The organism is Actinoplanes nipponensis (assembly GCF_016862275.1).
Classification (GTDB): Bacteria; Actinomycetota; Actinomycetes; order Mycobacteriales; family Micromonosporaceae; genus Actinoplanes; species Actinoplanes nipponensis.
Genome location: NZ_BOMQ01000098.1, coordinates 1 through 57,671 on the forward strand (window position 1 = coordinate 1; position 57,671 = coordinate 57,671).

Sequence of the window (57,671 nt, forward strand, 5' to 3'; positions counted from 1 at the left end):
AACCACCGGCTCGGGGGGCGCGGTCACCTCGGCGACGACGGGCGCCGGTGGCGTGAGGGCCGGCGGGGGCGGCGTGGCAACGGGCTGAGCGGCGGGCTGAGCGGCGACGGGCTGCGCGACGGTCACCGGCGCGGCCACCGGCGCCGCGGGCTGCGTCACGGGCGGTGCGCCGCGGTCGGCGACGCGCAGCCTGCGCTGCACGACCTCCAACCGGGCGCCGGGACCGCCCGCCGCGGCCAGCCAGCGTTCCCAGGCCGCCGGGTCGATGATCCGGTACGCGTACCCGAGCTCGTCGGGCGCGCGGTGCCGGCCGTCCGGCAGCGGCGTCCAGCGCAGCAGCGACATGGCGATCTGCGAACCGAAGCCGGCCGCCAGCCGCAGCGCGTACCGCACCGGGTAGGCGCCGCCGGTCGAGAGGTTCAGCTGCCCCAGCTCCGGATCGGGCTCCTTGAAGTTCGGCACCGGCGGCACCAGCCCGGTCTCCAGCGCCTTGATCGCGACCACGTCCTCGATCCCGGCGCCCATCGCGTGCCCGGTGAAGCCCTTGGTGTTGGTGATGACCACGGCGTCGGCATCCGCGCCGAAGACCCGGCGCAGCGCGTTGATCTCGGCGGACGCGCTGCCGCCGCGGGCCGGGGTGTACGTCTCGTGCGAGACGAACACCGTCGCCGGCGCGATCGCGTGCCGCCGCACGCCGCGCGCCTCGGCCTGGTGGAGCAGTCCCTCCATCACCTGGCCGATGTGCTCGACGTCCAGCCGGGTGCCGTGGAACGCGCTGTTCGCGGTGACCGCGCCCAGCACCTCGCAGATCGGCTGCAGGCCCCGCTCGCGGGCGGCGTCGGCCGTCTCGACGACGAACGCCGCGGCGCCCATCCCCACGATCATGCCGTGCCGGCGCCGGTCGAACGGCGTCGCGGCGTCCTCGACGATGTCGTCGGTGGCGGCCGCCCCGGAGGCCAGGAACCCCGACGCCAGCCAGGGCAGCAGGGCTTCGGAGGTGGCGTCGTCGGCGGACACCACCACGACCCGCCGGCACCGGCCCGCCCGGATCCAGTCCTCGGCCAGCGCGGTGGCCTGCGTGGTGCTCGCGCAGGCGGCGTTGATCTGGGTGTTCGGCCCGCGCGCGCCGATGATCTCGGCGAACTGGGAGTGCCCCATCGACAGGGCCCGGAACAGGAACCGCCGGTCGAAGACGTACGGGTCGGCGGCGAGCACGTGCCGCAGGTCGCCGATGCGCCGGTCCACCTCGGCGGTGGCGGCCCCGTCGCCGCCCAGCCGGGCCCGGACGGCCTCGAGCGCGAGCAGCTGCTCGCGGCGGCCCCGGTCGGTGAAGTAGCGCTCCAGGTCCCGGGCGAAGTTGTCGTAGCCGGGGAACGCCGAGGCGAAGATCACCCCGGTGTCGTCGCGCATCGCCGCCGGCAGGCCCCAGCGGTCCGGCAGGCGGGTGCCCAGCGTGGTGGTCTTGTACTGCATGACCAGCGGGATGCCGGCGTCGCGGAGCGCGTCGAAGCCGGCGCCGATGGCCAGCCGGGTCGCGTTGTCCAGCGCCGCGTCGCGGGCGGCGTCGACGCCGAACTCGGTGACGACGTCCACCGGCGCGCCCCGGCCGGCCAGCTTGATGACGTCGGCCTCGTTGTCGATCGTCTCGAAGGTGGGGTCGCCGGACTCCCGCTTGACCAGCCGGGTGATGTGCCGGTCGACCATCGCGCGGCGCAGCCGGTGCGGGACGGTGTCGATGAACTGCTGGCCGGACAGGATCCGGCCCACGTTCTCGTCGTCGAAGACCCGCGGCACCCCGGGCAGGCCGAGCGCGGCGCCGGTGATCACGACGGGTTCGGCGCCCGCGGCCGGGAGGTGCGGCTCCCCGGGGGCGGCGCCGGCGTAGACCTGCATGCCGCGTTCGAGGACGTCGGCGAAGAGGTGGCCGAGTTCGGCGTACCGGTCGGTGGTCATGGTGGTCCTTCCCGCCGTGGGCGCGACGACGCCGGCGGCCGGTGCGGTGAAGCCGAGACCGGCGGCGTACAGGCCACAGAGCGCCTGGTTGAACGAGGGCACGTCGCCGGCCTTCGGATGGTTGGTGAACAGGGCCAGCGCGTCGTCGCCGAGGACGTCCTCGACGAAGCCGTGCAGCGCCTTCTTGGGGCCGACCTCCACGAAGACCCGGGCGCCGGCGGCGTACAGCGTGCGCAGGCCCTTGACGAACTGCACCGGCGCGGCGACCTGCCGGCCGAGCAGGTCGAGCATGGTCTCGACGTCGGCGTCGGCCGGGTAGAACTCGCCGGTGACGTTCGAGACGATGGGCAGCGTCGGCGGGCGCACGTCGAGCCGGCGCAGGGCCGCCTTGAGCGGCTCGCTGGCCGGCGCCACGATCGAGGTGTGGAAGGCGTGGCTCACCGGGATCCGGGTGGCGGTCAGGCCGGCCCGCTGGAACGCCGCGATCGCCCGCTCCACCGCGTCGGTGGCGCCGCCGATGACGGCCTGCTTGCCGCTGTTGATGTTGGCCACCACGACGTATCCCTCGGTGGCCGCGACGATCCGCTCGATCTCTGCGAGCGGGCCGAACACCGCCGCCATCGCGCCGTTGTCGGCCATGGTGAGGCTGGCCATCTCCCGGCCGCGGGCGCTGACCGCCTCCAGCGCGGCGTCGAACGACAGCGCGCCGGCGGCGACCAGGGCGCCGTACTCGCCGAGGCTGTGTCCCATCACCATGTCCGGGCGCAGGCCGTAGCACTCCAGCAGCCGGGTCAGCGCCAGGTCGGTGGCGAGCACCGCCGGCTGGGTGATCTCGGTCTGCATGAGCTGCTGCTCCAGGCGCCGGCGGGTGGCCTCGTCGGTGCCCTCGTCGAAGATGTACTCCGTCAGCGGCCGCCCCAGCAGCGGCGCCATCACCCGGTCGGCCTCGGCGAAGGCGCCGGCCACGACGGGTTCCCGGGCGCGCAGCTCGTGCAGCATGTTGACGTACTGCGAGCCCTGGCCGGTGTAGAGGAACGCCACCCGGCCCGGGGCGCCGCGGCCCACGAACACGCCCTGGGCCCTCAGGAGCCGCCAGCGCGCCGGGTCGTTCGCGCGCAGGGCCTCGACCGCCTTGCCCGCCTTGGCCGCGAGCTCGGCGGCGTCGGCGTAGTCGATGGCGACCCGCACGGCGGCGCCGGCGAGCGCGGGATCGGGCGCCGCCGGCGCGGGCGCCCGGCCGGCCGCCGCGTCGGCGGCCAGCCGGGTCAGCTGCCCGGCGACGTCGGCCTCGTCGCGTCCGCCCACGACGGCCGCGCCGCGCAGCGGGGGCCGTGGTCCGGCCGTCCCGCCGGCGGAGGCCGGGACGACGGGCGCGGCGATGGCGGACGCGGCCGGTGCGGAGATGCGCCGGTCGAGGTCCACCCCGGCGTACGAGCGGGCCGTCGCGTCGGACGGCCGGTGCCGTCCGGGGACGTACTCCTCGACGACCGCGTGGAAGTTGGTGCCGCCGAAGCCGAACGCGCTGACCCCCGCGCACCGCACGCCCTCGCGGGGCGCCGGCCACTCGCGCAGCTCGGTGTTGACCCGGAACGGGATGGCGTCCCAGTCCACGTTCGGGTTCGGCTGCTCGAAGTGCAGGCTCGGGGCCAGCACCTTCTCGTGCAGACCGAGGACCGTCTTGAACAGCCCGGCGGCGCCCGCGGCGGCCTTGAGGTGGCCGATGTTGGACTTGACCGAGCCGAGCGCGATCGTCCCGGGGGCCGCGCCGGCCTTGGCGAACACCTCGCTCAGGCTGCCGAGCTCGGTGGCGTCGCCGACCCGGGTCGAGGTGCCGTGCGCCTCCACGCAGGTGGCCAGCGCCGGGTCCAGCCCGGCCGTCTGCCAGGCGCGCTCCACCGCGAGCCGCTGCCCGACCGGGTTCGGCGCGGTGATGCCCTTGCCGCGCCCGTCGCTGGAGCCGCCCAGGCCGAGCAGCACCGCGTAGACGCGGTCGCCGTCGCGCTCGGCGTCGGCGAGGCGCTTGAGCACGAACAGCGCCGCGCCCTCGCCCATCACGAACCCGTCGGCGCCGGCGTCGAACGGCCGCGTGCCGGTGGCCGACAGCGCACCGATCTTGCAGAACTTGACGAACGCCGCGGCGTTCATGTTGCGGTCGACCCCGCCGGTCACCGCCGCGTCGAAGTCACCGGCCTGCAGCCCGCGGACCGCCGCCGACATCGCGGCCAGCCCGGACGCGCACGCCGCGTCGGTGGTGAAGTTGGGGCCGCGGAAGTTGAACAGGTTCGCCACCCGGCCGGCGATCACGTTGGCCAGCTCGCCGGGCATGGTGTCCTCGGTGATCTCCGGCAGGCCGGCCAGGAACGACTCGCTGGTCTCGGCCAGCACCGCGGAGCGCACGTCCGGCGGCAGGGCGGCGAACGCGGGGGCGGTGCGCAGCCGGTGCACCATCTCGGCGTACTGGACCCGCAGCACGGTGCGGTAGTGCTTGTCGCCGCCGATGGCGTTGCCGATGATGACCGCGACCCGTTCCGGGTCCACCGTCCAGTCCGGCCAGCCGGCGTCGAGCAGGGCCGAGCGGGCGGCGGTGACCGACCACTTCTGGCCCTCCTCCATCTGCGCGGAGATGGCCGGCGGCACGGGCAGCCGCCAGGCCAGCGGGTCCCAGGTGAAGTCGCGGACCCAGCCGCCGATCCGGGAGTAGGTCTTGTCGGGGGCGTGCGGGTCCGGGTCGTAGTACAGCTCGGGGTCCCAGCGCTCGGGCGGCACGTCGCTGATGGAGTAGCGGCCGGCCTTGATGTTGGTCCAGAACGCGGCGGCGTCCGGCGCGTCGGGCATGACGGCGCCGACGCCGACCACGGCGATGGGGGTGATGGGGCTCGGGGCGGTCATGATGACGCTGCCTCCAGGGAGTCTTCTCGGTCGTAGAGGGCGGCGGCGATGGCGTCCAGGTCGGCGAGCAGGCCGGCCTGCGCGGCGCGGACCCGGTCGAGCGGGAGCGCGGCGGACGGGTCGGCGTGCGGGTCCGGCGCGGGCTGCGCGCCGACGACCAGCCGCAGCCCCTCCTCGGCGGCCTTCAGGGCCGCCTCGCGGGCGAAGACGCGGCTGATCGCGGCCAGCGTGGCCGGCGCGAACCGCCGGTCGGCCTTCTCCGGCAGCGTGCCGGCGGCGGCCGCGACGGCCCGGCGGGCGAGGGCGGCGGCGGTCTCGGCGTACGCGATCAGCTCGCCCAGCCGCAGCAGGACGTGCTGGTTGCGGGTGAGCCGGCCGGTCCGGCAGGCGTCCAGCACCGCGCCCAGGCACTCCAGGGCCAGGGCGGCGGCCGGGGCGCCGGAGTCGCCGGGCAGGCCGGCGAGCTCACGGGCGGCGTCGCGGTGGTAGCGGCCGGCCGTCTTCAGGTGCTGCTGCCAGCGGTCCCGGGCGATCGTCATCTCCAGGATCTCCGACGTGCCCTCGTAGATGGTGGTGATCCGGACGTCCCGCTTGATCTTCTCGACCTGGTAGGGCCGGGTGTAGCCGTACCCGCCGTGGGCCTGGATCGCCGCCTCGGCCGCGGCGTTGCCGGCCTCGGTGGCCAGGTACTTCGCGATGGCGCCCTCGGTGTTGAGCGCCCCGTCGGCGCCCTCGCCGGCGTCCAGGCGCCCGGAGGTCTCCTCCAGGAAGGCGCGGGCGGCCTCGAGACGGACCACGTGCGGCACGATCAGCTTGTGGGTGTACCCCTGCTTGCGCGCCAGCGGCGTGCCGCCCTGGATCCGGTTCGCGGAGTACGCGATGGCCCGGTCGACCGCCTCCCAGCCGCCGCCCAGCCCGAACGCCGCGACCATCACCCGGGTGTAGCCGAAGACCTGCTGCGCCTGGACGAGCCCGCGGCCCTCGACCCGGCCGATGAGGTTCTCCACCGGCACCACCACGTCGTCGAGGAACAGCGCCGCGGTGTTCGACAGCCGGATCCCGTGCTTGTCCTCGGGCGGGGCGGTCGAGAAGCCGGGCGTGCCCCGCTCGACGACGAACCACGACGGCCCGCCCGGCGCCAGCGCGAGGATCGTGCTGACGTCCGCGATGGACCCGTTGCTGATCCACTGCTTGCGCCCGGTCAGCCGGTAGCCGGTGATCCGGCCGTCGGTCTCGACCGGCGTGGCCGTGGTGGTCAGCGCGCCCAGGTCGCTGCCCGCCTCGGGCTCGGTGGCGCCGTAGGCGAACAGGATGCCCTGCTCGGCGATCCGGCCGAGCCACTCCTTGCGCTGCTCGCGGGTCGCGCCGACCAGGATCGGGTCGCTGCCCAGGAACGTCGCGAACACCGACGTGGCGACGCCGATGTCGATCCGGGCCATCCGCTCGCAGAGCCGGTACGAGTCGAACGCGCCTCCGCCCAGCCCGCCGTACTCCTCGGGGATGAAGACCAGGTGCACGCCGAGGTCGTCGCCGCACATCGCGCGCACGGTGTCCTCGGGGCAGGTGTCTTCGTGGTCGAGCTCGAGCCGGCGGCTCTCCGGCAGGTGCTGGGCGAGGAAGTCGTCCAGTGAGGACAGCATCATGTCGAGGGTGTCCCGGTCGAGGCCGGTGGTCGTGGTCATGGCTGGGCCTTTCGGGGTTCGTTCGCGGTGAGGGGCGCCGCCGGACCGGCGGGTTCGCGGACGGAACGCAGCAGAACCTCCGCCACGTCGGTCACCACGACGTGCTCGTCCACCCGGTCCTGCTGGCGGCGCAGGGCCACCCCGTCGCCGAGCATGTCGACGCAGTAGGGACAGGCCGCCGCGACGATGTCCGGCCGGCCGGCGAGCAGCTCGTCGGTGCGGGTCTCGTTGATCCGGGTGCCGATCGTCTCGTCCATCCACATCCGGGCCCCGCCCGCGCCGCAGCAGAAGGACGTCTCCCGGGTGCGCGCCGGCTCGGTCAGGCGGGCCCCGGGCACGCTGCCGAGCAGCTCGCGCGGCGGTGTGAAGACCCGGTTGTGCCGGCCGAGGTAGCACGGGTCGTGGTAGGTGATGGTGGCGTCGACCGGCGTCACCGGGACGAGCCGGCCGTCGGCCACGAGCCGGGACAGCAGCTGGGTGTGGTGCAGCACCTCGTAGGCGCCGCCGAGCTGCGGGTACTCGTTGGCCAGGGTGTTGAAGCAGTGCGCGCAGGTCGCCACGATGCGGCGGACGCCCGCGTTGTTGAGGGTCTCGACGTTCTGGGCGGCGAGCTGCTGGAACAGCACCTCGTGGCCGATCCGCCGGGCCGGGTCGCCGGTGCACGTCTCGTCGCCGCCGAGCACGGCGAACGACACCCCGGCGGTGTGCAGCAGCTCGGCGACCGCCCGGGTGGTGCGCTGGGCGCGGTCGTCGAAGGCGCCGGCGCAGCCCACCCAGAACAGGTATTCCACGTCGTCGGGCAGGCGCTCGCCGTCCAGCGTGCGCACCGGGAAGTCCAGCCCGTCCGTCCACTCGGTCCGGGCGCCGGCCCCTCGGCCCCACGGATCGCCAGCGTGCTCCAGGTTGCGCAGCAGCACCCCGGCCTCGGGCGGGAAGCTGGACTCCATCAGCACCTGGTAGCGGCGCATGTCGACGATGTGGTCGACGTGCTCGATGTCGACCGGGCACTGCTCGACGCAGGCGCCGCAGGTGGTGCACGACCAGAGCACGTCCGGGTGGACCACGCCGTCGACGCCGACCAGCGGGGTCTGCGCGGCCGCCGTGGCCAGCGCGTCCACCCGGGACTTGTCCCCGGCCAGCAGGTACGGCGCCGCGGCCAGGGCGTGGTCCCGCAAGCCCATGATCAGCGTCTTGGGTGACAGCGGCTTGCCGGTGTTCCAGGCCGGGCACTGCGACTGGCACCGCCCGCACTCGGTGCAGGTGGCGAAGTCGAGCATGCCCTTCCAGGTGAAGTCCTCGATCGAGGCGCGGCCGATGGTGTCGTCCTCGCCCGGGTCCTCGAAGTCGACCGGCCGGCCGGCGGAGTACACCGGCAGCAGGGCGCCCAGCGCCCGCGGCCGGCGGCCGAACGCCACGTTGCCGACGGCGGTGAAGATGTGCAGGTGCTTGGAGTGCACCACCAGCACCAGGAACAGCAGGACGATGCCGAGCGCGAGGAGCAGGCCGGCGGTCTCGATGACGTCGTTGGCGCCGGCGCCGAGCGGCCGGATCAGCCGGGCCACCGCCTCGGAGGCGAAGGCCCCGCCGGGGAACGGGAAGTTGCCGGTGTTGATCTGCGCGCCGCGGTAGAGCAGCAGGCTCCACACCACGTTGAAGATCATGAACAGGACCAGCCACGCCGCGTCCAGGTGCGAGCCGAAGAAGCGCGAGCGGCGGCCCTCCCGGGCCGGCGAGTGCCGGACCCGGATGCCCGCGAAGATCAGCACCGACACCAGGGTGGCGAGGACGAACAGGTCCTCCAGGAACCCCAGCCAGGGTTCGGTGCCGATCAGCGGGAGGTGGAAGTCGCGCTGGAACAGCGCCCCGTACCCCTCGACGATGGTCAGCGCGAGCACCAGGAATCCCCAGAAGGCCAGCGCGTGCGCCACCCCGGGCACGGTCCAGGCCAGCAGCTTGCGCTGGCCCAGGACCTCGGTGAGCTCGGCGCGCAACCGGGCCGCCCCGCCCCGGGTGCGGCCCGGATCGGCCGGTTGCGCGGCCCGGCCGAGCCGGTAGAGCATGAACAGGCGACGGCCGGCGACGGTGAACGCCACCGCCGTCATCAGCAGGCCGAGGATCAGTCGAAGGGCCACGGCACTCAGCCTCTGCGCTTCGCGATCTCGTCGATCAGGGCCGGCAGCACCGTGTGCACGTCGCCCACCACGCCGAAGTCGGCGATCTGGAAGATCGGCGCCTTCGGGTCCTTGTTGATCGCCACGATGGTCCGTGACCCCTGCATGCCGGCGCGGTGCTGGATCGCCCCGGAGATGCCGCCGGCCAGGTAGAGCTGGGGGGCGACGGTCTTGCCGGTCTGGCCGATCTGCAACTCGTGCGGGCACCAGGTGAGGTCGGTGGCGGCCCGCGAGGCGCCGACGGCCGCGCCGAGCTCGTCGGCCAGGCGCTCGATCAGCGCGAACCCCTCCGCGGAGCCCACGCCCCGGCCGCCCGCGACGACCACGGTCGCCTCGGTGAGCTCCGGCCGGCCGGTGGCGGCCTTGGCCCGGCGTGCGACCACGCGGGGCACCGCGGCGGGCACCGGTTCGGCCAGCTCGACCCGTTCGACCTGCGGGGTGACCGGCTCGGCGGCCGGCTCCGGGGTGACGGCGTTCGGCCGTACGGTGATGACCGGCGTGCCGCGGCGGACCCGGCCCTCCACCAGCCAGGCGCCGGCGAACACCGACTGGGTGGCCACCGGGCCGCCGGCCTCGGCGCGCACCTGCACCGCGTCGGTGATGATGCCGCCGTCGAGCCGGACCGCCAGGCGGGCCGCGACTTCCGTGCCGCTCGGCCCGGACGTGATCAGCACGGCGACCGGCGCGGTACGGGCCGCCAGTTGCGCCAGCGCCAGCGCCTCGACCGCCGGCCGGTACGACTCCGGATCGGGCGGCGCGATCGCGTACACCGTGGTCACGCCGTGCCGGCCGAGCGCCTCGGCCAGGGCGTCGCCCGCGTCGCCGTGGACGACGGCCGCGGGATCGCCGAGCCGGCGCGCCAGCGTCAGCAGTTCCAGGCTCGACTTTCGGATGACCCCGTCGTCGTGGTGGACGAGGACCAGGACTGTGCTCACCGCAGCCTCCAGGGGGCTCGTGGTCTACAGAAGCTTGTTGGCGGCGAGGAAGTCGGCCAGCCGCGCGGCGGCGTCGCCCTCGTCGGTGATGACCGTGCCCGCCTCGCGCGGCGGGCTGGGCCGGACCGCCAGCACCTCGGTGGCGGCGCCACCGGCGCCGACCCGGTCGGCCGGGATCTCGAGGTCGGCCAGCGACCAGGTGGTGACCGGCTTGCGCTTGGCGGCCACGATCCCCTTGAACGAGGGGTACCGGGCCTCGCCGGACCGGTCGGTGACCGACACCAGCGCGGGCAGCGGCGCGACGACCTCCTCGGTCGCGTCCTCGGTGTCGCGCTCGACGGTCAGGGAGCCGTCCGCCACCTTCAGCACCGCGGCGTTCACCACGGCCGGCAGCTGGAGCCGCTCGGCCACCATCACCGGCAGCACCGACATCTCGGCGTCGGTGGACGCCATGCCACAGATGATCAGATCGGCCTCGATCCGCCGGAGCGCGGCGGCGAGGACCGCGGCGGTGCCGGCGGCGTCCGTGCCGTGCAGCGCGTCGTCCACGACGTGCACCGCCCGGTCGCCGCCCATGGCGAGCGCCTTGCGGAGCGCGTCGACGGCCCGGGGCGGGCCCATCGTCAGGTAACTGATCTCGGTGGCGGCGCCCGCCTCGGCGAGCCGGATGGCCTGCTCGACGGCGTACTCGTCCAACTCGGACAGCCGCCCTTCGACGCCGTCGCGGTCGAGCGCGCGGTCGTCGGCGAAGCGCCAGCTCGCGGTCGCCTCCGGAACATACTTGATCAGCACTGCGATCTTCATGACGAACCGTCCAGGGTGTCGTGGGGTCCTGATTACGCAGCGTAGAGACGATCGTCGATCAACTTCAGGCACCGACGTCCCCGATGACAGGGGCGTTGGACCTCTTGACTTACCGCCCCCGGCCTCCGTCGGCAGTGGGGGGCCGAACGGCACTGGCGGCGGCCCGCGCGCCGGCGGGAGGCTCGGTCGGACTCGGCACGCCAACGGCGGCATCCGGCCCGGCGATGGGGAGAATGACGATGACCAAGTCGGCTCTCGGCCCGCGGATCATCCAGGGCGGCATGGGTGTCGCGATCTCCGGCTGGCCCCTGGCCCGGGCCGTGTCGCGCACCGGCCAGCTGGGCGTGGTGTCCGGCACCGCGCTGGAGGTGGTCTGCGCCCGCCGGCTGCAACAGGGCGACCTGGGCGGTGACGTACGCCGGGCCCTGGCCCACTTCCCGGTGCCGGGCGTCGCCGAACGGATCCTGCGCACCTACTACGTGGCCGGCGGCAAGGCGCCCACGGCGCCGTTCCGGCCGGTGCTGCGGTTCAGCCTGCAGCCGTCCCGGGCGCTGGCCGAGCTCACCATCGCCGCCAACTTCGTCGAGGTGTTCCTGGCCAAGGAGGGCCACGACGGCCCGGTCGGCATCAACTACCTGCGCAAGATCGAGCTGCCCATCCCGTTCGCCTGCTACGGCGCGATGCTGGCCGGCGTCGACCACGTGCTGATGGGCGCCGGCAACCCGGCCGACCTGCCCGCGCTGCTCGACGGGCTGGCCCGCCACCAGCCGGTCGAACTGCCGGTCAAGGTCCAGGGCGCCACCTCGGCCGACGGCGAGCACGCCGTCCGGTTCGACCCACGCGCGTACGCCGTGCCCGGCCGGCAGCCGCCCCGCCGCCCCCGCTTCGACGCGATCGTCGCCTCCGTCGACCTGGCCGAGGCGCTGGCCGCGAACCCCGTCACCCGGCCCGACGGCTTCATCGTGGAGGGCTTCGAGGCCGGCGGCCACAACGCGCCGCCCCGCGGCCCGCGCCGGCTGGACGGTTCCGGCCAGCTCGTCTACGACGACCGCGACGTGGTCGACCCCCGGCTGATGGCCGGCGTCGGCCTGCCGTTCTGGATGGCCGGCTCGTACGGCACCCCGGCCGGGCTGGCCCGGGCAATGGACGCCGGCGCGGCGGGGGTGCAGGTGGGCACCGCGTTCGCGTACTGCGAGGAGTCCGGGATGGCCCCGGCGTGGAAGCGCCGCGTGCTCGGCCTGGCCGCCCGCGGCGAGGTGCCGGTACGCACCGACGACCGCGCCTCGCCGACCGGCTTCCCGTTCAAGGTCGTGCAGCTGCCCGGCACGCTGGCCGACGAGGAGGTGTACGCCGCCCGGGAGCGGCTGTGCGACCTCGGGGTGCTGCGGACCCCGTACCGCAAGGCGGACGGCACGGTCGGGTACCGCTGCCCCGCGGAGCCGGAAGCCATGTACCAGAGCCACGGCGCGGGACGGGTGGCCAACACGGTCGGACGGCGCTGCCTGTGCAACGGGCTGATGGCGGCGGCCGGCCTCGCCCAGCGGCGCGCCCACGACTACACCGAACCGGCGGTGATCACCGCCGGCACCGACTTCACCGGCGTACGGGACCTGCTGCGGCGGCTGCCCGCGGGCCGGGAGACGTACCGCGCCGCCGAGGTGGTGGCCTATCTGCTCGGCCCGGAGGGGGAACAGCCATGACGGTGTTGGTGGCATACGGGACGACCGGCGGATCCACCGCCGAGATCGCCGGCTGGATCGACGAGGAGCTCCGCGCGGCCGGGCTCGACACGCGGCTGCTGTCGGCCGGCGCGGTGGACGACGTGGAGGGCTACGAGGCGCTGGTCCTCGGCGCCGCGATGTACGCCGCCGGCTGGCACAACGACGCGCGCAAGTTCGCCAAGCACTTCGAGGGCCGGTTCGCCGGCCGCCCGGTCTACCTGTTCAGCAGCGGCCCGCTCGACCACACGGCCGACGACACCGACCTGCCGCCCAACCACCAGGCCGAGGTGGCGATGCAGCTGCTGCAGGCGCGCGAGCACGTGACGTTCGGCGGCCGGCTGACCGACGAGGCGCACGGCTGGCTCGGCTTCGTGGCCCGCCGGCTGGAGCACGACGGCCACACCGGCGACTTCCGCAACCCGGAGCGGGTCCGAGCCTGGGCGCGCCACGTGGCCGCCGAGATCACCGCGGCGCGGCCGGGGACGTGACGGGATGCCCTTCCCCCGGCCGCTGGGCCGGCGCCTCCGGGGCCGCGTCAACCGGGCCACCCTCCACCTGGCCGGCCACGCCTGGTTCGCCGACCTGGAACATGTCGGCCGCCGGTCGGGCCGGGTGCGGCACACGCCGCTGCGCGCGTTCCGCGGTCCCGGCACGGTCGTGGTCGGAGTGAACTTCGGGCTCGGGTCGGACTGGCTGAAGAACATCCAGGCGGCCGGGCGGTGCCGGATGCGCCTGGGCCGCGAACGGCTGGAGCTGGGTGCCCCCCGGATCATCCCGGTCGCCGAGGGCGTCCGGGACCTGCCGTGGGTGGTCCGGTTCGTCCTCCGGCACGTGATCCACACCGCGTACTGCGTCGAGCTGCCGGTGCTCGGCCCCGCGGCCAACGGCTGACGCCGGGCCGGTGGGCACTGTGCCGTCGGTCACCCCGACGGGAATTCGGCCTGCTCAGCGGGGGTGTCTCGGAAAAACGGTACGCACGCGACCCGGCCGGCGTGACAGCATGGTCGCCTGCCATCACGCGGCGGGGGACCCGGCACGCGGCAGATGGCCGTAGCCGACGAACATGGAGTTCCCTGTGACCGATCAGGCCGTCGCGCCGCCCACCAAGCTGGACGGCGCCGTATTCAAGATCGCCGGCGTGGTGGTCCTCGGCGCGATCATGTCGATCCTCGACATCACCGTCGTGAGCGTCGCGCTGCCGACGTTCCAGACCGAGTTCGACGCCACGTACGCCCAGGTCGCCTGGACCATGACCGGCTACACCCTGGCGCTGGCGACGGTGATTCCGCTCAGCGGCTGGGCGGCCGACCGGTTCGGCACCAAGCGGCTCTACATGCTGGCCCTGCTGCTGTTCACGATGGGTTCCGCGCTCTGCGCCACCGCCGGCTCGATCGAACAGCTCGTCGCCTTCCGGGTGCTGCAGGGCCTCGGCGGCGGCATGCTCATGCCGATCGGCATGACGATCATGACGCGGGCGGCCGGCCCGCAGCGCATCGGCCGGCTGATGGCGGTGCTCGGCGTGCCCATGCTGCTCGGCCCGATCGCCGGCCCGATCCTCGGCGGCTGGCTGATCGAGGCGGCGAGCTGGCAGTGGGTGTTCCTGATCAACGTGCCGATCGGCGCCATCGGCCTGGTGTACGCCCAGTTCGCGCTGCCCAAGGACGAGCCCCACCCGGCGGAGTCGTTCGACTTCGTCGGCATGCTGATGCTCTCGCCCGGCCTCGCGCTGTTCCTGTTCGGCGTCTCGTCGCTGCCGGAGACCGGCACGATCACCGCCGCCAAGGTGTGGATCCCGATGCTCGCCGGCTCCGCGCTGGTGATCGGCTTCGTGCTGTACTCGTTCCGCCGGACGCACCCGCTGCTGGATCTCCGGCTGTTCCGCAACCGCAACCTGTCGGTGGCGTCGATCTCCCTGTTCGTCTTCATCATCGCGTTCATGGGCGCCGGCCTGCTGTTCCCCAGCTACTTCCTGCAGGTCCGCGGCGAGTCCACATTGCACGCCGGGCTGCTGATGGCGCCGCAGGGCCTCGGCGCGATGCTGACCATGCCGATCGCCGGCACCCTGGCCGACCGGGTGCCGGTGGGCCGGACGGTGCCGTTCGCGATGTCGCTCATCGCCCTCGGGTTCTTCACGTTCACCCAGGTCGGCACGGACACCTCGTACGTGCTGCTGTGCGGCTCGCTGTTCGTGATGGGCCTCGGCATGGGCGGCACGATGATGCCGATCATGACCTCGGCGCTGCGGACGCTGGCCGGCCACGAGGTGGCGCGCGGCTCCACGCTGGTGAACATCCTCCAGCAGATCGGCGGCTCGATCGGTTCCGCGATCATGTCGGTGATCCTCACCAGCCGGCTCAACGGCTCGGCGCCCATCCCGGGCCTGAACAACCCCCGCACCGGCGAGCCGATCACCGAGGCGGGCGCGGCGATCGCGAGCCAGCACGGCCAGCAGCTGCCGGTGGAACCGTCGGTGATCCAGCGCGGCCTGGAGTTCGTGGCGGACTCGTTCGCCTCGACGTTCTGGGTGGGCTTCATCCTGGTGCTCGCGACCTTCATCCCGATCGCCTTCCTGCCCCGCAAGCGCGAGCCCGCGCCGCACGCCACCGGCTCCGGCGGCGACCGGACCGAGGCCACGGTGCTGGTGCACTGAACGACGGAGAGGCCGGCACGCTCGCAACCGGCTCCGGGCTCTCGCGCCAGCGGGAGCCGCACCGGCCGCGGCGCCGGCCCACGAAGGGCTGATCCCGCCGGCACGGTGACACGTCGATCGCGCGTGTCACCGCGCCGGCGTCGTCCGAGGCCGTACCTTGGCGCCATGGCGACGAAGGCGACCCGCGCTGCGCGGCCCTCGCCGCCGGCGCTGCTCGCCCTGCTGCTCGCTGTGATCGCCGGGCTCTCGGTGCCCCCTCCCCCCGCCGCCGAGCCGGCCGGACTCGGCCCGATGGTGCCGGCCGCGGCCGCGTCGCCCGAAGACGCTCGAACCCCGGCCGCCGCCTCGACCACCGCCCTGCCCGCTGCGGCCAACCGCCACAGCGACGCCCCGGCCCGAGCCGCCGCGGCAACGAGCGGGCCCGCCCGAGCACACCGCCACAGCGACGCGGCCCCGGCCGGAACCACCGAGTCCGTCGCGGGCGGCCGGGCCGGCGAGGCCCGCGCCCGGGCCACCTCGGCCATCTCCGTGCCCCCCGCGAGCCGCCGCCACGGATCCCGGATTCAAGCCTCCGCAACAACCACCGACTCCCCCGGAGCGGATCACCACAGCGACACCCGGGCGCAGATCGCAACAACGGTCACGACCGGGCCGCCGGCCGCACCGGCGGAGGCGGGCCACCGCGATCCGCTCGCCGGCTGCCCCGCGCTCGTGCTGCGCACCCGCCCGGCCGGCGCGGCCTGTCCGACCCGCGCCCCGCCCACCGCGTCTGCCTGACGATCTGCCCGGGCGGGCGGCCACCCCCCGATGTCCCACCTTTCCGCCGCCGTCGAGCCGGCTCACCACGCCCGACGTCCCGGCCTCCCGCCCCACGCGCAGACCGCCCCGCACCACATTCACCCCGCAGCGAGACCACGCCGCCCGGAAACCCCGTCATCGACCCGCGTACCTATCGAGGGACCTTCTCTGACCATGAACGTGGTAGCCGAAATGATGCTGACCGATCCGGCGCCGCTGGCGATCTGGATGACGCTGCTGCTGTTGGCCGCCCTGTCGGTGGCCGCCCTGGCCGGCGTCGACGGCGTCCGTGATCCGCATCTGGTGTTGATCGACGCGGTGCCCTTTCTCCGTCGCTGGCGAGCCGAGCGCGCCCGCCGCGGGCAGGACGCCGCACACGCCGTGCGGTACGCCGAGGAGCTCACCGTGGCAGCCGAGCGCGCAGCCCGGGTCGCCGACCGCTGGCGTGAGCACTCCCGGCACAGTGAGCAGAACGCCGCGACGGCCTGGCAGGAGTGGCAGGACGCCGCGCAGCGCCTGACGGTCGTCCGCGCCGCGTCGGCCTTCCCGATGCCGGCCGCCCGCACCCCGGCCGAGTACGCCGACCGCGAGCGCTTCCTGCACCGGACCATCGTCGCCGCCGCCGGCCGCGGGGACCTGCCCGCCACCGCGCCGGCCGAGGCGCTGGCCGGGCACGGCGGCTGGAATCCGTGGCTGCACCCGGTCGAGCAGGAGTTCGCCGTGCAGCGGGCCACGGTCGCGCACCGGCGCCGGCTGCACCAGCGGGCCGTCATGGCCGAGAAGGCCGCCCGCCACGACGCGCAGCTGGCCCGGACCACGCGCGACAGCCTGCGGCGGGAGGCCGCCGTCGCGGTTGCACGGGCCGCCGCCGTGCGTCACCTGACCCCGCGGGTCCGGCCCCGTCGCGTGCGGTTCGTCGCCCCGGTCAGCTTCGCAGCCCTGCGCGGTCTGGGAGTGTGATGGTGGCGGACCGGTCGGTCAGCCGGCGTCCGGTTGCAGCCGGGCCCGCGCGGCCGTCGTGCCGTCCGCGTCGCCGGCCTTCTCGCACGCCTCGGCGGCCGCCTCCCAGTGCCGGCGCGCCTCGTCCGGCCCGTCCAGCAGCCGCGCCACGTCGCCGAGGTGCAGCAGCGCGCGTCCCACCGGCCGGCCGTCGGCCTGGCGGATGCGCAGGCTCTGCTCCAGCAGCTGCCGCGCCTGGGCGGCCCGCCGGTGGTCGCCGGGCCCGGCCGCGTCGGCGGCGGTCGCCCCGGCGGCCACGATGGCCCCGGCGTTGAGCAGCGCCGCCGCGTGCCCCTGCCGGTCGTTGACGGCCGGGTGGCAGTCCAGCGCCGCGCTCCAGGCGTGCGCGGCGTCCAGGCGTTCGCCCAGCCACCACTGGGCCAGCGCGAGGTTGGTCAGGGCGGCGGCGTACCCGCGCCGGTCGCCGATGGCCTCGAACCGGTTCGCCGCGCGGATCAGGTGCCGGCCGGCGAACCGCGGCTCCTCGCGGGCCAGGAACGCCACGCCCAGGCCCAGCTCGGTGAGCGCCTGGCCGGCCCGGTCGCTCGGCGAGCGCTGCTGGCGGGCCCGCTGGAGCTGGTCGAGCGCCCCGTCGACGTCGCCCTGGTCCAGCAGGGCCAGGCCCAGGTTGGTGCGGGACTGGGCGGCGCCCCGGCGGTGGCGCAGCGCCACGGCCGCGGTCAGCTCGACGGCGGCCCGGTGCGGGTCGCCCTGCCACCGGTACACCGCGCCGAGTTCGTTGTGCGCCCAGCCGGCGACCGCGGCCGAGCGGTGGGCCACCGGGCTCCTGAGCACCGCGACGCACACCGCGGCCCAGTCGTCGAGCCGGCCGGCGGACGCGTACCAGGTGCACAGGGCGACCGCGAGCCGCAACCACCAGCGGCGCATCCGGCGTGGCGGGTGGGCCGGCAGGGCGCCCGGCCGGCCCCACTGCTCGCAGACCAGGGTCCGCAGCAGCGCCTCGTGCCGGCCGAACCAGCCGCCGGGTCCGGCGTCGGACTCCTGGTCGGGCAGGACCTCGGCGTGCCGTTCGGCCTGCCGCGCCAGGTGCCGCACCAGCCGGGCCTGGGCGGCCGCGCGCCGCCGCGGCGGCTCGTCGCACAGCAGGTGGATCCGGGCGTACGGGACCAGCAGCGGCCGCAGCCGGTACCGGCCGTCCGGGGTGACCGTGACGAACCCGCCGTCCGCCGCCTGGTCGAGCATCCGGCCGGTGTGCCCGCGGTTGGCGCCGGCCAGCGCGGCGACGGCGTTGCGGCTGAGCGGCTGCGGCACGAGCGCGAGCAGCCGGACCAGGCGCCGGGTGTCGGCGCCGAGCGCGGCGTACGCCCGGTCCCGGCTCGCCAGCAGCGTCAGCGTGGCGTCGACGCGGCCGCCGTCCAGCCCGTGCCGCAACGCCCGGAGCAGGTCCGGCGGCGACCATCCGTGGGCGGCCAGCCACGAGCCGAGCACCCGGACCGCGTGCGGCTGCCGGCCGGCCAGCTCCACGATGTCCCGTACGCTCCGGTCGCCGGACAGGTCGCGGCGCGCCGCCCCGGAGGCGTCGCGCGCGGCCGCCGCGAACAGCTCCACCGCGTCGTCGGTGGACGGCTCGGCCAGGTGGCGCACGCGGACTCCCTTGAGGCCGGACAGCGCCGGGCCGCCGGCGAGCAGCAGCCGGCACCGCCGGGCCGGCGGCAACAGCGGCCGCACCTGCTCCGCCGAGTCGACGTTGTCCAGCACCAGCAGGACCCGGCGGTCGCCGAGCCCGGCGCGCAGCAGCGTCGCGGCCGCGTCCGGGTCGGCCGCCTGGGCCAGGGCGGCCTCGTCGACGCCGGCCTTGCGGCACAGCGCGTCGACCACCTCCCGCGGTCGCAGGGAGCGGGCCCGGCCGTGCCGGTCGGTCTTGCGGAGGTCGAGGTACAGCTGGCCGTCGGGGTAGTGGCCGCGCACGGCGTTGGCCGCCTGCACGACACAGGCGGACGTGCCGACCGCCCGCCGCCCGAGCAGCGCGACGGCGTGCTCGGTCCGTACGGCGCCGGCCAGCCAGTCGACCACCGTCCGGCGGCCCACGAAGCCGGTGGTGTCGGGCAGGTCGGTGGGCACCCCGGCCTCCTGGACCGGCACCGCGGGGACCGGCTCGACCGCCGCGTCGGCCTGCAGGGCGCGCCGGCCGCGCACCTCGAAGGTGGCGAGCACCCCGGCGAGCACCACCCCGCCCCCGGCGATGATCCAGGTGAGGGCGCCCAGGTCCGGGTCGATCAGATCGGCCAGGATGTTGCTCGCGATGCCACCGACCACCGACCCGACGGCGATGGACGCGGTCAGCACCCACTGCCACCGATGGGGCCGGCGGGGCTGCGGCCGCGGGCTCATCGCACCGCCCCGGACACCAGACCGGCGATCACCTGGCGGCGGGCCAGCACGATGACCAGCAGCGGCGGCACCGACGCGAGCAGCGCGAAGGCGGCCAGGGTGCCGCTGTTGGAGACGAACTGCCGGGTCTGGCCGAACACCATCAGCCCGAGCGGCGTGCCGGAGCCGCCGAACAGCAGGCCGACCACGAAGTCGTTCCAGACCTGGACGAACTCCAGCACCGCCACGGCGATGATGGCCGGCGCCGCGGCCGGCGCCGTCCGCCAGAACACGCCCCACTCCCGCCGGCCGGCGATCCGCGCGGCGCGGATCCGGGCGCCGGGCACGTCGGCCAGCGCGTTGCGCAACACCAGGACGGCGAACGGCGCGCCGAGCGCCACGTGCACCAGCCCCAGCCCCACGCTGGTGCCGGCCAGCCCGACCCGGGCGAGCACCTCGTTGATCGGGCCGGCCACCACCTGCACCGGCACCGCCGAGGCGGCCACCAGCAGGGCCCCGGCGGCGGACGTACCGGGCGGGCGCAGCCGGGCCAGGGCGTACCCGGCCGGCAGGGCCACGACGATCACCAGCACGGTCACCGACAGGGCGAGCGCCGCCGTGAACAGGAACGAGCGCAGCACCTCGTCCTGGGCCAGCACCTCGCGGTAGGAGCTGAGCCGCAACGACGCCGCCGTCCAGCCGCGGATGGCGGCCTCCCGGGGCGAGTGCAGCGACGTGGCCACCAGGGTGAGCACCGGCACGGCCCAGAGCAGGGCGACCAGGACCGGCAGGGCGCGGCGCACCGGCCACCGGGTGCGCTCGGCCGCCGCCCGGGCCGGAGCCGGGGCCGGGGCGGGCGGGGGCCACGCCTGCCGGCCGCCGGCCGCCGCGGCCACCACGCCGATGCCCAGCGCCACCAGCCACAGGGTGTTCAGGGCGGCGGCCGGCCCGGTGGTGGCGCTGCCCGAGGTCTGCCAGACCCGGACGGCGAGGTTGGCCGCCTCGTCCAGGCTGGAGCCCGGCGCCATCACCAGGATCAGGTCGAAGGCCCGGGCCGTGCCCAGCGCGACCAGCGCGAACACGATGGCGGCGGTGCGCCGCAGCAGCGGCCGCCAGAGCGCGTCGCGCAGCACGTCGAGCCGTCCACCGCCGCTGGCCCGGACGGCGTCGGCCAGGTCGGCCGGCAGGGCGTCCAGCGCCGCCCGGAACACCACCACGGGCAGGCCGATCCAGGCCCACACGAACGCCGACATCAGCGCGACCGTGATCAGGTCGGGGCCCAGCCAGGCGGGCGCGGCGCCGGCGGGCACGCCGAACAGGCCGGCCAGGGCGGTCAGCACCGCGGTGCCGGTGCCGCGGGCCGGGTCGGGGTCGTAGAAGAGCCGGAACATCACCCCGGTCACCACCAGCGGCAACGCCATCGGCGCGAGCAGCAGCAGGGTGCCGCTCCGGCGCGACGCCGCCAGCAGGTAGCCCAGCGCGATGACCACCACCGGGACCACCGCCGCCCACAACACCGTGCGGCCCAGCACCTCCCAGGTGCCCTCCGCGGCGAGCGCGATGCGGAAGTTGGCCAGGCCCACCCAGCGGCCGTCCGGCCCGGTCAGGCTCGCCTGCACGGTGCGCCCGACCGGCCAGAGCAGGATGCCGCCCAGCAGCAGGGCGATCGGCACCAGCAGCAGGGACGCGAAGCCGCCGCTGGGGTAGGCCCGGCTGCGCCGCCCCGGGCCGACGTCGTCGATGACCACGGTCTCGCCGAGCAGCCGGGCCGGCGCCGGCCGGGTGCGCGCCGGCCGCGTCACGAGCCCGCCTCCCGCCGGGCCTGCGCGGCCGCGCGGACCAGCCGCCGGCAGGCCCGGTCGACGGCGCCGGGCCGGTTCACCTCGGCCAGGAAGTCCTGCAGGATCTTCCAGCTGCCCAGCCCGTCGGGGCCGCCGAGCGAGCCGCGCAGCTGGTCGGACAGGTCGAACCGGGGCGCTCCCCCGGGGTCGCTGAGCTCCGCCGCGCGGGCCGCCGCCGGCCCGTACGCGTCCGGCGTGATCAGCGTGTTCGGCGACAGGTAGCCCCCGGCGGCGATCCACGGCCGGAACGACTCCGGCCGGGTCAGCCACTCCAGCAGCTCGGCGCCGGCGCGCGACCCGGCGAACACCATGGCGGCGTCGCCGGCCACCAGCAGCGGCCGGCCGCGGGGGCCGGCGGGGAAGCGCGCGGCGGTCAGCGCGGTCGCCCCGGCCGGCCGGAACCGCTCCGCCGTGGCGGCGACGAAGTCGCCCTCGACCACCATCGCGGCGCGGCCCTCGGCGACCTGGATGACCGACTCCTCCTGCTGGGTGATCAGCGCGCGGCCGATCCCGTCCGGGAACGCGCCGGGGATCGCCCAGACGGCGGCGAGCTCGGTGAGCGCGGTCCGCACCAGCGGGCCGTCCCACGGCTCGGCCCCGTCCACCAGGCCCTGGTACTGGCCGTCGGCGGCCAGGCCGATGAGCAGGTTCTCCAGCCAGTCGGTGAGCACCCAGCCGTCCGCCGCGCCGATCGCCAGGGGCGCGCGCCGGCCGGCGCCGGCGAGCTCGCGGACCAGCGACACGAACGCGGGCCAGGTGTCCGGCGGCGGGCCCTGCCGGTCGGGGGAATACCAGACCAGCGACTTGTGCGCGGCCTTCACCCAGGCGCCGTACTCGCGGCCGTCGACGGTGAGCATGGCCCGCCAGTTGTCCGCGAAGCGCCCGGTGACCTCCGGCGGCACCGGCTGCAGCCAGCCCCGGCGGGCGTAGTCGGCGATCAGGCTGATCTGCGGCACGATCGCGACGTCCGGCTGGTTGCCGGCCCGGTAGCGGGCGCTGAGGAAGGCGTCGATGTCGTTGCGGGTGCTGACCACGTCGACCGGCTGCGGGTACTGCCGGACGACCTCGCGGAACCGGACCAGCTCGCCGCCGCTCCAGACCACCGCCACCTGCACCGGCCGCCCGGACCCGCCGCAGCCGCCGGCCCCGGCGACGACCGCGCCGAGCGCTCCACCCAGGACGGCCCGCCGGCTGGTCACGGCGTCACCGCCACGGTGCGGGCCCCGTCGGGGGCCACCGACCGGTCCCCGAAGACCGCCGTGGCCGGCGCGGCGGAGACCGGCGACTCGATCCGGGCCAGCAGGTCGTCCAGCGGCCCGCAGACGGCCGGGTCGGGCCGCTCGAGCACCAGCGCCTCGGGCATCGACACCACCGCCCGGGCCAGCGCGCCCCGCATCCGCTGCTGCGCGGTGATCTCGTGCGGCCGCTGCTCCAGGACCGGCCCCAGCTCGAGCTGGTAGACCAGGGTGGACGCCCAGCCCCGGACGATCTCGTGCACCGACTCCTGCCGCCAGACCAGGTACTCGATGTTCTGCCGGACGGTGAGGTGCGGCAGCAGCGCGCCCCCGCGCGGCACGTACCCGATCTGGCGGGCGCCCGGCGGCAGCGCGGTGACGTCGCGGTCGCCGACCAGGACCTGCCCGGAGACGGCCGGGGCCAAGCCGGCCACCGCCCGGGCCAGCGCCGTCGCGGCGTCCGCGCCGGCGGTCACCACGACGGGATCCGCCTCCCGGGCGGCGAACGAGACCTTGACCGGGTCCCGGCCGGGCACCGCCACCACCAGCTCGCGTGCCTCGAGAATCGCCGCCCACCTCCTCGGTCCGCCGGCCCGGACATCGACAGGCGGTCACCGCAGCCTAGCGATTCCGTACCCGTCTCCGGTGTCCCGCATCGATGGTCGCGCATCGGGGTCGGGCTCGACGCTCCCCGGGAGGGACCGGCCCGGGTGTGCTCAGGGCCCGGTGGGCCGCTGCGGGCGTTCGCCCAGCACCCGGTGGAAGAGCGTGTCCCGGACTGCGATCCCGCGCCGGTCGACGAGCCCGAACCCGAGCCGGTTGGGCGCGTAGCAGTAGGCGATGCCGCTGTCCGGATCGGCCAGACCGAACGAGCCGCCGTTGCCCGGGGTGCCGTAGGCGGCGTCGGCCGCGCTGCCGAACGGCACGTCCGGGGTCGGCCGTACGAAGTCCGCGGCGCGTACTCGCGGGGGTGCAGGAGCAGCGACAGGCTGTGGCGGCCGTGCACCGCGGCCCGGCGTGCGGGGTCGAAGCCGTCGGGCAGCCCGATGAAGAAGTCGATGCCCAGCGGCGCGGCGATCTCCTCGGCGAAGAAGCGGCCCACGGTCCGGCCCACCGGGTCCACCCGGCGCAGCAGCTCGCTCTCGTACCAGCCCAGCGTGATCGCGTGATACCCGTGCCGGGTCCCCGGCGGCCACAACGGCCGCTGCAACGCGGTGGCCGCCGCCACCACGTCCGGGTCGGCGAGGTCGGCCAAGGCTAGCGGGACGTCGGTCACCGGCAGCCCCGCCTGGTGGGCCAGCAGCTGCCGGACGGTGATCTCCCCCTTGGCGCGCCAGCCGAACTCGGGCCAGTAGGCCGCGACCGGCCGGTCGTGGTCCAGCAGCCCGCGCGCGTGGGCCAGGGCGAGCGTCAGCGCGGACATCCCCTTGGTGGTCGAGTACATCAACACGACGGTGTCCTCGTGCCAGGGCAGGCGGCGCCGATCTCCGCGCGCTCGACGAGCCCATGATCTTCTCCTCAACGGCGCGTGAGCACCCAGGCGGCATCGATGCTGACGTACGGGTTGGCCCGGCCGCGCCCGCTCGGCCCCCAGTCGGCGTACGTGCCCCCGCTGGCCACGACGTCGACGGTCCGCGCGGTGCGCACCTCCGCCGGGAACCCGCCGGAGCCCAGGCGCTTGCCGCTCAGGACGCGCAGCGCGTCGGCGCATCTCGGGTCGGCGAGGCGGCCGGTCTCCGCCATGACGACGAGCGCGGACAGGACGTCGTAGAAGCGGATCGGCCACTGGATGAGCATCGGGTCGCGGCCCCAGGCGGGCCGGATCGGCGCGCCGTCGCGGCGGCGCCACAGCAGCCGGCGGTCCAGCAGGAATTCGGCGGCGGCGTCGATCGCGGCGGTGACGGCCGGGTCCCGGCTGCCCGCTTCCCGGTGCCGGGCCAGGCCGCGGAGCGGGAGCAGGGTCTCCTGCACCGACGAGGTCCGGGCCGCCGGGTCCTTGTCGCAGTTCCAGCCGCCGTCGGGCCACTGGCAGTCGAGCAGGCGCCGCACGAGCGGGTCGACGCGGTCGTCGGCCAGGCCCAGCTCGTGCAGGTACCAGACGGCCAGGCCCTCCTGGGAGGCGCACCGCCGGACGCGGTCCGGCTGGCCGGGGATGATCAGGGTGGACGGCGGGCTCAGGTGCCGCGGACCGCGCAACCAGTCGTGGATCTGGCCGGCCACCGGCTGCAGGGCCGCGTCCCCGGCCGGGTAGCCCAGCTCGGCCAGGCCGGCCAGCGTCCAGTGCGCGCCCTGGAACTTGCGGTAGGCGTGGTACTCGGTGCCCGGCCGGATCGTGCCGTCGGGCCGGCGGTGGGCGAGCAGCGCGCGCGCCTGGGGCGACGCGGCGACCCGGCGCCGCAGGTCCGCCTCGTCGCCGGGTCCGCCGAAACGGTGGTGCGCGCGGTACGCGACCGGGGGATCACTCGGATCCCCCGGCGCGAACCGGTACGCAGCCACCGGATCGGGTGTCCTCAGGCCGCGACCACGTCGCGGCGGCGGCCGACGGAGAGCAGGTCCAGCGCCAGCGCGGCCAGGGCCACCAGGGCGAGCAGGACCAGCCCGACCGCGTACGAGTGGTAGCTGCCGTAGATGGCGCCCATGATCAGCGGCGGGACGAAGCCGCCGAGCCCGCCGGCCGCGCCGACCACGCCGGTCACCGAGCCCACCTGGTTCGCCGGGGCCCGCTGGGCGACCAGGGCGAACGTGGCCCCGCTGCCGGTGCCGAGGGCGGCTGCCATGGCGAGGAAGGCGGCGGTGCCGAGCGGGGCCAGGCCCGGGGTGAAGGACTGCACGAGGGCGCCGGCGACGACCACGCCGAGGGCGCCGGCGAGGACCCGGGTGGGTGCGACCCGGTCGGACAGCCAGCCGCCGACCGGGCGCATCAGCACGGCCAGGAGCACGAAGCCGGCCATCCGGTTCGCGGCGTCGGCCTGGGTGAGCCCGTACGCGTTCTTCAGGTACGCGGGCAGGTAGACCGAGAAGGCGACGTAGCCGCCGAAGGCGACCGCGTACAGGATGGCGGCCTGCCAGGTGATGCGCAGCCGCAGGGCGCCGGCGAGGCGGGCCGGCAGCGGCGTGGTCGGCACGACCCGGTCGGGCGCGTCCCGCAGCACCACCCAGGCGACGACCGCGTAGACGGCCAGCACGGCCGCGGTGATCAGGAACGGGGTCCGCATGCCCTGCGCGTTGACCAGCTTGACCGTGGTCAGGGCGCTGATGGCGGTGCCGCCCATGCCCATGCCGAAGACGCCGACGGCGAAGCCGCGCCGCTCGGGCGGGAACCAGGAGTTGACGAACGGCACGCCGACGGCGAAGGCGGTGCCGCCGATGCCGAGGAAGAAGCCGCCGACCAGGATCGCGGCGAGCGAGCTGTGGCCGAACAGCCCCAGGTAGAGCACGGGGACGATGGTGGCCAGGGACACCAGCGGGAACATCACGCGGCCGCCGAAGCGGTCGGTCAGCGCCCCGACCGGGATGCGCCCGAGCGAGCCCACCACGACGGGCACGGCCACCAGCAGCGACTGCTGGAAGGAGCTCAGGTGCAGGACGGTGGTGAACTTGGTGGCGAGCGGGCTGAGCAGCGCCCACGCCCAGAAGTTGACGGCGAAGCCGATCGTCGCCAGGGCGAGCATCACGCCGGGGGCGGAACGGGTCCTGCCGCCGGGCGTGGCCGCCCGGACCTGGGTTGTGCTCATGTCGTCTCCACCGTTCGAGGTCCTCGTCCCGCGCGTCGCAGGCTCCCGACCAGCGTCGCCTGGCGGATCCGCCGCCAGTAGGGACCTTGGTCCCGGCTTCGCGGGACCTGTGAGCAGGGCTTTCACCGGCCGGACGACACCGGGCGGCGGGCGGCGTCGCGGACCGCGGCGGGCGCCGGGCCCGGCGCGCCCACCGCGCGGCGGCGGGTGCGGTAGACCACGTACGGCCGCCACAGGTAGGCCATCGGGGCCGACCAGACGTGCACCAGCCGGGTGAACGGCCACAGCGCCAGGAACAGGAACCCGCCGATCGCGTGCAGCTGGTAGACCAGCGGGGCGCCGGTCATCAGCTCGGTGTGCGGCTGGAACCAGAAGATGCCCCGGAACCAGACGGCGATCGTCTCCCGGTAGTCGTATCCGCCGCCGAGCATGTTGCGCCCGACCGTGGCGGCCATGCCCAGGACGACCATGGCGGCCAGGAACGCGTAGAGCACCTTGTCCATGGTCGTGGTGACGCGGCGGACGCGGCCGTTGACCAGGCGCCGGGCGATGAGCAGGGCCAGGCCGGCGACCAGCATGACCCCGGTGACCGTGCCGGCCGAGAGCGACACCACGTGGTAGGCGTGCTCGGAGACGCCGATCCGCTCGGTCAGCGAGGCGGGCACCAGCAGCCCGAGGGCGTGCCCGCCGATCACCCCGAAGGCGCCGAGGTGGAACAGCGGCGAGCCGAGCCGCAGCAGCCGGCTCTCCAGCAGCTGGCTGGTGTGGGTGGTCCAGCCGAACTGGTCGTGGCGCCAGCGCCAGGCGTGGCCCGCGGCGAAGACCGCGAGGCAGGCGTAGGGCAGGGCGACCCAGAGCAGGGTGGTCATCGTGAGGCCTCCGCGGCGGAGCAGACGGGGTACGGGGCGAGGTGGGCGCCGTGCAGATCGGGTCCGGCCCCGATGCTGTCCAGGCCGACGGTCTCCACCGGCGGCCCGTCGACGGCGAGCGCGGCGATGGTGGCCCGGTCGGCGTCGGTCAGGTCGGGCAGCACCGTGCAGACCGCGTCGAGCAGCAGCCGGTACGGCGACCCCGACTCGGCCAGCGCGGCGCGCAGCAGTTCCAGGCCCTGCCGGTGCTGGCGCAGGGGGGCCTCGCCGTCGCCGGGGCCGGCCGTGGCGGCGAACTCGAGGACCACCGGCAGCAGGTCGGGCAGTTCGCCGTCGGCCAGCCGCAGGCCGTGCGCCCGGTACCGCTGCTTGAGCACGAGCAGCGCCATCCCGCGCTTGCGGGTGTCGCCGTGCAGGTAGTACGTCAGGTAGAGGCCGGACTTGCGGCGCAGGTCGAAGGTCCGCACGTAGTCGCGTTGGGCGTCGATCGGCGCGGCGGTCAGCAGCCGGTCCAGGAAGTCGGTGAGCCGGCCGCGGACCTCCGGGTGGGCGATGCGGGCGGCGGCCGCGCGCAGCTGCTCCCCCGCGCCCAGCAGTTCCGCGTCGGGATAGGTCAGCAGCAGCGAGACCAGCTCGAAGATGCGGGCCCGGTCGGCGGGGGCGGCGGCGGTCATGAGCGGCCGCGCAGCGGGTTGAGGGAGAGTCCGCGCCGGCCGTCGGTACGCCGGAACAGCCCGGCCCGCGCGCCGGCGCCCTCGCTGAGGTGGAACTGCTCGGTCATGCCGGGGCCGCCCTCGCAGTCCAGCGCGCAGTCGTCGTGCGAGGCGGCCTGCGCCTCCAGCGCGGCGGCGTCCTTGGCGTGCGCGGCCGGGATGACGTACCGCTCGTCGTACTTGGCGATCGCCAGCAGGCGGTACATCGCCTCGACCTGCTCGGCGGTCATGCCGATGCCGTCCAGCAGCTCCTGGGCGACGGTGCCGTCCAGGGTGCGGACCCGCATGTACGAGCGCATCGCGGCCAGCTTCATCAGCACCCCGGCGGCCGCGTCGGCGTCGCCGGCGGTGAACAGCTCGGCCAGGTACTCGACCGGGATGCGCAGGTCACGAATGGTGTGGAAGACGTCGTCGGCGTCGGTGTCGTCCCGCCCGGCCAGGCCGACGGCGTCCAGCACCGGCGACAGCGGCGGCACGTACCAGACCATCGGCAGGGTGCGGTACTCCGGGTGCAGCGGCAGCGCGATCCGGTACTCGGCGATCAGCTTCCAGATCGGCGACCGCTGCGCCGCCCCGATCCACTCGTCCGGCATGCCGGCGTCGCGGGCGGCGCGTTCCACCGCCGGGTCGTGCGGGTCGAGGAAGACCGCGCGCTGGGCGTCCAGCAGGGCGTGCTCGTCCTCGACCGACGCGGCGGCGAGCACCGCGTCCTCGTCGTACAGCACGATGCCCAGGTAGCGCAGGCGGCCCACGCAGGTCTCCGAGCAGATGGTCGGCTGCCCGGCCTCGATCCGCGGGAAGCAGAAGGTGCACTTCTCGGCCTTGCCGGTGGCGTGGTTGACGTAGACCTTCTTGTACGGGCAGGCCGACACGCACATCCGCCAGCCCCGGCACCGGTCCTGGTCGACCAGGACGATCCCGTCCTCGGCCCGCTTGTACATCGCCCCGGACGGGCAGGCCGAGACGCAGGCGGGGTTGAGGCAGTGCTCGCAGATGCGCGGCAGGTGGAACATGAAGGTCTTCTCGAACTCGAACTTGACCTTCGCGGCGGCCGCCGCGGGCATCCGGGCCAGGTTCGGGTCGCCGTCGGCGCGCTCGTGCGCCCCGCCCAGCGAGTCCTCCCAGTTGGCGCCCCAGGTGACCGCCATCGGCTCGCCGGTCAGCGCCGAGTGGGGCCGCTTGACCGGGGTGTCGGTGAGCCCGGCGGGCGCGTTGACCAGGATGTCCTTGTCGAACGTGGCGGGCTCGTAGTAGTCGTCGAGGGTGGGCAGGTCCGGGTTGGCGAAGATGCGGCTGAGCCGTTTGGCGCGCCCGCCGGAGCGCAGCGTGAGCCGGCCCCGGGCGTCGAGCTTCCAGCCGCCCTTCCAGCGTTCCTGGTCCTCGTAGTGCTTGGGGTAGCCGATGCCCGGCTTGGTCTCGACGTTGTTGAACCAGACGTACTCGGTGCCCTCCCGGTTGGTCCAGGTCTGCTTGCACGTCACCGAGCACGTGTGGCAGCCGATGCACTTGTCGAGGTTCATCACCATGGCGACCTGCGCGCGGATGCGCATCAGTACTCCACTTCCTGGGTACGGCGGCGGATCACGGTGATCTCGTCGCGCTGGCTGCCGATCGGGCCGTAGTAGTTGAAGGCGTACGTGAGCTGGGCGTGCCCGCCGGCCAGGTGGGTCGGCTTGATCAGCAGGCGGGTCATCGAGTTGTGGTAGCCGCCGCGCCGGCCGGACTTCTCCGCCTTGGGGACGTTCACCGTGCGTTCCGGCGAGTGGTACTGGAAGACGGTGCCCTCGGGCATCCGGTGGCTGACCACGGCCCGGGCGACGACGACGCCGTTGCGGTTGTGGGCCTCGATCCAGTCGTTGTCGCGGACGCCGATCTTGCCGGCGTCCTGGACGCTCATCCAGATCACCGGGCCGCCCCGGGACAGCGCCAGCATCAGCTCGTTGTCGTGGTACATCGAGTGGATCGACCACTTCGCGTGCGGGGTCAGGAACCGTACGGTCACCCCGCCGTCGACCGCGTCGCCCGGCCGGCCGAAGTGCCGGGCCATGTTCAGCGGCGGCCGGAAGGCCGGCAGCTGCTCGCCCAGCTCGCTCACCCAGTCGTGCTCGACGAAGAAGTGCTGCCGGCCGGTGACGGTGTGCCACGGCTTGAGCCGCTCCACGTTGAGCGTGAACGGCGAGTAGCGCCGCCCGCCCTTCTCCGAGCCGGACCACTCCGGGCTGGTGAACACCGGCTGCGGCGCGTCCTGGGTGTCCGAGTACGTGATCCGGTCCCGCTCGTGGCCGGCCACCAGGTCCGCGAACGGCTGCCCGGTCCGCTTCTCCAGCTCGGCGAAGCCGGCCGCGGCGATCCGGCCGTTGGTGGTGCCGGACAGGGTCAGGATGGCCTCGCACATGCGGTCGGCGGTGTCCAGCGACGGACGCCCGGCGAACGGGCCGTCGACGTGCACGCCGTTCTGGTGGCGCAGGTACTCGATCTCCGGGGTGACGTCCACGGTGATCGCCTTGGTGGTGGTGCCCAGCGTGTCCAGCAGCGGGCCGACCGTGCGCATCTTCCGGCCGATCAGCGTGTAGTCCCGCTCGACCTCGACCAGCTTGGGCATGGTCCGTCCCGGCGCCGGCTCGCACTCGCCGAACTTCCAGTCCCGCACCCGGCCGCCCGGCGTCGCCAGCTCGTCCGGGGTGTCGTGCTGCAGCGGCACGGCCATTACGTCGCGGCGCACGCCCAGGTGGTCCACGGCCAGCTCACTGACCTTGTCGGCCAGCGCGAGGAAGGCGTCGTAGTCGGTGTGCGCGTCGGCGGGCGGCGCCACGGCCGGGCTGAACGCGTGCACGAACGGGTGCATGTCGGTGGTGGAGATGTCGGTCTTCTCGTACCAGGTGGCGGCCGGCAGCACCACGTCGGCGTGCAGCCCGGTGTTGGTCATCCGGAAGTCGATCGCGGTGAGCAGGTCGAGCTTGCCGGTCGGCGCCTCGTCGCGCCACGCCACGTCCCGCGGGCGCTGCCCCGGCTCGCACTCGGCGGCGGTGGCCGACGAGTCGACGCCGAGCAGGTGCCGCATGAAGTACTCGTTGCCCTTGCCGGACGAGCCGAGCAGGTTGCACCGCCACAGGGTCAGGCACCGCGGGAAGTTCGCCGGATCGTCCGGGTCGTCGGCCGCGGCCTTGAGCGTCCCGTCCCGCAGCGAGCTCACGACGTGCTCGGCGACCGGCACGCCGGCCGCCGCGGCCTCGTCGCACAGGTCGAGCGGGTTGCGGTTGAAGAAGGGGTGGCCCGGGCTCCAGCCCATCCGCTGCGCGGCGGCGACCGTGTCGGCGAACGCCATGCCGGCGAACCGGCCGGTGCCCAGCGGCGACGACAGCTCGTCGGCCCGGACCCGCTCGTAGCGCCACTGGTCGGTGTGCAGGTACCAGAACGGGGTGCTGGCCTGGTGCCGCATCGGCCGCTGCCAGTCGAACGCGAACGACATGTGCTGCTGGCCGGTCAGCGGGCGGGCCTTCTCCTGGCCGACGTAGTGGGCCCAGCCGCCGCCGTTGACGCCCTGGCAGCCGGTGAGCGTGACCAGCGAGATGAACGCCCGGTAGGTCATGTCGGAGTGGAACCACTGGTTGGCGCCGGCCCCCAGCACGATCATCGACCGGCCCCGGCTGCGCTCGGCGTTGCGGGCGAACTCCCGGCCGATGCGGGCGGCCAGCGTGGCCGGGACCCCGGTGATCCGCTCCTGCCAGGCGGGCGTGTTCGGGGCGTCCGCGTCGTCGTAGCCGGCCGGCCACTGGCCGGGCAGGTCGCCGCGGCGCACGCCGTACTGGGCCATGGTCAGGTCGAAGACGGTGGTGACGGCGTGACCGCCGATCCAGCGGATCGGCACGCCGCGGCGGATCGTGGCGCCGCCCTCGGTGTCGCCCACGTCGAAACGGGCCAGGTCGACCTCCACGGTCTCGCCGGCGGGGTCGAGGCCGAGCGCCGGGACGACGTCGCCCAGGTCCAGGTTCCAGCGCCCGGGTTCGCCGTACCGGAAGCCCAGCGATCCGTTGGGGACCACCGGGTCGCCGGTCCGCTCGTCGATCAGCACCGTCCGGTGTTCGCCGTCGGCCTCGCCGAGGTCGGCGGCGGTGAGGAAGCGGTCCGCCGCCCACGCCTCGCCGGTACGGCGCAGCGTGACCAGGAACGGCAGGTCGGTGTAGCGGCGCACGTAGTCGGTGAAGTACGGCACCGACCGGTCGCGGAAGAACTCGGTGAGCACCACGTGGCCCATCGCCATCGCCAGCGCGCCGTCGGTGCCCGGGTGCGGCGCCAGCCAGTCGTCGGCGAACTTGACGTTGTCGGCGTAGTCCGGGCTGACCGCGACCACCTTGGTGCCCTTGTAGCGGGCCTCGGCCAGGAAGTGGGCGTCCGGGGTCCGGGTCACCGGGATGTTGGAACCCCACATCATCAGGTACGTGGCGTTCCACCAGTCGCCGGCCTCGGGCACGTCGGTCTGGTCGCCCCAGATCTGCGGTGACGCGATCGGCAGGTCGGCGTACCAGTCGTAGAAGCTGAGCAGGGTGCCGCCGAGCAGCGCGTGGTAGCGGGTGCCCGCGGCGAACGAGGCCATCGACATCGCCGGGATCGGCGAGAAGCCGACGACCCGGTCCGGCCCGTACGTCTTGGTGGTGTACACGTGCGCGGCGGCCATCATCTCGATCGCCTCGTCCCAGCCGGCCCGCACGAACCCGCCCCGGCCACGCTGGGCCTTGTAGGCGGCGGCCTTCAGCGGCGTCTCGACGATCTCGGCCCACGCCAGCACCGGGTCGCCGAGGCGCTGCCGCGCGTCGCGGTACATCTCGACCAGCACGCCGCGGACGTACGGGTGCCGCACCCGCGACGGCGAGTACTCGTACCAGGAGAAGGAGGCGCCGCGCGGGCACCCGCGCGGCTCGTAGTCCGGCGAGTCCGGCCCGGTCGTCGGATAGTCGGTCGCCTGGTGCTCCCAGGTGATCAGCCCGTCCTTGACGAACACGTTCCACGAGCACGACCCGGTGCAGTTGACGCCGTGGGTGGAGCGGACCACCTTGTCGTAGCGCCAGCGGTCCCGGTAGAACCCGTCCCACGCGCTGTCGTCCACCTGGTGCAGGGTGCGCCCGTGGTCGCCGACGGTCTCCCGGGTCAGGAAGCGGCGGGCCGCGAGCAGCGGCGCGGTGCCGGGTACGGCATCCGTCTCGGGGGCTGGTGACACGAGGCCACTCCTTCGGCGATGACAGCGACGGCGCGGGCCGTCGGCGCCCGCTGGTGCGGGCCCACCCAGCCTGCCCACGCAGTGCTCCGCGGTCAGGGGCAGTGGGTCCCGAGATCGACAGGACCTAGGTCCCGATTGCCCGGGCCCTCCGGGCCCGGGCGGTCACCGCAGGGCCAACGCGACGAACGCCACACCCATCGCCGCGCACAGCGTGCCCAGGCCCATGACCAGCACCGTGATCTGCCACGCCTGGTAGGCGCCGAGCAAGGTCCCGCGCAGGCTCTGCCCCATGAACGCGGTCTCGCGCAGCCGGCGCAGCCGCTCGTCGGTGCGCGCGCCCGCCTGCCACTCCTCGGCGATCTCGGCGTAGGTACGCCCGCCGGTGGCCGCGGCGACGTGACCGGCGATCAGGTCCGAGTAGGCGCGCGCCTCCGCGCCGGTGTGGACGGTCCGGCCCGCGTACCGGGACAGCGCGGCGGGCAGCCCGTCGCCGGCCGGGAAGGTGATGTGCTGCTCGGTCAGTTCCCGCGAGACGGTCCGGCGGCCGGCCACACCCTGAACGATCATGATCGGGGCGGCGACGAGCAGGGCGCCGCCGACGAGGAGGAGAATGAACTGGATCATGCGATCCAGCCTGGTGCCGTACAGCGGCGGCGACCAGGGCAGCCGGTCCCCCACTCCCGGGACCTGTGCCCATCAGATCATGGTGCGTCGCGGCCGGCCGCCGCACCGGCCGAGGCGTCGACGACGGCGCGCAGTCCCGGGCACTGGCGCCGCAGCTGACGTTCCAGCCGCTGATGCAGGGTGATGCGGGCGGCGGGGCAGCCGTGGCAGGCGCCGCGGAGGCGCACGGTCACCACCCCGTCGCGCACATCGACCAGGTCGATCCCGCCCCCGTGCGAGCGGGCGAACTGCCCGGCCGTTCCGTCCAGGAGCCCCCGCACCAGCACCCGCAGCGTCGCGTCGGCCGCCCGGCCGTCGTCGGCGGCGACGGTCCAGCCGGCCGGTTCGGCGAGGGCCGCGTGCAGGGCGTCCCGGATCCGGGGCCCGTCGGCGGCCCAGCTGCGGCCGGCGCCGAGGGTGGTGACCACCGCGGCCGGTTCCACCGTGGCCCCGGCGAGGGTGCCGTCGGTGAGCAGCGCCGCCAGCGCCGCCGGGGCGCCGCGGAGCGGGCCGGTCACGCCGAGCAGGCCGGCGGGGACGATCCAGCGGAGCCGGTTCCCGTCGCCCGGGTACGCCTGGGGATGCAGGGGGATCATGGCCGCCCTACCCGCCGACCAGGCTCACCACGGTCCGGGCCAGGTAGGCCATCAGCCAGGCCGTCACGGTGAGGTAGGTGAAGGCGAGCGCCGGCCACCGCCAGGTGCCGGTCTCCCGCCGGATCACGCCGACGGTGGCCATGCACTGCAGCGCGTAGGCGAAGTAGACCAGCAGCGCGGCGACGGTGGGCGGGCCGAACACCCGCTGACCGGCCCGGGGTCCGTCGGGGTAGGTCATGGCGCGCAGCGCCGCGGCCGGGTCCGCCGGGTCCCCGGCCGCGGCGACCTGGCCCAGGGTCGCGACGAACACCTCCCGGGCCGACTGGGCCGACAGCACGCCGACGGTGATCCGCCAGTCGAAGCCGAGCGGTTCGAAGACCGGGGTCACCAGGCGGCCGAGACCGGCCGCGTAGCTGTGCTCGACGGTGTAGGTGGACACCGCCGCCGGCCGCCCGGTGTCGACGCCGGCCGCCCGCATCTGCGCCGTCGAGTGCAGCGGCAGGTTCAGCAGCAGCCACAGCGCGATCGTGGTGGTCACGATGATGGTGGAGCACTTGCGCAGGAACGACCCGGCGGAGGTCCACACGGCGATCAGGACCGACCGCGGCGACGGCAGCCGGTAGGGCGGCATCTCCAGATAGAACGGCACGAGCGGCCCGCGCCGGTCGCCCAGCTTCTTGAAGCCCCAGGCGGCCACCATCGCCGAGACCGCGCCGAGCAGGTACAGGCCGAACATGACCAGGCCCTGCGCGCCGAACGGGCCGATCCGGGCCGACCGGTCGACCAGCAGGCCGATCAGCAGGACGTAGACCGGCAGGCGGGCGGAGCAGGTGATCAGCGGCGCCGCCATCATGGTGGCGATGCGGTCGCGGGCCGACGGCAGGGTCCGGGTGGCCATGATGCCGGGGATCGCGCAGGCGAACGAGGACAGCAGCGCGACGAAGGCGCGGCCCTCCAGCCCGGCGCGGGCCATCACCCGGTCCATCAGGAACGCCGCCCGCGACAGGTAGCCGACGCCCTCCAGCAGCGACAGCAGCAGGAACAGCAGCATGATCTGCGGGAGGAAGACCAGCACGCCGCCGACCCCGCCGAGCAGGGCGTCGCCCAGCAGCGAGGCCAGCCAGCGGCTGTGCACGTGCGCCGCCACCAGGGTCGAGAGCCAGCTGAACAGCGCCGCCACCGCGTCCTGGAGCGGGGCCGCGAGGGTGAACAGCGTCTGGAAGAACACCACCATCACGGCGAAGAACACCACCGTGCCCCACAGCGGGTGCAGCAGCACGGAGTCGACGCGCCGGGTGACGCGGTGCTGCTCGGCGGCCCGGTAGCCGGCGAAGGCCAGCACCGATTCCACCCAGGCGTCGCGCTGGGCGAGGTCGGTGGGCGGGGCCAGCGCGGGCACGGGCCACCGGGCCCACCCGGCCAGCCGGTCGCCGAGCTCCGTGATGCCCCGCCGGCGGTGGCCGATCACCGCCACCACCGGCACGCCCAGGGCCGGCCCGAGCGCCTCGACGTCCAGGGCGCCCTGGCGGCTGGTCAGCTCGTCGGTGAAGGTGACCACCACGCAGGTCGGCAGGCGGCGGGCCAGCACCTGCGCGACGAAGCCCAGGGACCGGCGCAGGGAGGTGGCGTCGACCACCACCAGCAGCGCATCCGGCCGGGGCACGCCCTCGAGGCGGCCGTCGAGCGCGTCGACCACGATCTGCTCGTCGGGGCTGACCGCCTCGAGGCCGTACGTGCCGGGCAGGTCCTCGATGACGTACCGGTGCGGGCCCACCCGGCAGGCGCCGACGAACCGGGACACGGTCACCCCGGGATAGTTGCCGGTCTTGCCCCGCAGCCCCGTCAGGGCGTTGAAGATGCTGGTCTTGCCCGCGTTGGGCGCACCGACCAGGGCGATGTGCGGCGCCGCGGTGGCAACAGCGCCCCCGCCGCCGCCGTCGTGGCACCCGGCGCTCATCGGCGTGCCTCGACCACGTGGACGCACGCCGCCTGCTCGCGGCGCAGGCACAGCTCGTAGTCCTTCACCCGGTAGATCACCGGGTCGCGCAGCGGCGCCCGGCGGAGCACCCGCACCACCGCGCCGGGGGTGAACCCGAGATCCGCCAGCCGGGTCGCTGTGGCCGGGGTCGGGGCGGCGACGTACGCGACCGTCGCCGACGCGCCCGGGTCCAGCGTGGCCAGCGACCGGGTCGCGGCGTCCGCCGTCCGTGCGGCAGGTCTGCTCCTGATCATCGGTGACTCCCACCCGGTGCCCATCTGTAAGGGGAGGCTAATCTCGCGCCGCGCGGCCGACCCGTGCCCTTGGTCCCGAGTCTTCCGGGACCCTGCGTCACGGGTGCGGTGTGACATGGAACCCTCCCGGGGTTTTGATGCCGTTCGGCGTTATAACGTTATGCACCATGGAAACCCCACGGAAAGGCCCCACCGGGGAGACGATCGACACCCCCCGCCACCGGGCCCTCGGCTCCGACAGCCGGGTGACGATCCTGCGCCTGGTCCGGGGCGCCGCGGGTGGCATCACCGCCGCCGAGGTCGCGGCCCGCACCGGGCAGCACCTGTCCACCACCCGGGCCCACCTGGACCGCCTCGCCGATTCCGGGCTGCTGGTCAAGGCCCGCGCCAGCGGCGGGCAGCCGGGCCGGCCGGCCTGGCGCTACCGCGCGGCCGCCGGTGACGCGGCGCCGGCGCCGGCGCCCTACCGGGCCCTGGCAGCCGCCCTGCTCGACCACCTCACCGGGGCCGCGGGGGACGTCCGCGAGGCCGCGGCGCAGGCCGGCCAGGGCTGGGGCCGGCACCTCGCCGCGGCCGCCCCGCAGGCCGGCGACCCCGTCGACACGGTGGCCGGCGTGCTGGACGGCCTCGGCTTCAGCCCGCAGCTCCAGCCCACCGCGGCCGGCGCCACCACGGCGGAGCTGCACCTGCGCACGTGCCCGTTCCTGGAGTTGGTGGGCCAGAATCCCGACGCCATGTGCGGGCTGCACCTCGGCGTGGTCCGCGGCATCCTCGAGCACGACGACGCCCCGGCCGACTCCGTGGTGCTGGAGCCGTTCGGCGCGCCCGGCGCCTGCCTCCTGCGGCTGCCGGCCCGGACGCCGGCGCCCGGCGGGCAGCCGTGAGCAGGCCGCCCGGGGTGCCGGTCCGATGGCGGCTGCCGGTGCTCGCCGCCGCGGCCGCCGCCCTGCTCACCGGCCTGTACGCGGGCCTGCTGCTGCTCGGCGTCCCGGTCCCCGCGCCCGCCGCGCCGGTGGCCGAGGTGCACGGGCCGGTGCTGGTGTTCGGCTTCGTCGGCACCCTGATCGCCCTGGAACGCGCGGTCGCGCTGGGCGCCCGCTGGGCCCTGCTGGCCCCGGCGTGTTCCGGCGCGGGCGCCCTGGTGCTGGTCGCGACCGGCCCCGGCCCGGTCGGCCAGGTGCTGCTCATGACCGCGTCGGTGCTGCTGCTGGGCGGCTACCGGGCCCTGTGGCGCCGCGGGCCCGGCGTCGCGCTGCTCGCCCAGGGCTGCGGCGCGTTCGCCTGGTACGCGGCCACCCTGCTGTGGCTGGCCGGCTTCGCGATCGCGGAGATCGTGCCGTGGCTGGCGGTCTTCGTGGTGGCCACCATCGCCGGGGAACGCCTCGAACTGACCCACGTCGCCCCGCGGCACCGGCACGCCGAGCGGTGGTTCCTGGCCGCCCTGGCCGCTCTTGTGGCCGGCGCGACCGCCGCCTCCCTGTGGCCGGCGGCCGGGGCGCACCTGTTCGGCGCCGGCCTGCTCGCCCTCACCGCCTGGCTGGCCGGCAACGACGTCGCCCGCCGCACCGTACGGGCGCGGGCCCTGCCCCGCTACGTCGCCGTGGGCCTGCTCGCCGGCTACGGCTGGCTGGCGCTGGCCGGCCTGCTGTGGGCGGGCGCGGGCGCCACCCTGGACGGTCCCCGCTACGACGCCACCCTGCACGCCGTCTTCCTCGGCTTCACCATGTCCATGATCTTCGTGCACGCCCCGGTGATCCTGCCCGCCGTGCTGCGCCGCCCGCTGCCGTACCACCGCGTGCTCTACGCCCCGCTGGCCCTGCTGCACCTCTCGCTGCTCGTCCGGGTGGTGCTGGGCGACGCGGCGGGATGGCGGCAGGTGTGGCGCGGGGCCGGCGTCACCAACGTGGTCGCCGTGCTCGCCTTCGTCGGCTGTGCCCTGGTGCTGTCGCTGTGGCGCCGCGCGCCGGCGTCGCGCCCGGGCCCGGGCCCGGCGAGGGTCGCGGCGGTGGCCCCGTGACAGCCACTGTGGAGGGTCGTACCGGGCGGGCGAGTTGGCACCGCCGCGCCGGCCTGCTGCCGTTGGCGTACCTGGCCGCGCTCGTCGTGGTCGCGATGATCCACCCGATGCTGCCGGCCTGGCGCTGGCTCGCCATCCACCTGCTGCTGCTCGGCGCGGTGACCAACGCGATCCTGGTGTGGAGCGCCCACTTCACCGTCGCCGTGCTGCGCTGCCCCGCGCCGGCGAGCCGGCGCGGCGAGGCGCTGCGGCTGGCCGGGCTCAACCTGGGCGTCGCCGGGGTGCTGACCGCCGGGGTGACCGACCGGCCCGCGCCGGGCCTCGCCGGCGCGGCCCTGGTGTTCGCCGCGGTCGGCGCGCACCTCGCCTGGCTGGCCGGGCGGCTGCGGGCCGCGCTGCCCGCCCGCTTCACGGTGACGGTGCACTACTACCTCGCCGCCGCGGTGGCCCTGCTGACCGGGATTCCGGTCGGGGCGTGGATGCTCGCCGCCGACAACGACAGCCGGCCCCGGCTGCTGCTGTTCCACGCCCACGTCAACCTGCTCGGCTGGGTGACGCTGACCGTGCTCGGCACGCTGCTCACGCTGTGGCCGACGGTGCTGCGGACCCGGATGGCCGACGGCGCGGTCCTCGCCGCCCGGCGCGCCCTGCCGCTCGCGGTGGGCGGTATCGCGCTGACCGGTCTGGCCGTGCTGGCCTGGTGGCCGCCGCTGGCCGCCGGCGGGCTGGCGCTGGTCGCCGCGGCGGTGACCGTCACGGCGCTGCCGGCCGCGCAGGCCGCCCGGCACCGGCCGCCGGCGTCGTTTCCCGGCTGGTCCATCGCCGCCGGCGGCGGCTGGCTCCTGGTCGCCCTCGCGGTCGACGCGTGGTGCCTGCTGTCCGCGGACGGCCCGGCCACGGCGGCCGACCGCTTCGGCGCCGTGCTGGTGCCGCTGCTGGCCGGCTTCGTCGCGCAGACGCTGCTCGGGGCGCTGGCCTATCTGCTGCCGATGGCCCTGGGCGGCGGGCCGGCGGCCGTCCGGGACCGCACCGAGCGGCTGGACCGGCACGGGGCCCAGCGGGTCGCCATGACCAACGCCGCGCTGGCCGTGTTCGTGCTGCCGGCGCCGCCGTACGTGCGGATCACCACCTCGTTGCTCGTCCTCGCCGCTCTGCTGCAGTTCCTCGTCCCCGCCCTGCGCATCCTCCTCGCCGCCCGGAGCCGACCGTGACACCGACCGCGCCGCCGCCGGCCGCGCCACCCCGCCCGCTGGGCGGCGTGGCCACCGGCCTCGCCCTCGTCCTGCTCGCCGTGCTGGTCGGGGTGGCGGCCCAGCGGGTCACCGACCCCGCGACCGCGGTGACCGCCGCATCGTCCGTCGCGTGGAACGGGCACACCACCACCGTGGCCGTCACCGCCGACGGGATGCGCTTCCACCCGGACCGGATCACCGTCCCGGCCGGCGACCGCCTGATCATCGAGCTGACCAACCGCGACCGGCGCCGCCACGACCTGGTGCTGGCCACCGGCCCGAGGTCGCCGATGGTGGCGAGCGACGGCGCCGCCCGCCTCGACGCGGGCGTCATCGGCGGCCTCGTCGAGGGCTGGTGCTCGCTGCCCGGCCACCGCCAGGCCGGCATGCGGCTGACCGTCACCACGACCGGCGCCGCCGCGGCCGCCCCGGCCGCCGGGCCCGGGCACGACGCCCCGGCCGCCGGGACGGCGCCGGCCATCGACGCGATGGCCGAGCCCGGCGCCGGCTTCACGGCCCGCGACGCGACCGCGCCGGCCCGGCCCGCCGGCCGGCGGCACCGCGTGGAGCTGCGGGTGCAAGAGGTGCAGCGCGAGGTCGCGCCCGGGGTACGCCAGCGACTGTGGACGTTCAACGGCACCGCACCCGGCCCGGTCCTGCGCGGCCGCGTCGGCGACACGTTCGAGATCACGCTGATCAACGACGGCAGCGTCGACCACGGCATCGACTTCCACGCCGGCGCGCTGGCCCCGGACGAGCCGATGCGCCCCATCGAGCCCGGACAGCGGCTGACCTACCGGTTCACCGCCACCGCGGCCGGCATCTGGATGTACCACTGCTCGACCATGCCGATGCTGCTGCACATCGGCAACGGCATGTACGGCGCCGTCATCATCGACCCGCCCGACCTGCCCGCCGCCGACCGCGAGTACGTGCTGGTGCAGTCCGAGCTCTACCTCGGCCCGGACGGCGAGCCCGGCGACCTGGGCAAGATGCAGGCCGAGACGCCGGACGCGGTGGTGTTCAACGGCTACGTCAGCCAGTACGCCCACCGGCCGCTGACCGCCCGCCCGGGGGACCGCGTCCGGTTCTGGGTGCTCAACGCCGGCCCCAACCGCACCAGCGCCTTCCACGTCGTCGGCGTCCAGTTCGACACCCTCTACCGTGAGGGCGAGTGGCACCTGCGCCCGGCCGACCCCGGCGCCGCCCAGGTGCTCGACCTCGCCCCGGCGGCCGGCGGCTTCGTCGAGACCGTCCTGGCCCAGCCCGGCCACTACCCGTTCCTCAGCCACCTGGTGGCCGACGCCGGCCGCGGCGCCCGCGGCACCATCGAGGTCAGGTGAACCCGCGATGACGACCAGCAGCACCCGCTCCCCGGCCCGCCGGCGCAAGGGGGCCCGGCAGTTCATCCCGCCGCAGCACGGCGCCTGGGCGATGCTCGTGGTGCCCTGGCTGGCCGGGGTGCTGGCCGCCGGATTCCACTGGGCCCACCTGCCGCTGTTCGGCGCCTGGCTGGCCGGCTACCTGTTCTCCTACTACGCGCTGCAGGCGGTCAAGACCCGCCGGGTGGCCCGCTTCCGGCCGCAGCTGCTGCTGTACGGCCCGGTCACCGCCGGGCTCGGCCTGCTCGTGGTCCTCGTCCGGCCGCAGGTGCTGGCCTACGCCCCGGCCTACGCGCTGCTGCTGGGGGTGAACATCGGCTACGCGCGGCGACGCCGGGAGCGGGCGCTGCTCAACGACGCCGCCTCGGTCGCCCAGAGCTGCCTGATGGTCCTCGTCGCGGCGACCGTCGCCGGCGTCGGCGTCGGTGCGGTCGTCCCGGCGTTCGTCACGGTCCTGCTGTACTTCACCGGCACGGTGCTGTACGTCAAGACCATGATCCGGGAGCGGGAGAACCCGGCCTACTACCGGGCCTCGGTGCTCTTCCACGCGGTGGCCACCGGGGTGGCGGCGTACCTCGGTCCCGTCGTCGCGGTCGTGTTCGCCCTGCTGCTGGCCCGCGCCGCCGTCCTGCCCCGGCACGGGCTGGCGCCCAAGCAGGTCGGCCTCATCGAGATCGCCGCCTCCGCCCTGGTGCTGGCCACGGCCGTGACGCTGTGACGGGTCCGCTCAGCGCGGGGACCAGCGGGAGCGGCCGGCCCGGGCGGCGGGCGCGGCCGCCGGGCCGCCGGACGGCAGCAGCGTCTCCTCCAGCGGCCGCCGCGGGGTGGACCGCACCGGCCGCCCGTCGCCCACCCGCAGGACGATCTGCGGCCAGGCCGAGGAGACCGCGTCGGCCAGCCGCGCCCGGGTGGCCGCCAGCTCCGCCGGCTGGCTGATCAGGCCGGTGGCGAGGCCGAGCGAGGTGGCCGTCAGCAGCACGCGTTGCAGCGCCTGCCCCGCCCGCAGGTGGTCGAAGACCGTGTCGCCCGCGGTGGCCAGGACCAGGATGGCCGGATCGGATTCGAACGGCGCGGACGGCAGCGGGAAGGCCAGCGCCTCGGCGAAGTGCCGGACGGGCAGCGTCCGGAGGCGGTCGGTGGGGCCCATCGCCCGCACCGGCACGCCGTCGCGGCGCTTGGCCCCGCCGGCCGTCCAGCGGCCCAGTTCGGCGCGGTAGCCGGGCCGGCCCCGCAGCTCGAGGTCGGCCGTGCGGGCCAGCTCCAGGACGGCGCTGGTGGTGTCCGGCCCGGCCACGCTCAGGAACGCCCCCTCCCGGCGCGCGGCATCGGCCAGCTCGCCGAGCGCCGCCGCGGGCACCGGCCGCGGGCCGAACGGCCACCGGTTGGTGTGCCGGTGCGGGATCGCCTCGGCGAGCAGCTCGGCGGCCGGCGTGGGCACGGCGAAGCGGGCCGCCGTCAGCCGGGCCACCAGGTCGGGTTCGCCGGCGTCGGGGAACAGCTCCAGACCCGGCACGAAGCCGTGACGCCGGAGCGCCACGCGCAGCGTGAAGACCGCCGCCCCGACGCTGATCATCATTTCCCGGCCGGACGGGTCGAGCACGGCCAGTCGCCGGCTCTGGTCGGCGTGGACGTCGACCCGGCCGCGCCCCACCCGGAACCGCCAGGGCTGGCTGTTGTGCAGGGACGGCGCCAGCACGGCCGTGCGAACGGCGTCCATCAGCACGGTCCGGGACGGCGCGGCGACGGTCATGATCTGCTCCCCTTCGGCCAGGTCCGGTCAGCTCTCATGCTCCCGGCGAGCCCGCCCGCGCAGCAGGGCCGGACGTCCCGTCGCCGCGGGCCGCCTCCCGCGCGGCGACGACGCGGGCCGCGGCCACCAGAGCGGCGAACTCGTCGGGATCGAGCAGGTAGGGATAGGGGCATTGCCGGGGGCCCGGCGCGAGGCAGGCCCCGCAGGGGCGCGACGGGTCGACGACGCACTTCAGCTCAGGACGCATGCCCGGCTCCTCAGGTCGGAACGCTGATCGCGTTCCCCACCACCCAGTCTGGCCCGGCGGGCCGCCGGGCGGACGGGCCCGACGGCCCGCGCGGGCAGGGCGGGCGGCCCGGCGCGGTGACCGGCTCGCGCGGCCCGCGCCGCGGACCTGCCCGCGGGAACGGGACCATGGGCCCTGCCGGTCAGTTGATCTCTGCGCGAGGCTCGCGATCATGGATCTCGTACCGCCCGGGTCGCTGCGGCCGCGCGCCGCCGACGTCCGCTGCGCCGTCACCGAGTTCGGTCTGACCACGGCGTTCATGGCCACCGTGTTCGGGCTCGTCCGCTGGGGCATCGGCACGATGGCCCCGGACGGCCCGGTCGCCGACCTGCGCGTCCGGGTGGTGCTCGTGTCGGCGCTGGTCGGCCTGGTCATCGTCGGGTTCGCGGTCTCGCCGCCGGGGCGCTTCAGCGGCGCGCACATGAACCCGGCGATCACCCTGGGCCTGTTCGCCTCCGGAAGTGTCCCGGCCCGGCGGGTGCTGCCCTACCTGGTGGCCCAGAGCGGCGGGTCGATCGCCGCCGCCGCGCTCACCGGGCTCCTCTGGGGACCGGCGGTGTCCGGGCCCGGCGTCCGGTGGGCGGTCGTGCAGCCCGGGGCCGGCTGGACCGGGCCGTCGGTCGCGGTCGCCGAGGCGGCCACCCTGGCCGTCATCGTGGCGCTGATGTGCTGGGCCCCGGCCCGCCGGCCGGCCTGGCCGCTGGCCTGGCTGGTGGGTGGCCTGTTCGGGCTGCAGGGCGCGGTCCTGGGGTCGCTGACCGGAGGCTCGGCCAACCCGGCGCGGCAGCTGGGTCCCGCCCTGTTCTCCGGCGAGGCCCACCTGCTCGCCGTCTACCTGATCGCGCCGGTCGCCGGCGGGGTGCTCGCCGGCGGGGTGGCGCGCCTGCTCCGGGCCCGGCCCGCGCCGGGTCACACCCGCGCCGCCGACGACCGCCTGATCCGGGCCGCCGGACCGGCATACTGGGCCGGTGACCGACGTCGTCACCTTCGGGCGGGACAAGCCGCCCTGGCGGCCGTCCCGGCGCCTGCTCGGGGCCGGGATCGTGGTGCTGGCGGCCGTCGCGGCCGGGACGACGGCCACCCTGGTCCGGGGTCGCGGACCGGCCGCGCCCGTGGTGGCGAGCCGGGCGCCGACGACCGCCACCCCGTCCTGCCGGCCGGGCCCGGGCCCGACCGCCACCGCCGCCCCGGCCGCTCTGATCATCGCCTGCGCCGCCCGCCCCGGTTCCGCCCTCGACCGCCGCGACCTCACGGCTGAGCGCGGGCCGTGGACCGTCGTGGTCCGCCGCCGCGACGGGAGCCTGGGCCGGCACGGCGCCGTGGTCACCTTCCCCGTCCCGGCGCCGCCCGCGACGGCCCGCACCCTCGACGTCGGCGGGACGCCCGGCCGGGCGGGGCCGGACACGGTGACCTGGCCGCTCGCCGGGGCGTACGCCCGCGTCCGCGGCGACCTGCCGGAGCGCGCGCTGATCGCGATCGCGGCCCGCACCACCGCCTCCCGCGGGCGGCCGGCGGTGCGTCCGCCGGCGGGCTACGCGGTCGTCAGCCGCGGGCCCTACCGGCCACCGGCCATCCACGAGATCCGGTACGGCAGCGCCGACCTGGGCGAGCAGGCCACGCTCGGCGGCGGCCTCACCTTCACCGGCGTGGCCCGCGGCGGCGGGTTCGAGGACCGGCTGTACGCGACGCCGGGCGCCGTCGGTGGGCTGGTCGGCGGCCGGCCCGCCGTGGTGTCGATGGCGTTGGGCGGCAACGCCGCGCTCGCCTGGGAGCCGGCGCCCGGCGTGGTGGCGTACGTCGGCTACAGCGGGTCGTCCCCGGGCGGCGGGACGGTGGCCGCCCTGCACCGGCTGGCGCAACGGGCCCGCCCGCTGGACGCCGGGCAGTGGCGGGCGGCGCGCCCGTCGACGGCCGACCAGACCAACGAGCCCGGCTGAGCGGTGGGTCAGCCCAGGACCACCGCCAGCGTGTGCCGTCCGCCCGATCCCGCCGCCACCAGCACCTCGCTGCCGCGGGCGGTGGTCCGCTGCCGGGAGGCCACGGGACGGCCGTCCAGGCGTACCGCGGCCACGGTCGCGCCCGCCGGCAGCACCGCGCCCAGCATGAGGCCGGCCCGCAGCGCCGCCCGGACCGAGACGGTCAGGGTGCGCCCGGAACGGGTCGCGGTCACGTCGAGCGAGCCCCGGCCGAGCCGGATGTCGTGCCCGGCGATGCGCTGCCGGCCGGGCGGCAGCGCGGGCACCACCGACAGCCGGCCGCGGCCCAGGTCCGGGTCGACGCCGAGCTGCTGGCGCACCACCGGCCAGAGCACCCCGTAGGCGCCCCAGGCCTGCAGCACGCTGGAGCGGCTGAGGAAGTCCCGCTCGATGTTGGCGACGAAGTCCGGCGACGGCGCCACCTCGGGCATCGCGCCGGGCATCTCCCAGACCGCCGGGTCGAGCTGGATGCGGGCGTTGCCGGTGGTGTAGCGGCGCTGCGGCCCGAGCCGGCCGTAGTTGCCCTCGGCGACGGCCATCACCGCGGTGTTCAGCGAGAAGGTGGCCCGCTCGGCCGGCACGGTGGACACCACGCTGTCGCAGGACGGGCCGGGGTTGCCGGCCGGGGCGCTGGTCGGGCCGCTGCCGGTGTGGAAGAGCCCGAACTCGCCGGTGTAGCAGTCGCGTTCCCGCTGCGCCAGCCCGGCCCGCGCGTGGGCCGGGGCGGCGAGCGGGCCGCCCGGCAGCTCCGCCTCCATCGGGGTGAGGCCGGTCCAGTGCCGCTGGAACACCTTGCCGTCGCCGGGGTCGCTCAGCGAGTCGGCGTACGCGGCCGCGTCACCGCCGTACCACCAGGTCCGCTCGAAGGCCCGCTCGCGCCGCTCGGCCTGGGCGTTCGCCCACCCGGCGATCGCGCGGTCGCCGCGGGACGCGGCCAGCTCGGCCAGGTCCCGCAGTCCGCGGATGGTGTAGACGGCCACGTCGAGCTTCTCCGCGCCCATCCCGGCCCGCTCCACGTTGCCCAGTCCCTCGGGCCAGCCGTCGGCGTCGGCGTCGAGCCCGGTCACGTGGCGCATGGCCCGCACCGCGAAGTCGTACATCTCGTCGCGGAACGCGTCGTCGCCGGTCCACCGCCAGATCAGCGCCACCGTGCTGGGGAACTTGGCGCTCTCGTCGGTGTTGCCGGGGTCGTCGTTGGCGCCGAAGTAGACCTGACCGTCCGGGGTGACCTCGTGCACCACCTTGCCCGACCCGCCGTTGACGATCTCACTGATCGCGCGCAGGGTCCGCAGGTGCGCCTTGATCGGCTCGAACTGCCCGGCCGCCACCGAGGCGAACGCGGTGTACTCGGCGTCGGTGGCGAAGATCCACGGGTAGTCCGGCCAGCCGGCGCCCACCCAGCGGGCGACGTCCACCGTGCCGGCCGGCGGCGGGAACTGCGTGCCCTCGCGGCTGGCGAACACCTTCAGGCCGTGCGCCTCCTGCACGGAGTCGGCCAGGTTCTGCTTGGACCATGCCACGCTGCGCTCCAGCAGGGGGTCGCCGGGCAGGTCGACCCGGGTCCGCGCGGCGACCTCGGCGCGGGCGGCCAGCTTGCGGGCCACGGCGCGGGCCGGGGAGCGCAGGACGCGCCGCGACTCGCCCGTGGCCGCCGCGACACCCTGGTCCGAGCCGGCCACCGCGAACCAGACGGTCCGCCCGGTGCGCGGCACGTCCAGCGTGTAGGTGAGCCGGCCGCCGGCGCCCCGGCCGTACGGGCCGTCGTCGCAGCGGGGCGGCGCCGGGTCGGCCACCGGGCACACCACGGCGGGCTCCTGCGGGCCGCGGTGGCCGGGGCCGAGCGCGTGGCCGTCCGGGGTGAGGGCGCTGCCGACCACGGCGGCGTACTCGTGCGGCCGCGCGCCGGTGGCCGTCTCCCGGAAGACCAGGTTGCGCCCGTCGAAGCCGCCGGTGTCGGGCAGGTTGACCGTCTCCTGGCTGGGGGTGGTCCAGCCCCACGGGTACGCCGACAGCAGCTCCGAGTGCGCGTCCACGTCCAGCGTGACCCGCCGCGCGGGCCCGCCGAGGGTCAGTCCGACCAGCGCGGCCCGGGCGCCGTCCGGCATGACGTCGGTACGCCCGATCCGCGTCCCGCCCGGCCCGGCCAGCTCGGTCCGCACGAACCCGGGGCCGCTGATGAACCGGGTCGCGCTCAGCCACTGCCCGTCGACGGCGAACCACAGGCCGTCCAGCAGCTTGATCGGGGGGCTCCAGAAGCCGCCCATCTCGCCGCGGATGTGCCAGCCGGTCGCCGGGTAGCTCCCGTCCTCGGCGCCCACCTCGTAGGCGCGGTCGCCGGTGGCCACGAACCGCCGGTCGGCCAGGCGGCGCTGCTCGGACAGCACGCCGGGGGACGCGGCCCGCTGCGCCGCGCGAACGGCCGGCGCGCCCGCGGCGGCCGCCGCGGGTGCCGGGGGGCCGGCGACACCGAGCGCCGTCAGAACGGCGACCAGGGGGGCCAGGGCAAGTCGCGGGTGGATGCTGCCTCGGACACGGCGCATGCGGGCCTCCCTGCGGATCGACGCTGATCGCTGACCCCACCGTGCCGCCGGTCATTCATGAACGCAAGTCGCCGGGAGCGCCTGATCCGCGCCCCGTCGACCGGCGGGTACGGGAGCGCGGAAGGGCCAAGCTCACTAGGGTCGGTGCGGAACGCACGGACGAGGGACGGGGACACGATGGATTGCTTCACCAGCCGGCGTGACGCGTGCTGAGGCAGGTCGCGGAGGATGTGCTGGTCCACCGGAGCGGGTTCTGCCGGAGCAACGCCGTGGTCGTCCGGGGCCGGGCCGGCGTGTTGCTCATCGACGCCGGGGTGACCGGGGCCGAGCTGGGCTGCCTGGCGACCGACCTCGGCGAGCTGGGCCAGACCGTGGTGGCCGGCTTCTCGACGCATCCGCACTGGGATCACCTGCTCTGGCACGCCCGGCTCGGGACGGCGCCGCGGTACGGCACGGCCCGCTGCGCGGACACCGCCCGGGACCGGCTGTCGGACCCGGGGGCGCGGGCCCGCGTCGCCACGATGATGCCGGCCGACATCGCCGACCAGGTGCCGCTGGAGCTGCTGGGCGACATCACCGGCGTGCCCGCCGGAACCGCGCGGGTGCCGTGGGACGGCCCGCCGGTCCGGATCATCGAGCACCGGGCGCACGCCCCGGGCCATGCCGCGCTGGTGATCGAGGACCGCGGGGTGCTCGTCGCCGGCGACATGCTCTCCGACGTCCTGACGCCGATGCTGGACCTGGCCGGGGCGGCCGACCCGATCGAGGACTACCTGGCGGCGCTGCGGCTGCTGGAGGACGTGGCGGGCGACGTCGAGGTCCTCGTCCCCGGGCACGGGTCGGTCGGCGGGGCCGCGGAGCTGCGCGCCCGGATCGAGCGGGACCGGGCGTACGTGCTCGCCCTGCGCGCGGGGCGGGACCCCGGCGACCCGCGGGTCGGCCCGTCGGCCGAGCCCGGCTGGGAGTGGGTGAGCGAGGTGCACGAGGGACAGGTCCGGCGCCTCGCCGAGCGGGCCGCGGGCGGCTGAGAGCGGCCCGCAGCCGGGTCGGGCGGCCGTCACCGGCGACCCCCGCGCAGCAAACCGGCCGGGACTAAGCTGACGGCGTGGTGCTCGCTCATGACACGGCCGGAGCTCTCGTGGCAGCCGTGGCGCTGGTGAACTCGGCGGAGGCGCCGGACTCACTGACCACACCGGACGACCTGGACGCCTTCCTGGCCGCGCACCCGTACGCCGGGCCCCGCGTCCGTCCCGCGGCCGAGCTGGCGGGCGTCCGCCGGTTGCGCCGGCCCCTGCGCGAGCTGCTCACCGGCGGCCGGGAGGAGGCGGCGCGGCTGGTCAACCGGATCTTCACCGAGCACTCCGTGCGGCTCCAGCTGGTGCGGCACGACGGGTGGGACTACCACCTGCACGCGGTCGACGCGCGGGCGCCGCTGACCGGCCGGATCGCGGTGGCGACCGCCATGGCGGTGGCCGACCTGATCCGCGCCGGCGAGCTGGGCCGGCTGTCGATCTGCGCCGACCGGACCTGCGGCGGCATCGTCGTCGATCTGTCGCGCAATCGTTCGCGCCGATTCTGCAGCGTCGCCTGCGGCAACCGGGTCGCCGCCGCGGCGTACCGGTCGCGTAAGCGCGACGACGACGCGGAAGCGAATTCCTGACATTGTCCGGTCGCCCCCACGGCGGATCCGATCGATTCGGCAGGAAGCTGCCACGGCCGATCCCGCCGGGGCCGCCGGGCGCGCTTGCCCGGCCGCCGAGCGGACCGGTAAAATGGCCGATCGTGCCCGGCGACCCGAGCAACGTCCCCGTTCCGTCAGGCTATTCCGCGACCGGTCCGCCGTTCGCCGGAAACGCCGTTCCGAATAGGCCGGAGGCCTCCTTCACCAACCGGGCTCTCGGATTTCTGGCCGGCATCCTCACCGCGCTGCTGGAGGCCGGCTACTTCGTGGCCGGCGGCATTGTGCTCGGCCCGGCCATGCTCTGGCCGCGCACCCGTCCGGCCGCCGTCGGGCGGTTTCTCGCCGGCGTGCGGTGGCTGACCGGGCTGGAACTGCGCCGCCGGTCCCGGTTCTTCGGCGACGTCTTCCCGGCCGTTCGCGACGAGCAGAAGGCCCTGCCCTACCTGACCGCCCGGCTGGCCGCCGGCCTGCTGTCGGCGATCGTGGTCGGGCTGCTCGGCTTCGGCGTGATCCTGGTGGTGCTGCTCACCGGCGGGGTGATCCGCGGCTCGGTCGGCCCGGGCGACCTGCTGGCCCAGGTGATCCTCGGCAGCGTGCTGCTCTTCCTGGACCTGCAGGGCATCATCTCGCTGGCCGTGCTCGACGGCCGGCTGGCCCGGCGCTACTTCGGCCCGTCGGAACGCGAGATGCTCAAGCGGCGGATCGCCGAGCTGTCCGCGAGCCGGGCCGGCATCGTGCGGGCGGTCGACACCGAGCGCCGGCGCATCGAACGCGACCTGCACGACGGCGTCCAGCAGCGGCTGGTCGCGCTGGCCATGCTGCTGGGCCGGGCCCGCCGGCACCGCGACCCGGCCGAGGCCGGGCGGCTGCTCGAGCAGGCCCATCGCGAGTCCGAGGAGGTGCTGGTCGAGCTGCGCGAGGTGGCCTGGCGGGCGTACCCGTCGGCGCTGGACAACCTCGGCCTGCCGGAGGCGCTGGCCGGTGTGGCCGAACGGTCCGGCATCCCGGTGCGGATCGGCATCGACCTGCCCGCCCCGCTGCCGCGCCCGGTGGAGATCGCCACCTACTTCGTGGTCTCGGAGGCGGTGACCAACGCGGTCAAGCATTCCGGCGCCACCGCGATAGTGGTGGCGATAAGGCGCGGCCCGCACCGCGTGCACGTCAGCATCAGCGACGACGGCGGCGGCGGCGCCGACCCGGCGGGCAGCGGCCTGTCCGGCCTCGGCCTGCGCGTCGCCGCCCTGGACGGCGAGATGTCCGTGAGCAGCCCGCCCGGCGGACCGACCGAGATCAGTGTGGAGATCCCTTGCGAGTAATCCTGGCCGAAGACTCGATCCTGCTGCGCGAGGGGCTGATCCGGCTGCTCACCGAGGAGGGCCACGAGGTGCTCGCCGCGGTCGGCGACGGCGAGGCGCTGATCCGCGAGGTGGAGCAGCGCCGGCCCGATCTCATCGTGGTGGACATCCGGATGCCGCCGACGCACACCGACGAGGGGCTGCGCGCGGCCCTGGAGATCCGCCGCCGCTGGCCGGACCTGGGCGTCCTGGTGCTGTCCCAGCACGTGGAGAAGAACTACGCCACCCAGCTGCTGGCCTCCGACACCGCCGGCGTCGGCTATCTGCTCAAGGACCGGGTGTCGCGGGTGGAGGAGTTCCTCGACTCGCTCGACCGGGTGCACAACGGCGGGGCCGCCATCGACCCCGAGGTCGTACGCCAACTGCTGGCCCGCACCACCCATGTGGACCCGCTCAGCAAGCTCACCACCCGCGAGCGCGAGGTGCTGGACCAGATGGCGCAGGGGCACACCAACGCGGCCATCGCGCTGAAGCTGCACATCTCGCAGAGCGCGGTGGAGAAGAACGTCAACATGATCTTCGAGAAGCTGGACCTGACCCGCACGACCGGATACAGCCGGCGGGTCCTGGCCGTCCTGCAGTACCTCGGCTCCTGAGCCGGCCGCGCCCGCCCTAGCTGTACGGGTTGAGCGCGTCCTCGGGCAGGTGTTCGAGGCTGACCCGGTCGCCGACGCCGGCCTCGGCGGCCAGCTCGATGAGCGTGCTGAAGGCGACGTGGTCCTCCAGGGCGAAACCGGTCGAGTCGAAGACGGTGCGCCGGGTGCGCAGCGGCACCGCGTCCTGGGGCCGGGCGCAGAGCGTCATCAGGTCGGGGCCCACCTCCTCGTCGGTGAGCTGCTGGCACTCGCCCTCGGCCCGCGCCTGGGCGAAGTGGTCCGGCACCACCGTCGCGCCGCGCAGCACCGCCAGCGGCAGCTCGAACTTGCCGACCAGGTCCGCGCCGACCGCGTTGATGTGCACGTCGGGCCGCAACCCGGCGCCCGGCAGCACCGGGCCGGCGCCGACGCCGACGGTGGTCGCCGTGCAGATGATGTCGGACTCACGCTCGATCTCCTCGACGCCGGCCACGCGGACGTCGAGCCCGAGGAAGTCGACCCGGTCCGGGTAGGACCGGGCGTGGGCCGGGTCGGCGTCGGCGACCAGGATGCGTTCGAGCGGGAAGACCCGGCTCAGCGCGTGCGCCTGGGTGACCGCCTGGGCGCCGGCGCCGACCAGGCCGAGGGTGCGGGAGCCGGGCCGGGCCAGCAGGGAGCTGGCGACCGCCGAGGCGGCGCCGGTCCGGAACGCCGTCAGCAGCACGCCGTCGCTGACCGCCTGCAGGTGGCCGGTGACGTCGTCGTAGCGGGTCAGGGTGCCGATGATGGTCGGCAGGTTGAGCCGCGCCGGGTTCGACGGCGTGTAGGCGACCATCTTCATCGTCATGGATTCGCCGGCCCGGTGGTGCGGCATCCATTCGATGACCCCGGTGTCGCCGGCGCCGCGCAGGAATCCGCCGCGCGGCGGGGTGTGGCCTTTGGCGTCGGCGCTGAATGCCGTCCGCAGATTGCGGATCAGCAGATCCATGAAATGGTCGCGACCATTCGTCTCGACGAGTTTGGCAACGTGTTGCCGCGTCAGCAGCAGCGTATCCATGGCGTTCTCCTCCAGCGCAGGGGGCGGGCGCGGCACGTGGCCCGGGCACGAATAGGGGCGGCGCCGACCGGCGGCCGGGGGCCGCAATCAGTGGGCCGCTGCGATAGCCGAGACGCTACCGGAGGAATGTCGACGACGGTCCCCGCGGCGAGCAAGTTGCAGGAAGTTACCAACGCCGGCCGGGCGGTCCGGACACTGTGGTTTCTCGCAGTTTCCTACTGCGGTCCGCCGCGGTGTTTTCGGGGGTTCGTCTTGTAGGTGGCGCGGCCGTGGATCACTAGCGTCATCGGGGTCCGGAGACAACCCGTGAGCGCGAGAGGAAACGACGTGAGGAAAAACCCGGCAACGGTACGGATCGCGCGCTGGAGTGCGACCCATCCGTGGTCTGCGATCGTCCTGTGGACGGCCTTCGTCGTCGTGTGTTACCTGCTGGGCGGCGCGGCCGGCACCAACAAGATCAGCGACGCCGACTCCGGGGTCCGCGAGTCCGGCACGGCGACCCGGCTGGCCGCCTCGGGCGACTTCCCGGAGGCCCCCGAGGAGAGCGTGCTGATCACCGCCGAGAGCGGCGGCCGGCTCGACGCGGCCGCGGCCACCGCGGTGGCCCAGGACGTCATCGCGCGGATGCGGGCCCTGCCCGAGGTGGCCGAGGTCGGCGCCGCGATCCCCGCCCCGGACGGCGAGGCGGTGCTGGTCCCGGTCACGATGACCGGCGACACCGAGACGGCCGACGCCCACGTGCAGCCGCTGCTGGACCAGAGCGCGGCCGCCCAGCAGGCGCACCCGGGCTTCCGGGTCGAGCAGGTCGGCACCGGTTCGACCGCGAAGGGCCTGACCGAGACGCTGGGCGAGGACTTCGAGCGCGCCGAGTTCCTCAGCCTGCCGATGACCATGCTGATCCTGCTGGTCGTCTTCGGCGCGGTGATCGCGGCCGGCATCCCCGTGGTGCTGGCGCTGTCCTCGGTGGGCGCCGCGATCGGCCTCTCCGCCCTGGTCTCGCACTTCGTGCCGGCGACCAGCACGGTCACCAACGTCATCCTGCTGATGGGCATGGCGGTCGGCGTCGACTACTCGCTGTTCTACATCAAACGCGAACGCGAGGAGCGGGCCAAGGGCCGCGACCGGCTGGACGCGATCGAGGTCGCCGCGCTGACCTCCGGGCACACCGTCGTCATGTCCGGCATCACCGTGATCGTGGCCATGGCCGGGCTCTACCTGGCCCGCGAGGCGACGTTCAGCTCGCTGGCCACCGGCTCGATCGTGGTGGTGGCCGTGGCCATGCTGGCGTCGCTGACGGTCCTGCCGGCGCTGCTGGCGAAGCTGGGCCGCTGGGTCGACCGGCCCAAGGTGCCGCTGCTGTGGCGGCTGACGATGCGCTCCGGGCGTTCCCGGGTGTGGCCGCGGCTGCTGCGCCCCGCCCTGGCCCACCCGGTGCTCACGCTGGTCGTGTCGGTCGGCGCGCTGCTGGCCGTGGCCGTGCCCGCGCTGGACATGAAGCTCAAGCAGTCCGGCAGCGAGGACCTCTCCCGCGACATCGCGGTGGTCAGGGCCATGGACCGGCTGACCACCCACTTCCCCAGCGAGGGCACCACGCACGAGGTGGTCGTACGGGCCCCGGCCGAGCAGGCGGGCGCCGTCACCACCGCGCTGCGGGGCCTGATCGCCCGGACCGGGACCGATCCGCTGTTCGCCCGCGACCAGCAACCGACGGTACGCGAGTCCGCCGACAAGACCGTGCACACGGTCACCGTGGGCACGCCGTACCCGGCCAAGTCCGACGGCGCCCACGACTCCCTGGACGCCCTGCGCGACTGGCTGCCGGAGGCCGTCGGCGGGATCGCCGGCGTCGAGTACGCGGTCGGCGGCAAGGTGGCCCAGAGCGACGACTTCACCAACCACCTGCAGGAGCGGCTCCCCTGGGTGGTCGGCTTCGTGTTGCTGCTGACCATGGGCATGATGGCGTTGATGTTCCGCTCGGTGGCCATCGCGCTGTCGGCCGTCTTCCTCAACCTGCTCTCGGCGGCGGCGGCGTTCGGCGTGCTGGTGGCCGTCTTCCAGCACACCTGGGCCGAGGACGTGCTGGACTTCAGCTCGTCCGGCGCCCTGGTCAACTGGCTGCCGCTGTTCCTGTTCGTTGTCCTGTTCGGACTGTCCATGGACTACCACGTGTTCGTGGTCAGCCGGATCCGGGAGGCGGCGCAGCAGGGCCTGCCGATGCGGGCGGCGGTCGAGGAGGGCATCACCCGCTCGGCCGGCGTGGTCACCAGCGCCGCCATCGTGATGGTCGGGGTGTTCTCGATCTTCGGCACGCTGAGCCTGATCGAGTTCAAGCAGCTCGGCGTCGGCCTGGCCACCGCGATCCTGATCGACGCGCTGGTGATCCGCACCTACGTGCTGCCCGCGCTGATGGCCGTGCTCGGCGACGCGAACTGGTGGCCCGGCCGGATCGAGGTCCGCGGGCCGGTCGGCGGGGAGCCGGCGCCCGCCCAGCCGGCCGCGCAGCAGGCGCCGCCGGAGCACGACTACGCCCACGCCGTGACCGCGCAGTACCCGGCGTACGGCTCGGGCCCGCAGCACCGGCGCCCGGACGGCACCTGACCGGGCCGCCCGTGAACCGGGAGGGAGGACGCCGGTTCCCCCGGCCGGCGTCCTCCCTCCCCATCTCCCCGCCCGCCGCCGCGACTCAGCCGGGCCGGTCCCCGGCGGCGAGGAAGTCCACGATGCACTTGTTGACCGTCTCCGGATCCTCGAGGTAGCCGTAGTGACCGCACCCCGTGATCAGCTCGAACCGGGCCCCGGCGATCGCGCCGGCGACCTCCCGGCCCAGGTGCGGCGGCGTGATCAGGTCGTCCGCGAAGGCGATCACCTGGCACGGCACGGTGATGCCGGCATAGGCCGGCCGCCGGTCGCTCAGCCGGGAGATCTCCATCTGCGCCCGCTGGCCCGGCCCCGCGGCCGGCGAGAACTCGAAGAGCTCGAGCCAGTCGGCGACCTGGCGCTCGTCGTCGAGGGTGCGCGGGGACAGCGACTTGAGCGCCCGCACCACGGCGGCGTAGCGCGGCGGCAGGGTGATGCCCGCGTCGTGCAGCTCGATCTCGGCCCGGGTCAGCTCGGCGCGCAGCCGGTCGGTGCGTCCCCGGGTGGCCATGAACACGGCCCGGCGCACCAGCTCCGGGCGGCGCAGGGCGAGCTCCTGGGCGACGAAGGCGCCCATCGAGGTGCCGACGACGTGGCACGGGCCGGCGCCGACGTGCTCGATCAGCCCGGCGACGTCGCCGACCAGGTCGTCGACGGTGAAGCCGCCGGCGCACACCGAGGTGGGCGGGATGCCGCGGTTGTCGAAGACGATCACCCGGTGTCCGGCCGCGGTGAGCGCCGGGACCTGGTGCAGCCGCCACACCTGGTGGCCGCCGCCGGTGCCCTGGATCAGCACGACCGGGTCGCCCGCGCCGTACTCCTCGTAATGCAACTGGATGCCGTTGACCGGTACGACGGGCATGCCGCCCCTCCCCTGCGGATCGTGCGGAACGAGACGGCCCGCCCACCGCGACGGTGAGCGGGCCGGATGACGCCGTGGCGGTCAGGCGGCCGGGCCGGCGCCGTCCATCGCGGCGATCAGGCTCTTGGGCCGCATGTCCGTCCAGGTGCTGTCGATGTACTCCAGGGCGGCGTCCCGCGGGCCCTCCGGCAGGACCGTGGTCCAGCCGGCCGGCACCTCGACGAACGCCGGCCACAGCGAGTGCTGGCCCTCGTCGTTGACCAGGACGAGATAGGTCCCCTCGGGGTCCTCGAACGGATTCGTGCTCATCGGTGGCTCCTTGGGATAGCCCGGCCGGTCCGGTGCCGCCGGGTCACGAGCTGGTTCACAACCGGCTGTCGAGGATGCGGCCGACGCTCGCGACATGGCGCGGATCCGTCATCAGATCGCCGTGGGTCGATTCTACGTCCGCCACCTCCAGGCGACCGCCGACGAACGGTTTCCAGAAGTGGACATTCAAACGGTTCTCGCGGTCTTGCGCGGACATCTTCGTGGCCGAGACGAACAGGATGTTGCCGTCGAAGAATTGCGGCCGAAAGGCCCGCATGATGCGCACGTTGTTCACGTAGACGTCCTTGAGCGCGAGGATGTCGTGCGCGTCGAGATGCCCGAGCGACGCGTCGGTCGCGCGCAGGAACTCGCGGAAGCGCAGCAGCACCGCGGTCTGGTCGGCCCGCAGCTGCGCCTCGTCGAAGTCGAAGCCCAGCGCCCGCATGTTGTGCGCGACGATGTCGTGCTCGACCACCGGCAGCAGCTCGGCCCCGGGCGTCGGCGGGTACGCGTCCAGCAGCGCCAGCAGCGAGACCTGCTCCCCCTCGGCCCGCAGCCGCACGGCGAGGGCGTGCGCGGCCAGCCCGCCGAAGGACCAGCCGGCCAGCCGGTACGGCCCGTGCGGCCGGATCGCGCGGATCTCGGCGAGGTAGTCCGCGACCATCTCGTCCATGGTGGACGGCAGCGGGCCGCGCCCGTCCAGGCCCCGGGCCTGGATGCCGTAGACCGGCACGTCCGGGTCCAGGTGCCGGACCAGCCCGGCGTAGCACCAGCTGAAGCCGCCGCCGGGGTGCAGGCAGAACAGCGGCGCGGCGGTGCCGGCGGCGCGCAGCGGCAGCACGACTGCCGCCGAATCCCGCCGCTCGGACGGGCCGCCGTCGAGCAGGGCGGCCAGCTGCGTCACCGTGGGCGCCTCGAAGACGTGCCGCACCGGCGTCTCAGTCCCCAGGGTCTCCCGGATCCGGGCGACCAGCCGGGCGGCCAGGAAGGAATGGCCGCCGAGGGCGAAGAAGTCGTCGTCGGCGGTGACCTCGGCGGCCCCCAGGACCTCGGCGAAGAGGGCGGCCACGGCCTGTTCGGTGGGCGTGCCCGGCGCGCGGCCCGGGGCCTCGCCGGAGCGTCCCGGCGCCGGCAGCGCGCCGCGGTCCAGCTTGCCGTTCGGGGTGAGCGGCAGCTCGGCCAGCCCCACCACGGCGGCCGGCACCAGGTGCGCCGGCAGCCGCCCGGCCAGCTCCCGGTGCAGCGCGGTGGTGTCCTGCTCCGGGACGACGTACGCGGTCAGCCGCAGGTCGCCCGGCCGGTCCTCGCGGACGACGACCGCGGCCCGGCGCACGCCCGGCAGCGCGGTGAGCACGGCCTCGACCTCGCCCGGCTCGACCCGGAAGCCCCGGATCTTCACCTGGTCGTCGGTGCGGCCGAGGTAGCGCAGCCGGCCCTGGGCGTCCCAGCTCGCCAGGTCGCCGGTGCGGTACATCCGGGTGCCCGGCGGGCCGAGCGGGTCGGCCACGAACCGCTCGCCGGTCAGCGCCGGCCGCCCCAGGTAGCCGCGGGCCAGGTTCGCGCCGGCGATGTAGAGCTCGCCGGGCACCCCGACCGGCGCCGGGCGCAGCCACGGGTCGAGCACCCGCATCGCGGTGTTGGCGATGGGCGCGCCGATCGGCGCGGCCGCCGGCCACTGCGCCACCGGCCCGGGCAACCGGTACGCGGTGACGACGTGCGTCTCGGCGGGGCCGTAGTGGTTGTGCAGCCGGCAGCCGGGGTGCAGCTCGTGGAACCGCCGTACGCCGGGGTGCAGGGTGAGCGCCTCGCCGGCCTGGACCAGGTCGGTGAGCTCGGGCAGCGCGACGCCGTGGGCGACCGCCGCCTGGCACACCGCGTCGATGACCAGGTTCGGGGCGTACAGCTCCTGGATGCGGGCGGCGCGCAGCCAGCGGGCCAGCGCGACCGGGTCCCGGCGCACGTCCTCGTCGCAGACCACCAG

45 protein-coding genes and 1 pseudogene (1 of these 46 running past the window's edge) are annotated in these 57,671 nt (G+C 75.2%); 18 read left to right on the forward strand and 28 right to left on the reverse strand.

Annotated features, from left to right (window positions below):
* The 5 genes from Ani05nite_RS38845 to Ani05nite_RS38865 all read right to left on the reverse strand — a co-directional run.
* Positions 1 to 4,842 (reverse strand): type I polyketide synthase (locus Ani05nite_RS38845; protein ID WP_203776852.1); only part of this gene is annotated, 4,842 nt, incomplete at its 3' end.
* Positions 4,839 to 6,524, reverse strand: coding sequence for an acyl-CoA dehydrogenase family protein (locus Ani05nite_RS38850; RefSeq protein WP_203776854.1), 1,686 nt, complete (start codon positions 6,522 to 6,524; stop codon positions 4,839 to 4,841). The genes Ani05nite_RS38850 and Ani05nite_RS38845, both read right to left, overlap by 4 nt.
* Positions 6,521 to 8,656, reverse strand: a complete 2,136-nt coding sequence (locus tag Ani05nite_RS38855) for a (Fe-S)-binding protein (RefSeq protein WP_203776856.1) — start codon at positions 8,654 to 8,656, stop codon at positions 6,521 to 6,523. Before Ani05nite_RS38855 ends, Ani05nite_RS38850 begins: the two co-directional genes overlap by 4 nt.
* Before the next feature lie 5 nt (positions 8,657 to 8,661).
* The gene (locus Ani05nite_RS38860) at positions 8,662 to 9,630 is read right to left on the reverse strand and encodes an electron transfer flavoprotein subunit alpha/FixB family protein (protein ID WP_203776858.1); all 969 of its coding nucleotides are present in this window, start codon (positions 9,628 to 9,630) and stop codon (positions 8,662 to 8,664) included.
* 24 nt (positions 9,631 to 9,654) lie between these two features.
* The gene (locus Ani05nite_RS38865) at positions 9,655 to 10,434 is read right to left on the reverse strand and encodes an electron transfer flavoprotein subunit beta/FixA family protein (RefSeq protein WP_203776860.1); all 780 of its coding nucleotides are present in this window, start codon (positions 10,432 to 10,434) and stop codon (positions 9,655 to 9,657) included.
* 239 nt (positions 10,435 to 10,673) lie between these two features.
* On the opposite strand from Ani05nite_RS38865, the gene Ani05nite_RS38870 reads away from it, so the two are divergent.
* The 6 genes from Ani05nite_RS38870 (at position 10,674) to Ani05nite_RS38895 (ending at position 16,563) form a co-directional block, all read left to right on the forward strand.
* Positions 10,674 to 12,134, forward strand: a complete 1,461-nt coding sequence (locus Ani05nite_RS38870; protein ID WP_239131073.1) for a nitronate monooxygenase — start codon at positions 10,674 to 10,676, stop codon at positions 12,132 to 12,134.
* Positions 12,131 to 12,643, forward strand: a complete 513-nt coding sequence (locus tag Ani05nite_RS38875) for a flavodoxin domain-containing protein (RefSeq protein WP_203776864.1) — start codon at positions 12,131 to 12,133, stop codon at positions 12,641 to 12,643. Before Ani05nite_RS38870 ends, Ani05nite_RS38875 begins: the two co-directional genes overlap by 4 nt.
* Before the next feature lie 4 nt (positions 12,644 to 12,647).
* A complete protein-coding gene (locus Ani05nite_RS38880; protein ID WP_203776866.1) occupies positions 12,648 to 13,046 on the forward strand; it encodes a nitroreductase family deazaflavin-dependent oxidoreductase in 399 nt (132 codons plus the stop codon).
* Positions 13,047 to 13,230: 184 nt separating this feature from the next.
* Positions 13,231 to 14,805 (forward strand): DHA2 family efflux MFS transporter permease subunit, encoded by a 1,575-nt coding sequence (locus Ani05nite_RS38885; RefSeq protein WP_203776868.1) that lies wholly within the window; start codon positions 13,231 to 13,233, stop codon positions 14,803 to 14,805.
* A 165-nt stretch (positions 14,806 to 14,970) separates the two neighbouring features.
* A complete protein-coding gene (locus Ani05nite_RS38890; RefSeq protein WP_203776870.1) occupies positions 14,971 to 15,582 on the forward strand; it encodes a hypothetical protein in 612 nt (203 codons plus the stop codon).
* Between the two features lie 195 nt (positions 15,583 to 15,777).
* Complete coding sequence (locus tag Ani05nite_RS38895; protein ID WP_203776872.1) at positions 15,778 to 16,563, forward strand: hypothetical protein; 786 nt, start codon at positions 15,778 to 15,780, stop codon at positions 16,561 to 16,563.
* 18 nt (positions 16,564 to 16,581) lie between these two features.
* Here the strand turns inward: Ani05nite_RS38895 and Ani05nite_RS38900 are convergent, their stop codons facing one another.
* The 16 genes and pseudogenes from Ani05nite_RS38900 to Ani05nite_RS38970 form a co-directional block, all read right to left on the reverse strand.
* Positions 16,582 to 18,954: a tetratricopeptide repeat protein gene (locus Ani05nite_RS38900; protein WP_203776874.1), complete on the reverse strand. Its 2,373-nt coding sequence runs from the start codon at positions 18,952 to 18,954 to the stop codon at positions 16,582 to 16,584.
* Positions 18,951 to 20,735, reverse strand: a complete 1,785-nt coding sequence (locus Ani05nite_RS38905; protein WP_203776876.1) for an ABC transporter permease — start codon at positions 20,733 to 20,735, stop codon at positions 18,951 to 18,953. The genes Ani05nite_RS38900 and Ani05nite_RS38905 overlap by 4 nt, the downstream gene beginning before the upstream one ends.
* Positions 20,732 to 21,973, reverse strand: coding sequence for an ABC transporter substrate-binding protein (locus Ani05nite_RS38910; protein WP_203776878.1), 1,242 nt, complete (start codon positions 21,971 to 21,973; stop codon positions 20,732 to 20,734). The genes Ani05nite_RS38905 and Ani05nite_RS38910 overlap by 4 nt, the downstream gene beginning before the upstream one ends.
* On the reverse strand, positions 21,970 to 22,545 hold the full coding sequence (locus Ani05nite_RS38915; protein ID WP_203776880.1) for an ATP-binding cassette domain-containing protein: 576 nt from the start codon (positions 22,543 to 22,545) through the stop codon (positions 21,970 to 21,972). Before Ani05nite_RS38915 ends, Ani05nite_RS38910 begins: the two co-directional genes overlap by 4 nt.
* Before the next feature lie 180 nt (positions 22,546 to 22,725).
* Positions 22,726 to 22,935 carry a hypothetical protein gene (locus Ani05nite_RS41680; protein ID WP_239131074.1) on the reverse strand — a complete coding sequence of 70 codons (210 nt, stop codon included), beginning with the start codon at positions 22,933 to 22,935 and terminating at the stop codon, positions 22,726 to 22,728.
* Positions 22,936 to 23,054: 119 nt separating this feature from the next.
* Positions 23,055 to 23,453: pseudogene (locus Ani05nite_RS42315) on the reverse strand (serine hydrolase domain-containing protein); the annotation flags it as partial.
* A gap of 74 nt (positions 23,454 to 23,527) precedes the next feature.
* The gene (locus Ani05nite_RS38925; RefSeq protein ID WP_203776884.1) at positions 23,528 to 24,505 is read right to left on the reverse strand and encodes a prenyltransferase/squalene oxidase repeat-containing protein; all 978 of its coding nucleotides are present in this window, start codon (positions 24,503 to 24,505) and stop codon (positions 23,528 to 23,530) included.
* A 14-nt stretch (positions 24,506 to 24,519) separates the two neighbouring features.
* Positions 24,520 to 25,743 (reverse strand): MFS transporter, encoded by a 1,224-nt coding sequence (locus tag Ani05nite_RS38930; protein ID WP_203776886.1) that lies wholly within the window; start codon positions 25,741 to 25,743, stop codon positions 24,520 to 24,522.
* 122 nt (positions 25,744 to 25,865) lie between these two features.
* Positions 25,866 to 26,612 carry a respiratory nitrate reductase subunit gamma gene (narI, locus tag Ani05nite_RS38935; protein ID WP_203776888.1) on the reverse strand — a complete coding sequence of 249 codons (747 nt, stop codon included), beginning with the start codon at positions 26,610 to 26,612 and terminating at the stop codon, positions 25,866 to 25,868.
* Positions 26,609 to 27,286, reverse strand: a complete 678-nt coding sequence (narJ, locus tag Ani05nite_RS38940; RefSeq protein ID WP_203776890.1) for a nitrate reductase molybdenum cofactor assembly chaperone — start codon at positions 27,284 to 27,286, stop codon at positions 26,609 to 26,611. Before narJ ends, narI begins: the two co-directional genes overlap by 4 nt.
* Positions 27,283 to 28,875, reverse strand: a complete 1,593-nt coding sequence (gene narH, locus Ani05nite_RS38945) for a nitrate reductase subunit beta (protein ID WP_203776892.1) — start codon at positions 28,873 to 28,875, stop codon at positions 27,283 to 27,285. The genes narJ and narH overlap by 4 nt, the downstream gene beginning before the upstream one ends.
* Positions 28,875 to 32,495: a nitrate reductase subunit alpha gene (locus Ani05nite_RS38950; RefSeq protein WP_239131078.1), complete on the reverse strand. Its 3,621-nt coding sequence runs from the start codon at positions 32,493 to 32,495 to the stop codon at positions 28,875 to 28,877. Before Ani05nite_RS38950 ends, narH begins: the two co-directional genes overlap by 1 nt.
* A gap of 207 nt (positions 32,496 to 32,702) precedes the next feature.
* Positions 32,703 to 33,164 carry a hypothetical protein gene (locus tag Ani05nite_RS38955; protein WP_203776896.1) on the reverse strand — a complete coding sequence of 154 codons (462 nt, stop codon included), beginning with the start codon at positions 33,162 to 33,164 and terminating at the stop codon, positions 32,703 to 32,705.
* Between the two features lie 77 nt (positions 33,165 to 33,241).
* Entirely contained in the window at positions 33,242 to 33,799 is a 558-nt protein-coding gene (locus Ani05nite_RS38960) for a NifU family protein (protein WP_203776898.1), read from the reverse strand.
* Between the two features lie 7 nt (positions 33,800 to 33,806).
* Positions 33,807 to 35,756 (reverse strand): ferrous iron transporter B, encoded by a 1,950-nt coding sequence (gene feoB / locus Ani05nite_RS38965; protein ID WP_203776900.1) that lies wholly within the window; start codon positions 35,754 to 35,756, stop codon positions 33,807 to 33,809.
* Positions 35,753 to 36,031: a FeoA family protein gene (locus Ani05nite_RS38970; protein WP_203776902.1), complete on the reverse strand. Its 279-nt coding sequence runs from the start codon at positions 36,029 to 36,031 to the stop codon at positions 35,753 to 35,755. Before Ani05nite_RS38970 ends, feoB begins: the two co-directional genes overlap by 4 nt.
* Before the next feature lie 167 nt (positions 36,032 to 36,198).
* Here Ani05nite_RS38970 and Ani05nite_RS38975 point away from each other — a divergent pair, with 167 nt between their 5' ends.
* The 5 genes from Ani05nite_RS38975 to Ani05nite_RS38995 are packed head-to-tail and all read left to right on the forward strand — an operon-like array spanning position 36,199 to position 41,380.
* Positions 36,199 to 36,915, forward strand: coding sequence for a helix-turn-helix transcriptional regulator (locus Ani05nite_RS38975; RefSeq protein WP_203776904.1), 717 nt, complete (start codon positions 36,199 to 36,201; stop codon positions 36,913 to 36,915).
* Positions 36,912 to 38,048 (forward strand): DUF8744 domain-containing protein, encoded by a 1,137-nt coding sequence (locus Ani05nite_RS38980; protein ID WP_203776906.1) that lies wholly within the window; start codon positions 36,912 to 36,914, stop codon positions 38,046 to 38,048. Before Ani05nite_RS38975 ends, Ani05nite_RS38980 begins: the two co-directional genes overlap by 4 nt.
* Positions 38,045 to 39,259 (forward strand): hypothetical protein, encoded by a 1,215-nt coding sequence (locus Ani05nite_RS38985; RefSeq protein WP_239131075.1) that lies wholly within the window; start codon positions 38,045 to 38,047, stop codon positions 39,257 to 39,259. The genes Ani05nite_RS38980 and Ani05nite_RS38985 overlap by 4 nt, the downstream gene beginning before the upstream one ends.
* Entirely contained in the window at positions 39,256 to 40,623 is a 1,368-nt protein-coding gene (locus Ani05nite_RS38990; RefSeq protein WP_203776908.1) for a multicopper oxidase domain-containing protein, read from the forward strand. The genes Ani05nite_RS38985 and Ani05nite_RS38990 overlap by 4 nt, the downstream gene beginning before the upstream one ends.
* A 7-nt stretch (positions 40,624 to 40,630) precedes the next feature.
* Positions 40,631 to 41,380, forward strand: coding sequence for a YwiC-like family protein (locus Ani05nite_RS38995; protein ID WP_203776910.1), 750 nt, complete (start codon positions 40,631 to 40,633; stop codon positions 41,378 to 41,380).
* 9 nt (positions 41,381 to 41,389) lie between these two features.
* On the opposite strand, the gene Ani05nite_RS39000 is transcribed toward Ani05nite_RS38995, so the two are convergent.
* Together Ani05nite_RS39000 and Ani05nite_RS39005 are read right to left on the reverse strand one after the other, a co-directional pair.
* A complete protein-coding gene (locus tag Ani05nite_RS39000) occupies positions 41,390 to 42,412 on the reverse strand; it encodes an Acg family FMN-binding oxidoreductase (RefSeq protein ID WP_203776912.1) in 1,023 nt (340 codons plus the stop codon).
* A 34-nt stretch (positions 42,413 to 42,446) separates the two neighbouring features.
* Positions 42,447 to 42,659, reverse strand: a complete 213-nt coding sequence (locus Ani05nite_RS39005) for a hypothetical protein (protein ID WP_203776914.1) — start codon at positions 42,657 to 42,659, stop codon at positions 42,447 to 42,449.
* 211 nt (positions 42,660 to 42,870) lie between these two features.
* On the opposite strand from Ani05nite_RS39005, the gene Ani05nite_RS39010 reads away from it, so the two are divergent.
* Together Ani05nite_RS39010 and Ani05nite_RS39015 are read left to right on the forward strand one after the other, a co-directional pair.
* Positions 42,871 to 43,956 carry an MIP/aquaporin family protein gene (locus Ani05nite_RS39010; RefSeq protein WP_203776916.1) on the forward strand — a complete coding sequence of 362 codons (1,086 nt, stop codon included), beginning with the start codon at positions 42,871 to 42,873 and terminating at the stop codon, positions 43,954 to 43,956.
* 19 nt (positions 43,957 to 43,975) lie between these two features.
* The gene (locus Ani05nite_RS39015; protein WP_203776918.1) at positions 43,976 to 44,635 is read left to right on the forward strand and encodes a hypothetical protein; all 660 of its coding nucleotides are present in this window, start codon (positions 43,976 to 43,978) and stop codon (positions 44,633 to 44,635) included.
* An 8-nt stretch (positions 44,636 to 44,643) separates the two neighbouring features.
* Here the strand turns inward: Ani05nite_RS39015 and Ani05nite_RS39020 are convergent, their stop codons facing one another.
* A complete protein-coding gene (locus Ani05nite_RS39020; protein WP_203776920.1) occupies positions 44,644 to 47,214 on the reverse strand; it encodes a glucosidase family protein in 2,571 nt (856 codons plus the stop codon).
* Between the two features lie 206 nt (positions 47,215 to 47,420).
* Between Ani05nite_RS39020 and Ani05nite_RS39025 the strand changes: the two genes are divergently transcribed.
* The 4 genes from Ani05nite_RS39025 (at position 47,421) to Ani05nite_RS39040 (ending at position 50,846) form a co-directional block, all read left to right on the forward strand.
* Positions 47,421 to 48,242, forward strand: coding sequence for an MBL fold metallo-hydrolase (locus Ani05nite_RS39025; RefSeq protein WP_203776922.1), 822 nt, complete (start codon positions 47,421 to 47,423; stop codon positions 48,240 to 48,242).
* A gap of 110 nt (positions 48,243 to 48,352) precedes the next feature.
* Positions 48,353 to 48,874 (forward strand): CGNR zinc finger domain-containing protein, encoded by a 522-nt coding sequence (locus tag Ani05nite_RS39030; RefSeq protein WP_239131076.1) that lies wholly within the window; start codon positions 48,353 to 48,355, stop codon positions 48,872 to 48,874.
* Between the two features lie 122 nt (positions 48,875 to 48,996).
* Positions 48,997 to 50,211, forward strand: a complete 1,215-nt coding sequence (locus Ani05nite_RS39035) for a sensor histidine kinase (RefSeq protein ID WP_239131077.1) — start codon at positions 48,997 to 48,999, stop codon at positions 50,209 to 50,211.
* Complete coding sequence (locus Ani05nite_RS39040; protein WP_203776926.1) at positions 50,202 to 50,846, forward strand: response regulator transcription factor; 645 nt, start codon at positions 50,202 to 50,204, stop codon at positions 50,844 to 50,846. The genes Ani05nite_RS39035 and Ani05nite_RS39040 overlap by 10 nt, the downstream gene beginning before the upstream one ends.
* Positions 50,847 to 50,862: 16 nt before the next feature.
* Here the strand turns inward: Ani05nite_RS39040 and Ani05nite_RS39045 are convergent, their stop codons facing one another.
* A complete protein-coding gene (locus Ani05nite_RS39045; RefSeq protein WP_203776928.1) occupies positions 50,863 to 51,882 on the reverse strand; it encodes an ornithine cyclodeaminase family protein in 1,020 nt (339 codons plus the stop codon).
* A gap of 327 nt (positions 51,883 to 52,209) precedes the next feature.
* Between Ani05nite_RS39045 and Ani05nite_RS39050 the strand changes: the two genes are divergently transcribed.
* Positions 52,210 to 54,480 carry an MMPL family transporter gene (locus Ani05nite_RS39050; RefSeq protein WP_203776930.1) on the forward strand — a complete coding sequence of 757 codons (2,271 nt, stop codon included), beginning with the start codon at positions 52,210 to 52,212 and terminating at the stop codon, positions 54,478 to 54,480.
* A gap of 85 nt (positions 54,481 to 54,565) precedes the next feature.
* Here Ani05nite_RS39050 and Ani05nite_RS39055 read toward each other — a convergent pair whose 3' ends face one another.
* From Ani05nite_RS39055 to Ani05nite_RS39065, 3 genes are all read right to left on the reverse strand, one after another.
* Complete coding sequence (locus tag Ani05nite_RS39055; protein WP_203776932.1) at positions 54,566 to 55,381, reverse strand: alpha/beta hydrolase; 816 nt, start codon at positions 55,379 to 55,381, stop codon at positions 54,566 to 54,568.
* Between the two features lie 81 nt (positions 55,382 to 55,462).
* The gene (locus tag Ani05nite_RS39060; RefSeq protein ID WP_203776934.1) at positions 55,463 to 55,690 is read right to left on the reverse strand and encodes an MbtH family protein; all 228 of its coding nucleotides are present in this window, start codon (positions 55,688 to 55,690) and stop codon (positions 55,463 to 55,465) included.
* A 55-nt stretch (positions 55,691 to 55,745) separates the two neighbouring features.
* Positions 55,746 to 57,671, reverse strand: the end of a protein-coding gene (locus tag Ani05nite_RS39065) for a non-ribosomal peptide synthetase (RefSeq protein ID WP_203776936.1). Its footprint extends 5,208 nt past the window's final position; only the last 1,926 of its 7,134 coding nucleotides appear in the window; the start codon falls outside the window, past its right edge — the gene reads right to left on this strand; it ends in the stop codon at positions 55,746 to 55,748.

What these genes read in the sequence shown, in the direction of transcription:
- Ani05nite_RS38850 (WP_203776854.1), bottom strand. Translation starts at nt 6,524, where the DNA reads ATGACCACGACCACCGGCCTCGACCGGGACACCCTCGACATGATGCTG.
- Ani05nite_RS38865 (WP_203776860.1), bottom strand. Translation starts at nt 10,434, where the DNA reads ATGAAGATCGCAGTGCTGATCAAGTATGTTCCGGAGGCGACCGCGAGC.
- Ani05nite_RS38870 (WP_239131073.1), top strand. Translation starts at nt 10,674, where the DNA reads ATGACCAAGTCGGCTCTCGGCCCGCGGATCATCCAGGGCGGCATGGGT.
- Ani05nite_RS38875 (WP_203776864.1), top strand. Translation starts at nt 12,131, where the DNA reads ATGACGGTGTTGGTGGCATACGGGACGACCGGCGGATCCACCGCCGAG.
- Ani05nite_RS38880 (WP_203776866.1), top strand. Translation starts at nt 12,648, where the DNA reads ATGCCCTTCCCCCGGCCGCTGGGCCGGCGCCTCCGGGGCCGCGTCAAC.
- Ani05nite_RS38890 (WP_203776870.1), top strand. Translation starts at nt 14,971, where the DNA reads ATGGCGACGAAGGCGACCCGCGCTGCGCGGCCCTCGCCGCCGGCGCTG.
- Ani05nite_RS38895 (WP_203776872.1), top strand. Translation starts at nt 15,778, where the DNA reads ATGAACGTGGTAGCCGAAATGATGCTGACCGATCCGGCGCCGCTGGCG.
- Ani05nite_RS38900 (WP_203776874.1), bottom strand. Translation starts at nt 18,954, where the DNA reads ATGAGCCCGCGGCCGCAGCCCCGCCGGCCCCATCGGTGGCAGTGGGTG.
- Ani05nite_RS38930 (WP_203776886.1), bottom strand. Translation starts at nt 25,743, where the DNA reads ATGAGCACAACCCAGGTCCGGGCGGCCACGCCCGGCGGCAGGACCCGT.
- narI (WP_203776888.1), bottom strand. Translation starts at nt 26,612, where the DNA reads ATGACCACCCTGCTCTGGGTCGCCCTGCCCTACGCCTGCCTCGCGGTC.
- narJ (WP_203776890.1), bottom strand. Translation starts at nt 27,286, where the DNA reads ATGACCGCCGCCGCCCCCGCCGACCGGGCCCGCATCTTCGAGCTGGTC.
- narH (WP_203776892.1), bottom strand. Translation starts at nt 28,875, where the DNA reads ATGCGCATCCGCGCGCAGGTCGCCATGGTGATGAACCTCGACAAGTGC.
- Ani05nite_RS38955 (WP_203776896.1), bottom strand. Translation starts at nt 33,164, where the DNA reads ATGATCCAGTTCATTCTCCTCCTCGTCGGCGGCGCCCTGCTCGTCGCC.
- Ani05nite_RS38960 (WP_203776898.1), bottom strand. Translation starts at nt 33,799, where the DNA reads ATGATCCCCCTGCATCCCCAGGCGTACCCGGGCGACGGGAACCGGCTC.
- feoB (WP_203776900.1), bottom strand. Translation starts at nt 35,756, where the DNA reads ATGAGCGCCGGGTGCCACGACGGCGGCGGCGGGGGCGCTGTTGCCACC.
- Ani05nite_RS38970 (WP_203776902.1), bottom strand. Translation starts at nt 36,031, where the DNA reads ATGATCAGGAGCAGACCTGCCGCACGGACGGCGGACGCCGCGACCCGG.
- Ani05nite_RS38975 (WP_203776904.1), top strand. Translation starts at nt 36,199, where the DNA reads ATGGAAACCCCACGGAAAGGCCCCACCGGGGAGACGATCGACACCCCC.
- Ani05nite_RS38995 (WP_203776910.1), top strand. Translation starts at nt 40,631, where the DNA reads ATGACGACCAGCAGCACCCGCTCCCCGGCCCGCCGGCGCAAGGGGGCC.
- Ani05nite_RS39000 (WP_203776912.1), bottom strand. Translation starts at nt 42,412, where the DNA reads ATGACCGTCGCCGCGCCGTCCCGGACCGTGCTGATGGACGCCGTTCGC.
- Ani05nite_RS39005 (WP_203776914.1), bottom strand. Translation starts at nt 42,659, where the DNA reads ATGCGTCCTGAGCTGAAGTGCGTCGTCGACCCGTCGCGCCCCTGCGGG.
- Ani05nite_RS39010 (WP_203776916.1), top strand. Translation starts at nt 42,871, where the DNA reads ATGGATCTCGTACCGCCCGGGTCGCTGCGGCCGCGCGCCGCCGACGTC.
- Ani05nite_RS39020 (WP_203776920.1), bottom strand. Translation starts at nt 47,214, where the DNA reads ATGCGCCGTGTCCGAGGCAGCATCCACCCGCGACTTGCCCTGGCCCCC.
- Ani05nite_RS39045 (WP_203776928.1), bottom strand. Translation starts at nt 51,882, where the DNA reads ATGGATACGCTGCTGCTGACGCGGCAACACGTTGCCAAACTCGTCGAG.
- Ani05nite_RS39055 (WP_203776932.1), bottom strand. Translation starts at nt 55,381, where the DNA reads ATGCCCGTCGTACCGGTCAACGGCATCCAGTTGCATTACGAGGAGTAC.
- Ani05nite_RS39060 (WP_203776934.1), bottom strand. Translation starts at nt 55,690, where the DNA reads ATGAGCACGAATCCGTTCGAGGACCCCGAGGGGACCTATCTCGTCCTG.